Here is a 57,671-nt window from a genome sequence, read left to right as displayed (position 1 = left end):
GGGTTAGATGAATCGGAAGTAGGCTTTAACTTCCGTATGATACCAAGCGCCACATCGTTTAACCTGGCAGATACTGATCCGAGTGTAACGTTCACCATGTACTCGGAAACCAACAATATAAAAAAGGTAAATGTAGTGGTGGAACTATACCAGTTCCTGAACAATTCGCGCACCTGGCGATTTAACCTTGCCGAGATTGATGGTGCTACCATTACCAATGACGGTACAACCAAAATTACCGTTCCGCTATCAGCGTTTGCAGATGCAACCGGTGTTGATCCTGCTTCACTGGGTGGAGGTGATGTATTTACTATATATAATGTAGTAGAGCTTGAAAACGGAAAAGTATATCCGGATACACTTGATCTTGATGGTAAGAAATATATCAATACTGAAAATTCCTACTTCCCTTCCGGAGCTACTACCAGCTTTACCGGCCAGCTCAACTTTCCGATGGTATGTTCTGTGTCATCTCCGTTTACCGGTACCTATACCGTTACGGATGACTGCGGACTTTTTTCTGGCGATGTAGTGTTGGCCACCGTAGCAGGTAATCCTGTGCAGCGTACATTTACAGGTACATGGGCCATTGATGAAGACAACGTGTTCTCCGGTATAGGCTTTGATTTAGACTTGACGTGTGGTCGCGTGTTTGTACAAACTCAAAGTATAGGTTTAGGATGTGGAGGGGGAAGTAATGTGGATGTAGCAACCTCCAGCATTGACGATCTCGGTCCCGGACTATACGATGATCTGGATGATGGACAGTTTACGGTTAATGTCAGATACCCTAACGCAGCTTGTTTCGGGGGCTTCGATTGTGCGCTAACGTTCACCAAGAAGTAAGTCAGGTTTTGTAACAAAAGTTTGAAATAAGGCTGTTTCCAATTTGAGGAGGCAGCCTTTTATCTTTCCTGACAATTTGTTGATGAAAAGTCACATGTAGGTTTTTAGTCCATTTTTTTAAGAAAGTGAAGCCTAACATTCCGTAGTTGCAACATACTTTACTGCATTATGCACCTAAGGTCTGTTACCTTAATAACCTTTTTATTACTACCATTAGTGGCATTGTGCCAGTATAAGTCTGTCGATAGTCTAGAGTATGCTATTCAGCATGATGCAGACGACAGCACAAAGGTGCTGCACATCAATCGTCTTGTTACTATTTTACGTGAACGAAACAATACCAAGGCATTTCGCTATGCACAACAGGCGTACGAGCTTGCACGGAATATAAATTACCAGGCAGGACTCGCTCCCGCACAAGAGAATTTAGCGTGGATTTACTATCGCCTCGGTAATCTTTCGGAAGCCTTTCAACTTTCGGTAGATGCTTTGCAAACCAGCGAGCTGCAGTTTGATACCGCCACCATGGCGCGCAGCATTAACAGTATAGCCGCTATATATTTTGAACAGAAACTTTTTGCGCAGGCTAATAATTATTTCAGGCGTGCCTATAAACTCAACGAAGCCATTGGCGATCATGCTACCGCGGCCCGTACGCTGGCGAATATAGCGTATGTACACCTGCGTAATAATCAGTATGATTCCGCTATACTTTTCTCACAGCGTGCTTATGACTTAAGTAACGGCGTTGAGAATAAATATACCCGCAGTGCTGTATTGCGTGTGCTGGGCGATATCGATATGTATAGGAAGGATTATCACAACGGGTTGATCAAGTTCAGCCAGGCATTGCAACTTGCACGCGGCGATTCCAAAACATACCACGAAGCTTCTGTACTTCGCAGAATCGGCCATCTATACCTGGAGCGAAACCAGCCCGACTTTGCCCTGAAGTATCTTTTTGAAAATGTAGCGCTGGCTAAAAAGTATGGCTACCAGGATGAACTGGAGAGTACCTATAAACTTATTTCAAGTGCCTTTCTGGCCAAGCGCAATCATTCGAAAGCATTGGAGTATCAAACAGCGTATCAGTTAATACACGATTCACTATACGATCAGAAGAACAGCGAATACCTGGCGTTGCAGCAAGCTCGCTTTGATTCGGAGATGAAGGAAACGCAAATCGAGTTACTCACCAAAGATGCTGAATTGAAACAGGAAGAGATCAACAACCAGCGCGTGTGGATATACTTTTCGTTCGGCTGCCTTACCCTGGTGCTCATTATTGTGTTTGTATTGATCTATAACAACCAGATTAAAAAACGCGCGCACGATAAATTAGCCGAGAAGAACCGCGAGATAGCCTTGCAGGCGTTACAGCTGGGCAACATGAATGAGATCAAGAGTAAATTATTCTCCATTATCAGTCACGATTTGCGCGGACCACTGGCAAGTCTCCGGGGGTTGATGAATTTAGTGGAGGATACCGGTCTTACGCAGGAAGAGTTTCAGTATGCTTCCAATACACTCAAGCAGAACCTGGATTCGGTGCAGGAGAACCTGGAGAATTTACTATACTGGTCGCAATCACAATTAAAAGGACTGCAGGTAAATATAGAGCCTATATGTGCCAAGGAAGTTGCCGATAAAATTATAGCGCTGTACGATGAGACCGCGCGCAGCAAAGATGTAAAGATCGTGAACGAGCTCGAAAAAGATATGCACGTTCGCGCAGACAAGAATCACCTGCACATGATCTTTCGCAACCTGCTGTCCAATGCCATCAAGTTCAACTCACACAAAGGTCTTGTTACCATTTCGCATACGACAGACAAAGGGTATATGAAAATATCGGTGTCTGATTCCGGTGTAGGTATAGCAGCCGATGATGTTGTAAAGCTCTTCAATGCCGAAACACATTTTACCAAGCTCGGTACCAACCAGGAAAAAGGAGTTGGTATAGGCTTGTTGCTGATCAAGGAATTTATAGAACACAACGGAGGCTCTATCGGTGTAAAAAGTCAGGAGGGTAAAGGAACAACGTTCACGTTCAGCCTGCAACTGCACAAGTCCTATATAGAAAAAGAAGGAGCACTAAGCTCCTCCTTTTAACTTCTTCACTTCCGCTTCGTACTGCGGTAAAAATGCTTTCTGATTTTCGGGTATATTTTTGATCGCGATCTCCCAGTTTTTGATAGCGTTCTTTTTATCGCCTGTTGCCGAATAGCCGCGGGCGAGGCCTACATAGGTAGTAAATTTATCGTCCGGGTGAAGCTGGCGATTCGTCTTGAATACTTCCATAGCCTTATCCGTTTTACCGGCAGCCAGTAACGCTCTTCCATACTGGTGTACTTCAGCAACATTCGCAGTCGGGTGTTTGATAGCTTTACCCATCACAACATCAGCCTCACTATCGCGATTCATTGCATATAGCACCTGTGCTTTGGTTTGGAGTGAAGCAAAATCTTCGCGACCTATAAACTGACCACTGATCGCGTTGTCGGCCCATGTCAAAGCTTCCTCGAGGTTAATCTTGTTACGTGCACAAAACTGTGCTGCATCCATCCAGGGCTGATAGTCAAAGCCCATGCGATTACCCATCAGCTCTCCGCGTATCTGCGACAGGTATATTTCATTTACATGGGGTACATCAATCTTGAACGGTATACGTTTATTTTCCCACTGCAGGTAGGCTACAGCACTGGCAGCCTCACGGTCGGTAAAGCTAAAGGTAAGGTACTCGGTATATTCTGCATCCTGAGGCGATGTTTTTACGCGCAGTGCATCTTCTTTCGGATCATAGTAATAACTTCCCCAGCGCGTTGAGTTTGTAGAGAAGATCCAGTTCCAGTTACCTTCTTTTTCAACATCGAGAAAAAGTCCGTAGGTACCGGCTTTGATACTTTCGCCACCGATCTTTACATCGTGCGAAAAAGTGATCGTAGTATTTTCATTGGCACCGGCACGCCACGGTGCAGCCTTGGATGTACCATAGCCCTGGTCTACAAATCCATAATGTACCAGCTCGCCCCAGATGTGACCCTTACGATCTTCACCATTCGGCCCGTGCACATTCGGGCTGCTATACTGGATAGTTACGGAGACAGGACCAATCCATTGTGTAACACTTGATCTCTGGTTGTCGCCACTGGGTGGTAAAGAGATACTTTGCGCGAACGCGCTCATGCCTGCTGCCAGGCACATGACTACAGCTAGAATTTTTTTCATGGGGTTGTAAGGTTAATTATATAGTAATTAAACGATTGTATCGCAGCTGCGATGTCACCCTCCACACGGTATTTACAGCGTTCCTTTTTGAAGCGCTTTTGTCGGCACTAAAACCTGAAGAGCGGCAGGCATCAAAGAAATTTCAAACTCGGTATGATGGCCGCCCGGTTCGCCATCTACATGGAATGCTACAGGCTTGGATGTTTTTATTGCTATAGATTTAGCGGCCCGCATATCGCAGAATGATGATGCATTGCTAAGACCACCCGTAAACATATTATATACAAAATCAACACGATATACCGGCACCTTCTTTACCAGTGTAACATGCAACAACTGGTCGCACACCGAAGCCGCGGGAGCGATGCGTGCATTATTACCGTACTGCGATGAATTGGCAATAGCCACTATAAATGCGCGACTCGGAAATGTTATACCATCGATCGATACTTCCATATCAAACTCCTGGAATGCAAAGAACTCTTCCACCGTAAGTTTTACATAGCCGGCCAGTCCGCGTTTGGTCTTGCCGCCAAACAGATTCGCGATGTGTCCGTCAAAACCAATTCCCGATACATTTAGTGAAAGCTTGCCATTCACGGTAAACGTATCCATGTTCAATACTGTACTTTGAAATAAAGACTCTGCTGCCTGACCAACGGTGAGTGGAATACCAAGATGTCGCGAGAGACCGTTGCCAGAGCCACGCGGTATAATGCCCATGGGTATAGATGCCTTTAGTGCACCGCGTGCTACTTCGTTAATGGTTCCATCGCCTCCTACGGCTACAACAAAATCAAAGCCCTGCTGTTTCGCTCCTTCGGCAAGCTCTACGGCATGACCGGCAGCCTGCGTAAACTCAACTGTACACTCTGCGTTATTTTTTACGCACGCCTCTACAATGCGTCCTTCAACCTGCGGCTGGTAGCCCGTGCCTGCATACTTGTTGACTATAAATAATACCTTCTTACCTTCGTTGTTCACGCCTCAACATTACTAATTTTTATGGACATGCATTTCCTCTCGCAGCGAAAGTTATTGTTCAAAGCCTGGAATACTGAAACCAGGTTGCTGATGCGACTCGACAGTATCGATTGTGTAAAAGGAGCGCTGTATAAAAAAGATCATATACTTCTCCCGTTTACCGGTATGTATGATAAAGCCGGTGATGAACTATACGAGATGGATGTTGTGCTGATGGGCACCGGTAAATTTGTGATTGTGTGGGATGGAGACCCGTTGCGTGGCAACTGGTAAACATAACAGACAATACGATACTGCAACCGCTCACACAGGCGGCAGCCAAAACGGTAGTACGTTTGTGTTGTTACTTTGAGTCGGAGAAGAATTGAATTACTTCTTCTTGCTCACCTTGTCCTGGATATAGCTTACAGCTTGTCCGTAGGTCTGGAGTTTTTCGGCATCATCATCCGGTATACGAATGTCGAAAGTCTGCTCGAATTCCATCACGATTTCAGCGTAGTCGAGGGAGTCTATTCCAAGGTCTTTTACAAAATTGGCTTCGGGAGTTATTTCAGATGCAGCGATGCCGAGTTTTTCTGTTAGAATTTTGGTGACTTTCTCAGGAATGTCTTGCATAGCGTGATGTTGTATGGATCGGGGCAAATGTATTAAATCCGTTTCAAATTTCTAAAATCCCCGTTCAGATCGATTCAAGCGATTCGTAATCAGCGAAATGGGGTGTCTCAATCGAGATGATCAATGCCACCCATATCAGAATCGCATAAAGAACTCTGTGCCTTTGCCCATAGTAGATTTCACCGAAAGCGTGCCCTGATGCTGGCGCATGATCTGCCGCGACAAGCTCAGTCCTATACCCGACCCGGTCTTCTTGGTAGTAAAGAACGGAATGAAAATCTTCTCGATCGCCTCCTGATCAATACCCGTACCGTTGTCTTTTACAGCAATGACAGGTCGCGACTTGTCATTGAGGTACGCGCGCAGTTCGATGATCTTCGGGTCCTGATCTTCAAATGCCTGAATTGCATTTTTAAACAGGTTGATAATTACCTGCTCGATCATATTCTTATCGGCAGATATAGTCAGGTCTTCCGGATATACCGAGATGGAAAGCTGGATATTCTTTTCACTTACATCTTTGCGATGCAGCATGGTAAGTTCTTCCAGTAGCGGGCGCACATCGATCTGTACCGGGCGCGGCTTCGGTATAGCGGTAAGACTTCTGAACTCTTTTACGAAATGTATAAGTCCTTCGCTTCGCTTGCTGATGGTTTGTAATGAAAGATGAATGTCGCTCAGCTGATCTTTACTCAGCGGCATGCCGTTATCTTCCTGTATATGCGGCTTCAGTTCTTCTTCAACAATACCCGCTAAAGATGAGATTGGCGTTACTGAATTCATGATCTCGTGTGTAAGTACACGCACCAGGTTTTGCCAGGCTTCCATCTCTTTCTCTTCAAGTTCGTTCTGGATGTTTTGAACGGAAATGAGTTTCACATTTTCACCGCGTAGTGTAAGCTCGATGGCATAGATGGAAAGTTGTACAATCTCTTCACCGATCTTGAGGCGCACCAGCTCGCGGCCACCGGTTTTTAATTTCGTGAATACATTTACGAGTGTATCGCTCACGTCTTTCAGATCACTGATGTTATCGATGCGATTTGTCTTCAGGAGTTTCCGTGCTGCGCTGTTGAAGATCTCCACGGTGCCATCTTCTTTGAATACCATGAGTCCGATCCCCACGTGCATCACAATGTTTTTGAAGAAGAGAAATTCAGAATCCTTCTCACTGCGGGCACTGCGTAACTTCAGCAAGGCATTGTTAAGCTCCTGGTGTAAACGCTTTACGGCCGGATCATCGCTCTCGGTTTTAAACGAATAGGAGAGATCATCAAACTTTACAGAGTCAAGGAACGATGCTATGTTTTCGTGCGAGCGATCCAGGTATGTTATAAGCAGTTTGATTTGGTATGCACTCAGTGCTAAAAAGATCAGCGCATAGATCCAGTCACCTTTCGAAAAGGCGAAGAAGCAGAATAAAAAGATAGAGGCAGCCAGTGCTGCTACCCGCGGTACTACTGGTGATCGCCAGTTAAAATCCATAAGCATCAAATTGTAGAGGGGCAATACGTCCTACACGAAAGTAACATTCCTTCCGGGTTACTAACGCAAAGATCCGGACACAAGTTGATAAAATAAAAGGTAAGATTTGCTATGTGCGGAAATGACACAAAAGTGTACGCAGCGTACAGTGGCATGCTTGAATTACCGGGTATGTGCTCCCTATCAAATCACATCTATACTTTGTCGGCAATATCAAGGTTGCGTATAGATGTACCGATAATTAATTAGAGGTGCAAGTAATGAATTATATACCAGATGCTGTTCGCTGGTGTGGCTGCATCGGTAACAAGTATAGCGGACGATGTTCGTGAAAAATATCGAAATGAAGTGACGATATAATTTACACGTCAGGTGACTTAATCAGCGAACTACGATCAGCGTGTCGTGCTGAGTATATGTTTTTTGATTGGGATGAACGTGCTGCTTTAAAGCCGGAGCGAGGGAATGACAGTATGAAACGTCACATTCACAGTTAAATGAAGACGGTGGCAGGATGTAATATCTTCGTCTTCGATCATATATAAAGGCATGTAATCGCGGTGTCAGCGGTATAACGTAACCTTTTTTGACAGAACGCAGCCGGGCTTCCCAAAGTCTTGTTACACCGAAAATCTGGATTTACCGCTACCAAAGGCGTGTTTGTCGCGATAGCACTCAGCGAAACGTAATCCATGATGGGTTATGATGTTCTGTATGCCGCTTTTTGAAAAATACGCAACATTGATGTTGGATGTAATGAAAAACTATAATTCCCTTGTTGAATGCCCGCTGATGTATATAAGTTTACATTCGATTGTAACTTACAGAACCAAGGCATGCCGCGACTGCTCATTACATTATCATTGTTGTTTTTGAGTATATCTTTTTGCTACCCGCAATCTGGTGAAATCGCGCTTTTGAATGAGGAACTGAAGGGCACTGCTAGCGATACAATCCAGGTTAATGTATACTGTGCTCTTTCCAAGTTCTATTGGTACCGGAATCCCGACAGCGCAATACTCATGGCAGACCAGGCGCTGGAACTTGCCCGAAAATACAACTTCAAAAAAGGCATTGCATTAAGTTGTGTTAACAAAGGCGTTGCCCTGGTTGCTAAAGGCAGATATCCCGATGCACTGCGTTGCCACCTGGAGGCTCTCAAGATCAGCGAAGAGCTGAAAATCAAAGGGCTTACCGGCAATAATTTCAATAACATAGGTATAGTATACGCTACCATGGGCAACTATGACAAAGCGATTATATACTATGAGAAAGCACTCGCTATTTTTGAAGAGTATGGTAACGCGGCTATGTTACCTACGATGATTAATATAGCAGATATGTACTCTAAGACGGAAGGCTACGCGAAGGCTATGGAGTATAATCAGCGGGCGTTGAATATAAGCCTTGAAGAGAAAGATACGGCCAACACCGGCATTATACTTTATAATATGGGTGAGACGCTGCATAAAACCGGGCAAGATGAAAAAGCCATGGAATACCTGCAGGAGTCACTTGCTATTTCCATGCGTGTTCGTGATATAGAGGGTATTTCCTATAGTTATAATTTACTGTCCAGTATATACCTTGGTCAGAAACAATATCGTAAGAGTATATCGTACGCTGAAAAAAGTATTGAGAACCTGACCACAGCCGGTAATAAAGAAATATTGCTGGAAGCTTACCATACATTGTACAAAGGCTACGAGGGCATAAAGAACTATCGTAAATCGTTATACTATCGCAACCAGGAAATTGCGCTGAAAGAAGAAATGTTCAGCATCGAAAAAGAGCGCGAGGCTAACAATCTCCAGGCAGAGTACGATCTGCAGCGCAAGCAACACGAGATTGAAATGCTTGAAAAAGACAAGGCACTTCAGCAGCGTGAAATTATACGCGACAAATTCAGAACGAAAACCTATATGGCGGGGCTTGCGTTGTTGATACTGATTATAACGTACCTGGTCATTTCAAATCAGCGCAGAAAGAAATTCAATGTACTGCTAAAGGAACGCAACGCTGCTATAATAACGCAGAAGGAAAAGATCGATGAGCAGAATGCACACCTGGAAAAACTCAACACCGTCAAGAATAAATTACTCTCCATCATCAGTCACGATTTCAGAAGTCCGTTGAACTCGCTGCAAAGCATGGTAGAGCTCATTGGCGATGGCACACTCACCACAGCTGATATACGTCAGATGAGCACGCTTATGAGCGAGAAGCTGAACGTAACGGTACAGCTTGTGGAGAACATGCTGCATTGGGCCAAGAGCCAGATGGATGGTACGGTGCTGAACGCAGAACATTTCGATCTGCAGAAAGTAGTAGATGAGAACGTACGCCTGGCCAAAGGTCATGCCGATACCAAACGCGTACATATATCTGCACGGGTAGCTACACCGGCAATCGCTTTCGCCGATAAAGCTACGGTTGATATTGTGATACGCAACCTGGTGAACAACGCCATTAAGTTTTCACGCGCGGGCGATCGTCTTTCGCTTTCAGTAGTTGATCAGGAAAGGTTCGTGAAAGTTACTGTACAGGATACCGGTACAGGTATACCTACAGAAAAACAATCGAAGCTTTTTGATGGTGTTGGCGGTTTTACAACACCGGGTACATCCAACGAGAAAGGTACCGGCCTTGGCTTGCCTCTTTGTAAAGAACTGGTGGAAAAAAACGGGGGAACGATCTGGTTTGAAAGTGAACCCGGTAAAGGAAGCTCCTTTATGTTTACCATTCCGCGCGATCGCCTCGAAGTAGCGTAAGTATATATATCAAAGTATATAGCATAAAAAATCCTGCTACGACTTTTCGGAAACATGGAAGGTCGCGCAGGATTTTTTTTTAGGAGATCCACCCGTAGCCGCTACAGGTGGATCATTACATTTTCCAGTGCTATGAAAAGTGTATGTATCGTTACACTAGAATTTTAGCGTAGCGGGTAAATATTTGGCAACCAGGTCCTCGTAATAAGGACGCAGTTCAGTCCAGTTTGGAGGAGTCGGATTTTTAGAGTATAGATCGTATGGATTGAAAACATTTACCCATTTGAACATCTTGTGGTCGTGCTCATCCATTAAATGATCGTATGCATGCTCACGGTGTTGCGCATAGAAAGAGTGATAGCGCAGCATATAGAGCGCAGGCTCCGGTAAATAATCTTTCATCATCTGGTATACATATTCATCGTGGCCCCACGACATGTGTACGTTTCGCAGGCCGCACTGGGGCTCATATATACCATATTTCGTATTGTATTTTTCGTTGTGATGATCCGGGTTGGCATCAAAGAATTCCGGGAACACAATCTTGTCAGAATGTGCACAGCCTACCGGGAATGTATCGCCTACCACAGCCCACTGCGGTTCACCAAACAAACAAAGAACTTTACCCATGTCGTGAACCAAACCGGTTAACACCATCCAGTCAGGATGTCCGTCTCTGCGGATCGCTTCAGAAGTTTGCAACAGGTGTTGCATCTGGTCGAGGTCTGTATCCGGATCGGAATCATCTACGAGTTGATTCAGAAAATCAAAAGCCGGCCATATAGACATTTCTTTTTTATCGAAGCGCAAAAAGTTCTCACGCTTCTGCATAACAAAATCATAAGTCTGATACGTATGATTGAGTCTGTAAAATTCACGAACAGTATCCCGTTGCGGAGTCTCATAGTTCCTGTACTCTTCCACTGATTTTTGATCAGCTATAGCTTCAGGATCCGGATACCTGCGTAACAAATCATCTTCCCATTCATCCAGATTTGTCAACGGATTACTTTCAATTTGAGGTTTCATAAAATTGATTTGTTTAATTTTTGGAAAGCGAAAAAGGTGTACTCGTTTGGAATACACATATCGAACTTGGTGAATTATATCTGCTCAATCAACGATTTGTACCGGCTTATTTACGAAACCGTTTTCGTATATAGATTGATTTTGCGTTATTTAACAAAGCCCAACGGTACATGAGTGTAACGATAAAGAAAATTGCGAAGGACCTTAATCTGGCTGTTTCAACAGTATCAAAAGCTTTACGCGATAGTCACGAGATAAGCGCTGAAACCAAAGCACGCGTTTTTGAATATGCCGCTAAACTGGACTATATACCCAATCCGTATGCCAGCAGCTTAAAGAAAGGAAGAAGCGGAAACATTGCGGTGGTGCTACCCGAAGTAGCGGATAGTTTTTTCTCGGCAGCCATTAATGGTATAGAGTCCATTGCGCACGACAAGGGCTATCACACCATGGTATACCTCACACACGAAGATGTGCAGCGCGAGCAATCAATTGTACGTGAATTTCGCAACGGACGAGTGGATGGTGTGTTAATGTCCATTGTAGCCAACGATGAAAAGTACGAGCACCTCACTGAACTATACGCCAATAAAATTCCACTCGTATTCTTTGACCGTGTTTGTGAAAGTATTGAGACAGCCAGTGTCGTAACGAATGATTTTGATTCAGCGTATGCCGCAGCGAAACACCTCATTGACCAGGGCAGCAAGCGTATAGCATTCTTGTCTATGCCGGGTGAGCTCGCCATCATCAAGCACCGCCATCAGGGATATACCCAGGCATTACGCGACCATGCGCTGCCCGAGCGCGTAGTGTTTTGTACCGATAATGAAGATGAGAACAACGCTATAATAGAGCAGCTGCTCACAGCAAGTGATCGCCCGGATGGAATTATAGGCTCCATCGAAAAGGTAACGATGCCGGTATATAAAATATGTCATGCCCACCGCATCGCCATTCCATACGATATAAAAATTATAGGCTTCTCGCATTTACAGATAGCATCGTTGCTCGATCCTCCGCTTACTACCGTTACACAACCCGCATTTGAAATGGGCAAAGCAGCGGCTACCATTCTTTTTAAAGCGCTGGAGAAAAAGTATAATCTGAAGAACGAGCGCATTATTATACCTTCCGTTTTAAATGTGCGTGCGTCAACGCACACGATGTCGATTGAAAATAAATAATATACTATATCTGCCCGGTGGCCGTGTTTTAAGGGCATTTTATACTTTTAAAGGATAGTATTTCGGTAAAGTATATTTGTCCTTTCGTATTTATTGCCTTTCTTTATAGAAGCGACCCTATATGAGCTCCCACCAGGACCCGCATGCTATACTTTGGAATACCTTTAAAAAAGGTGATTGGGAGGCGTATACCAGCCTATATCATGTATACTATCGCCTGCTGAACAACTACGGCTATAAATTTACCCGTGATATAGACTTGATTGAGGATGCTATACACGATCTCTTCGTACGGCTGTGGACAAATCGCAACAACCTGGGTGAACCTATTTCAGTAAAGAACTATTTATATAAGTCGCTTCGGAACATTCTGTTCAGAAAATTGAAAACACAATCGCGCTTCTTCGCGATACAAGACGATGAGGAATCTATACCGTTTGAAGTTGCACACGACAGCCAGTTGATCCTGAACGAAGAGGAGGCCATGCTGCAGGCCACCATCCGGAAAGTATTACATACCTTGCCCGCCCGCCAGCAGGAAATTATATACCTGCGATTTTACGATGGGCTCTCATACGAAGAGATTGCCGACATCATGGCTATACATATCAATTCAGCCTATAAACTCTTATATAAGGCGCTTGAAAATGTACAGCAGTCACTGGGCGTATTAAGTATCGCTACAGTGGAAATCATGCTGCGAACCGTATTCGGCTCATCTGATTTCCAGAAATACATGCATCATGCGAATGGTGTAGTGCACGCACATAGCGCTTGAATCAAGAAGTAATGTGCCACCAATAACTTCTCTGACTTTCCGACTCTTCTTACTTCTTGCTCCTTAATCCTTTCCTGCTGATTTTGAAAAATGCTCGTCATGCAGATAATTCAGTGTGCTTGTGTGTATTCATTTGAAATAATCTTTTGAAAATTTTCTTATTGGAAGGGATAATTTGGTCTGCTCAGGTCTAATAGGTATGAGTTTAACAGAATTCATACGACATGACCTATCGCGACTACGCACAATACACACTATCTGATTTTTTAGAAGACGACTCCTTTATTCAATGGGTAATCCGGCCGGATGCCGGGAGTAATGCCTTCTGGCAAGCCTTCGTGGTACAATACCCACAGAAAGAAAAAGTAGTACGCGAAGCAGCAACCATAATACGGGTATATAGGAGTCAGTCATTCTTTGCAAATGAAGAACATCGCGATGATGTATGGAAACGCATTGGTGCAACCCTGCAGCAGCAACAAACTATAGCGCCTGCTAAAACTGTACGCTTCCCTATATATGCGCGTATTGCGGCCTCTGTAACATTACTCCTCACTTGTACATATATACTCTGGATGGTGTTGGGTAAAGAAGCCCATACTATAAAAACTGCTTTTGGTGAAGTTAAAGCCATTACACTGCCCGATCAGTCGATCGTGATGCTCAATGGAAATTCAGAGCTTACCTATACAGGAATGTGGACACAGGATGAGCCACGCGAAGTATGGATAAAAGGTGAAGCATACTTCGATGTAAAACACATCAACCAGGACACTGCTAATATTTTGCCGAATCATCGGTTCATCGTGCACGGAAATGGTATATATATACAGGTACTCGGTACATCGTTCAATGTAAAGAGTCGCAGAAACAAAACCAATATAGCATTGCTGAGTGGGAAGATCGAAGTAAGCTATACCGATGCGTCACAGGTTTCTTCCGGTGGACTTGTGCTGATGCCCGGTGATTACGTTGAGTATGCCGGACAAAAGTTACTCTCCAAAAAGAAACTCAACCGACCACACAAGGTTGCCACATGGACCGTGCGTGAAATAACCTTCATTGATCCATCGCTGAATGATATTATGGAAACGTTGCAGGACAGCTATGGATATTCTGTCAATGTAGAAGACCAGGAGTTGATGAATATGAAGATAGAAGGGGAAATCAGTGTAACGAGTGTAGATGAATTACTTGCACTCGCTTCGTCAACGCTGGACATCCGGATCGAGTCATCCGGTAAAGAGATTATTATAACACGGAAGTAAGTTATATACCTGTATCTGCCTATACCTAAACCATACACTATGAAAAATTTCGACTCAATTACACTATGTGGATTCTTCTTGCTGGTGGTTGCCATCAACCTGTCTCCGGAATGTTTGGGACAGCAGTATGCCAGTGCATTTTCCGGAAATGTGCGCATCTCACAGAATAAAACGGCTGTAAACGTGCAGTATGATGAAGATGGAAATCTTACACTGAAGGAAGCGCTTGAGCAGATCAAGACACGCTACCGGGTGAAGTTTGCCTATAAGGAAGGCTTGCTGGATGACAAGCGTGTATCCCGCGCATTGCTTAACAACACAGCCTATACTTTGGAAGAATTGCTGGAAAGAATTTTGGGTGGTGTAGCGTTGAACTATAAACGAATCAATAAACGGCAGTTCTCTATCTTCTCTTCTCCGCAGGAACAGAAAGAAGAAAATGCTCCAACAGAAGCCGAATCTTCCGAGACCGCTATACAAACCTCGATGGAAGAAACAGAACGTGTTCTGAAAGTATCCGGTATAGTTACCAGTCAGGATGACGGGTTGCCGCTGCCGGGCGTAAACGTTTTGCAGAAAGGAACAGCCAATGGTACAACTACAGATGCCGATGGTAAATATATACTTACACTACCCGATGAAGGCGGTATACTGGTGTTTTCCTTTATAGGATATGCTATACAGGAAGTACCGGTAACGACACAAACAACGGTAGATGTTGTGATGCAGCAGGAAGCACAGTCGCTCAACGAAGTGGTTGTAACCGCGCTCGGTATAGAAAAAGAAAAAAGTGCCGTAGCCTATTCAGTAACCGAAGTAAAAGGTGAAGAGTTTACACAGGCACGCGAGAACAATGTAGCCAACGCGTTGAGTGGTAAGATTGCCGGTGTAAATGCAACCGGTATGTCTACCGGGCCGGGAGGATCAAGCCGAGTGGTGATTCGCGGAAATGGTTCGGTGACCGGCAATAGTCAGCCGCTCTATGTGATCAACGGTATGCCTATCGATAACTCTGTTCCCGGGGGAAGTGCAACACCCAACGGTATAACCAGCAACGTTGATCGCGGTGATGGCATAGCAGCCATCAATCCGGATGATATAGAGTCTATAACAGTTTTGAAAGGTGGTACAGCAGCAGCACTTTACGGCTCGCGCGGAGCCAACGGAGTTATACTTATTACTACAAAAAAAGGTCGTGCACAAAAAGGTGTAGGTATCGAGTATAATTCTACATTCTCCCTCGAACGCGTTTCTGTCTTCCCGGATTTTCAATACGAATACGGACAAGGTGATGGAGGCGTAATGCCAACAACACTCGAGCAGGCACAGGCTACGGGACGAAGGTCGTTCGGAGCAAAGATCGATGGCTCTACTGAGTATATGGCGGCCGATGGAAAGAATCATCCGTATACGGCACAACGCGACAATCTCAAAAACTTTTATCGCACCGGTACAACGTTTACCAATACGCTTGCATTCTCGGGTGGTAACGATGTATTGCTATACCGCCTGTCACTCTCCGATCTGGACAGCAAGAGTATATTACCGAACAGCAAGTATAATCGCAAGACAGCAAACCTGAACATCAGCGCCAAACTGAGCGATCGCCTGCGCGTTGAATCGGTAGTCCAATATTCATTGGAGTCAGCTAAGAATCGTGCGAGTGCTGGTGATGCATTGGGTAATCCCAATTGGACACCGTATGAAGTTGCCAACACCGTAGATATACGCTGGCTTGCACCTGGTTATGATGCACAAGGCAATGAAATTTTCTGGAATGATGCAGCCATTGCCAGCAACAGTTACTTCGTGGTAAACAAGTTCAAGGAAGAAGATGATAAGAATCGTTTTATAGGACAAGCTTCGATCGCGTATGATATCGTAAAGAACCTGACCTTGAAAGGAACGATCACGCGCGATTTCTATAACTATAATTATGTCAATATACTGCCCACCGGTACACTCTATACACCACAAGGCGAGTATGCCGGTATAAAGTCAAACGTTTCAGAAACCAACGGTATGATCACCGCCAATTATAAAACAGAGATTGCCGGGAAGTTTGGTATATCTGTATTGGCCGGTATCAACGGACGCAAGTTTGAGAACAAGCAACTGAACTTGTCCGGCAAAAACTATATACAGCCATACTTCTATAGTTTCTCCAACCTGGCTACATCTTCTACCGTGCCCTATACCGGTCGCGTTACAACGAACTCTGTGTTTGGCTCTGTCGATCTGGACTATAAAAGCATGTTGTTCCTTACAGCAACCGGGCGACAGGATTGGTTCTCTACCTTAAGTCCGAAGAACAATCATATATTTTATCCGAGTGTTGGTGCAAGCTTCGTGTTGTCAGACGCAGTGTCTTTGCCACGTATCTTTAATCTGGCACGCATTCGCGCATCGTGGGCGCAGGTCGGTGGTGGTGGTCCTGATCCGTATGCCATCAACCTTACCTATAGCAGTGTTGCCAGTGCCAGCTCCGTGCCGTTGCAGAATGTTACGACACAATCGGATGGTACTACAGCAATCACCAATGTAAACCTGAAACCATTTACCTCTACAACAACCGAAGTTGGTTTCAATATACAATTGCTCAATAACCGGTTGGGCCTGGATCTCGCCCTGTATAATCGCAAAACGACTGATGACATTGTGAAGGTGCCTATATCCAACACCTCCGGTTATAGCTCCGCTATACTTAATTCCGGTGAATTGAGTAATAAAGGAATTGAGTTGTTGCTCACCGGCACACCGGTTAAGACAACCAATTTCAGTTGGGAAACCAGCTATAATTTTGCCTACAATCAAAGCGAAGTGTTGAAACTCGCAGATGGTATAAGTACATTTTCCCTTGGAAGCTCGGCAAACGGCAATGCCTTTATCAACAACAAAGTTGGCAAGACCTACGGTGCTATATATGGATACCGGATGTTGCGCGATGATAATGGAAATGTAATTTATGATACCAACTCCGGCCTGCCCTTGCAGACGGATATAAACCAGGAACTGGGCAAAGGCGTACCACCGCTCACAATGGGCTTCAACAGCGACTTCCGCTACAAGAATATATCGCTGAGCTTTTTGATAGATGGTAAATTCGGTAATAAAGTGTTTTCTGTAATGGAAGTATATGCCACACGGTTAGGTTTATTAAAGTCAACGCTGCCTGGGCGCGAGAATGGTTTAGTGCTAACCGGTGTAACAAAAACAGGCGACAGCTTTACCCGCACCATACCGGTAACCGAACTTCGAAGTGGCTACTATAATAACCTGAACCGCTATACCGAATTGTTTGTACACGATGCCAGCTTTGTAAAGCTGCGCCAGGTAATTATATCATACCATATACCCGTTTCCAAAGTAAAATTCCTGCGTATGCAATCGGCCAGTATAGCATTTGTGGCACGCAACCTGTTAACGTTCTATAAGAAGACAGACAACTTTGATCCGGAGACAAGTCTCACAAACGGTCCTGCACAAGGTATAGAATCCATCGGCTTGCCGCGCACGCGTTCGTATGGAGTGAACCTGATGCTCAAATTCTAATCTTTAAACACGAAGATCATGAAACATACAATACAGAAATATATCCAGGGAGTATTGCTGACCCCGGTTCTCTTCATGCTGGCGTGCGACAATAACTTTGATGACGTAAATACCAATCCGGATGCTGTCTCAAAAGTTACTCCGCAGTATATATTCAGCAAGGCACAGTATGATGGCGTGCGGTACGGAGGCAACACGCAGGCGTTGTTATTGGGAACCATGCAGTATACCACAAGCTATAACGATGTTGCCGGATTTGGTTCCAAGTATGTAGCTTCTCAGAGTGCACAGTCCAGTTCAGTCTTTAGTCTTTCGTATCCCAACCAGATCAACGAGATCGGGGAAGTGATCAAAGCAGTACAGGACGACCCCACGCGGGTGAATATGTATGCCGTGGCAAGGATATGGCGCGTGTTCTGTTTCAGCCGCCTGACAGATCTATATGGCGATATACCTTATTCTGAAGCGGGCCAGGGGTATAATGCATCAGTCTTTCAGCCGGTATACGATACACAGCAAAGTATATATGCAGATATGCTGAAGGAGCTGGAGGAAGCCGTACAGAGTCTTGATGTAAATAACGCTGTTACCTTCGGAACATCCGATCTTATCTATGGGGGTAATACAGCCCAATGGAAAAAGTTTGCATACTCCATGATGCTACGCCTCGGTATGCGCATGACAAAAGTAAATGCTGCAGAGGCTCAGGTATGGGTAACAAAAGCTATAGCCGGTGGTGTTATTACAAGCTATGCGGATATAGCGAAACTTACCTACATCGGTTCCGGTCAGGATATTAACAAGAATCCGTTAGCGTTGAGCATGCTCAACGATGACTATATCAAAGCCGATGGAGTCTCAAACACAGAGGGCGGTAAATATCAAAAAGTCTTTATTGATTCGTTGAAAGCAAATAACGATCCGCGGCTTGGCGTATTGGCGGTGGTATATGTAGACGGTGTGGCAAGTTCTGATCCGGCTATACAGAAAGGTATGCCGGCCACGATAAACGGAGTGAAGCCTGCCGACTTTGTGACATACTCAGAGCCGAATCAAAAAACATTGCTGCGTGTAGCCGCGCCCATGTTACTCTTTACAGCAGCCGAAAGTAACTTCTTGCTTGCTGAAGCCGCGCTTCGTAACTGGTATACGGGTGAGACAGCGGATGAGCTTTATGAGAAAGCCGTTCGCGAGGCCATGTTGCAGTGGGATCTCATCAGTGGTACCGCCGGTACAATCTCAGAAGATGCCATAACAGACTATATCGATGCGCACCCGTTAGAGACAAGCGCTCCCATCGATGTGCAAATGGAACAGATATATACGCAGTTCTGGCTGGGTATATTTCCGGATGCGCAGGAAGTATTCGCAAACTACAGGCGTACGGGATATCCGGCATTGGTTCCGAATAATTATCCCGGTAATGCCACCGGTGGTAAAATTTTCAGAAGATTCCTTTACCCGGTAAACGAAGCTACACTGAACACAGCATCCTATAACGAAGCCATCGGGAGACAAGGTCCTGATGATTTCCTGACCCGCGTGTGGTGGGACAAAGAATAGACACTGAATCCAAACTTTATACTCATGAAAGAACAACGCAGAAACGTGTTAAAGAAACTGACAGCATCACTGGCCGGTATATTAGGGCTTGGTTATGCTGCACAGGCAGGGAATGATACCAGCAAAACTGCTTTTAATGTAACCACCGACCAGGAGATACCACTATTCTCCGGAGCTGTGAAACATGGTGGTTTTGTATTTATTGCCGGCAAGGGTGCCCATTTTGAAGGTGATATAAAGGCGCATACCGAACATGTTTTAAAAGAACTTGAAAAAGAGCTGAAGAGCGCAGGCTCTTCCATGGACAAAGTAGTAAAGGTAAATGTATACCTCAACGATATAAAAGACTACCAGGCTATGAACGAAGTATACCGCGGCCGTTTTGGCAACAAGCCTCCCGTACGCACAACGGTAGGGGTAGGCGGTGGTGTCCCGGGAAATTCGCTGGTAGAGATAGATTGCATCGCGATCGTCTGAAAAATTTCCCCTCTCACGGGAATGTAATGTGTTAATTTTTTCTTCAGGCTTCTCACGTGCTCTTGCTTGGTTTGGTCAAGAGCCGTGGAAGCTATTGTTTAAAAAATAGCTGTGAGCTTCGAGGTGTGAGCTGTGAGATTTTAAAATATAGTTATTACCATGATTAAGATTAAGATATGCCTAAACGCAGAGATGTATTAAAACAGATTTCAACGCTGCCTTTACTGGGTGGACTGGCTGCCAGTGTAATGCCGTTGGATATAGTGGCAGCACCACGGCATAAAGATTATTTTAAGGAGCTGGGTATCCGTACGTTTATTAATGCTGCGGGTACCTATACTTCCATGACAGGGTCGCTTATGGCGGATGAAGTGGTGGAGGGTATACAGTATGCGTCCAAAGAATATGTATTGCTGGATGAGTTGCAGGATAAGGTAGGGGAGCGAATCGCGACCCTGTTACATTGTGAAGCCGCAACAGTTACTTCCGGGGCAGCATCGGCCATTACACTGGCAACAGCCGGTATATTAAGCGGCATGGATGAAAAGAAAGCTGCGATGATTCCTCATCTCGAAGGCAGCGGCATGAAAACGGAAGTGATCATGCAAAAGGCGCACGATATAGTATATGCACATGCGCTGCGTAACTGTGGAGTGAAAGTAATATTCGTGGAGACACGTGCCGAGCTTGAGAAGGCGATCAACAGTCAGACAGCGTTGATGTTCTTTGTGAACGCCAATAATTTCGAAGGGAAAATCCGCGCTGAAGAATTTGTGGAAGTTGCCCGAAAATATAGTATACCTACTATAAACGATTGTGCCGCGGATGTTCCACCGGTAGAGAATCTTTGGAAATATACCCGTATGGGATTCGACCTGGTGTGTTTCTCCGGGGGAAAAGGTATACGCGGTCCGCAAAGCGCAGGACTTCTGTTGGGAAGAAAAGACCTGGTTGCAGCGGCCCGGTTAAGTGCTCCGCCACGCGGTAACACCGTAGGGCGTTGCATGAAAGTAAATAAGGAAGAAATTCTGGGAATGCTGATTGCGCTCGAAGTATACCTTGCCAGAGATCATGCGCAGGAGTGGAAGATGTGGGAGGCCCAGATCGCTGTTATCAACGATGCCATTAAATTGATGCCGGGTGTGGAAACAAAGATAGATGTACCACCCATTGCCAACCATATACCTACACTGAATGTGTCGTGGAATACGAAGCAGGTAAAGCTCTCCGGTGATGAACTGAAGGAAAAGCTTCGAACGGGACATCCGTCAATTGAAGTAGCCGGTGGCGGTGCCAACAGTGTAAGCATTACAACCTGGATGCTCGTGCCCGGACAGGAGAGAATTGTGGCATCGCGACTTCGCGAAGCGTTGCTTAAAGCTGCTGTGTAATGCTTGCTCGATTATCTATACATCGATTGAGACCGATATGGTTGCGTGGTTTGCTTATAATCTTTTTACTATTGGATAACAGGCTATATGCACAAGACTATACGTTGCTGTTAAAGGGCGGTCATATTATCGATCCGAAAAATAATATCAATGGACCTGCCGATATAGCGGTGCGTGCCGATACGATTGTGGCCATTGGTAGAAATCTCGATGCTTCGCGCGCGCGGCAGGTGATTGATGTTTCGGGTATGTATATATCTTCCGGACTTATCGATCTTCATTCTCATAATTTTTATGGCACAGAGCCTGATCATTATTTGAGCAACGGCTTCGAGGCACTGCCTCCCGATGGATTTACCTTTCGGTGTGGCATCACTACGGTAGTGGATGCCGGTGGTGCCGGATGGAAAAATTTTACAGTCTTTCGCGATCAGACGATACGACAATCCAAAACGCGCGTACTCTCTTTCTTAAATATAGTAGGTGAAGGAATGCGCGGTGGTCCGTATGAGCAGAACCTGGCAGATATGGATGCGCGCATGACAGCGCTGGTGGCACAACAGCATCGTGAAATTGTAGGCATTAAAGTAGCGCATTACTCCGGCAGTGAATGGGAACCGGTGGATCGCGCGGTCGCTGCCGGGAAGATAGCACGTATACCGGTGATGATCGATTTCGGTGGACACATTCCTCCGTTGTCGCTGCAGGAGCTTCTGGAAAAACACTTACGTCCGGGAGATATATTTACCCATACATTCGCGCGCGTTGCCGGCAGAGTACCTGTTGTGGATGCGCAAGGTAATGTCCTTCCATTTGCGCGTGAGGCTCAACAGCGCGGTATACTTTTCGATGTAGGTCATGGCGGAGGAAGTTTTCTGTTTTCACAAGCTGTCCCCGCTATAAAGAACGGATTCTTTCCGAATACTATCAGCACCGATATACATACCGGCAGCATGAATGCCGGCATGAAGGATCTTCTGAATGTGATGTCTAAATTCCTAAATATAGGGATGAATCTACAGCAGGTGATTCAATGCACCACGTGGGCTTCCGCTAAAGCCATTAACCGCGATGACTTAGGACATCTGTCTGTCGGTGCTGTTGCAGATATAGCGGTGTTCACTGTACAGAACGGTAAATTTGGTTTTGTAGATTCTGGCGGGAATAAAGTAGCCGGTACTAAAAAACTGCAATGCGAGCTGACTATACGTGCGGGAAAAATTGTGTACGACCTCAATGGTATTTCAAGTCTGGTATGGATGCCGGAGCAAACCGCTCGTGGTAAATAAAGAATAAATCTGTAAGGACAACCAACGCAAAGTAGATATACATGAAGTCAATGATGATGTTGCTACTGGTGCTTGCACCGGTGGTCGTTTCACTCGCACAAACTATAGCGCGAGACGAACTTATATTTCTTACCTCAGAGTGGAAAGGCGAACGTTTTACTGATGGCCGACCGAAGTTACCCGATGAACTGCTGGAACGTGCCAAACACGTTACAATAGAAGAGGCATGGCTTGTGTTGAAGAATGAAGGCTACCGCTGTCAGTTTGAAGGGAACTGGAAGGTTGTGAATCATAACGCAGTGATGGTTGGGCGTGCGTTAACAGCCATGTATATACCGAGTCGCCCGGATATAGAGAAGAACATCAAAGAGCGCGGTAAAAAGGAAGGCCGCATCGGAAATACCAATGCATGGCCCATTGATAAATTAAGCAAAGGCGATATATATGTAGCAGACTGTTTTGGCAAGATACAGGGCGGTACATTGATTGGCGACAACCTGGCAAGCTCGATCTATGCGAAGTCGGGAAACGGAGTTATCTTTAACAGTGCCGCACGCGACCTCGAAGGTATATCTAATATACAAGGCTTTAACGCGTGGGTTCGCGACTGGGATCCATCGTACCTGGAAAATGTAGTGTTGATCGGTTTAAATACACCCATACGTTTAGGACAAGCCGTAGTGTTGCCGGGCGACCTCGTGTTGGCCAAAGAAGAGGGCGTAATTTTTATACCGGCACACCTTGCTCAGAAAGTGATTATCACCGCGGAGTTCCTTTCCCTTCGCGACAAGTTTGCTTACGCGATGCTACGTGAAGGCAGATTTACTCCGGGCGAGATTGACAACCAGTGGACAGACAGAGTAAAGGAAGCCTTTTTGCAATGGCTCGATAAAAATCCCGGAGCATTGCCTATGAAGCGTGCCGAGCTGGATGAGTTTATGAAGAACAGAACCTGGTGAGGATTCTTCCTGCGATCAATCAGACTACATTAACTTTTAAAGATGCTCAGGATATATAGCTATAAAACCTTTTTTTGCCTGTCGGCTCTTTGCTTGCTGACAGCCGGTATATTGATATGGACAGACGCAGATAGTGGCTCGGGTATATTACTGGTGGCGGCTGTGGTGCTGCTGGCATTGGGCTTTCGCCGATATGCTGCGCTGAAGGGATATACCTATACCATGATGGTGATCGCTGCGGTGATTGCAGCCATGTTTTATCCGCAGTATTTTATTACCGTTGGCGATTTCCGGCTCGACCGCATGATAACGCCATTGCTACAGATCATTATGTTCGGTATGGGAACCGCGATGAGTGCGCAGGATTTTATAGGTATCATTCGCATGCCGAAGGGCGTGATTGTAGGTACACTCAATCACTTTACCATTATGCCGCTGCTCGGTTTTACACTTGCGAGTATATTTGATTTTCCCCCGGAGATTGCCGCGGGTGTTATACTCATTGGGTGTTCTCCGTGCGGTATGGCGTCTAATGTTATATCGTATCTCGCACGAGCTAATCTGGCGCTTTCCATTACACTTACTACTGTATCAACTTTTCTGGCGCCTATACTTACTCCGTTGCTCATGAAGCTACTCGCAGGACAGTTCATCGAGATTGATGTTGTGAAGATGGTTTGGGACATTACCAAGATTGTAATTCTCCCGGTAGGAGCAGGTTTACTCTTCAATCATCTGCTGAAAGGCAAAGTGAAATGGCTTGACGAAGCAATGCCACTACTCTCTATGGCAGGCATCGGGTTTATTATACTCATTATTACAGCAGCCGGTCGCGGAAGTTTGCTGGAGATAGGTATAGCATTGATTGCGTCTTCACTCATTCATAACACTGCAGGATATTTTTTAGGATACTGGTCTGCACGATTGTTCCGTATGCAGGAACAGGATTGCCGAACCATTGCCATTGAAGTGGGGATGCAAAACGGTGGTCTTGCTTCCGGTATAGCCCGGGAGATGGGCAAGCTTGCAACCGTAGGATTGGCGCCTGCTATATTTGGTCCACTCATGAATATAACCGGATCAATGCTTGCAACCTGGTGGCGTGGGCGTCTGATTGAAGATGATGAGGTGAGGAAAGTAGAGGAGACTGTCAGGGGAAAACTTGAGACAGAGCGTTGATATCCATTGAAAAATGATTTCCCGCAGAATGCTTCTGCGGGAAATCATGAACTATTATTTCTTTATCGTAAAGCTAGCGACAGCTTTTTCATCTTGTGAGTTGCCGCCAACAAATATAGTATACTTGCCCGGCACAACTTCCCAGGTACTTTTATTCAGGTTCCACTTTTGCAGATCAGCAATCGGTATACTTAACGTTATATCCTGCTGACCACCTTTGGCTATATGTACGCGACTGAATTGCTTCAGCTCCTTCAACGGAGCACGCTCACCAGTAGGATACTTGATATAGGCCTGAACAACTTCATCGCCATCATACGAACCGGTATTCTTTACTTGCACCGTACATGAAACTATATCTTTTGCTTTGTAGGATTCGCGTGGTTTTTCTTTCCAGGCGTAAGCGAACTGCGTATAGCTTAGTCCAAATCCAAAAGGATATTGCACCTCGCCCGTAAAGTAACGATACGTTCTTCCTTTGGTAGCGTAGCTGTCGTAAGCAGGCAGATCGTTGAATGATTTGTAGAACGTTACTGGCAGTCGTCCTGAAGGAGAAACTTTTCCGAAGAGTATATCTGCCAAAGCGTTTCCGCCTTGTTCTCCGGGATACCAGGCAAGTATAACGGCATCCGCGTAGGGCTCGATCGCAGCTACATTTATAGCACTGCCGGCAGTTACTACAGCTATAATCGGCTTCTTGTGTTTCTTGCGTAGTGCTTTTAGAAATGCTATATGGCTGGCCGGTATATTCAGGTCAGCTTTATCGCCACCGTGAGCCGCGAGAAATGCATCGCCTTCTTCACCTTCCAGCACAGGCGTAAGTCCTACCACGGCAATGGTAACATCACTGTTCTCGGATGCCCACAAACCACCGAAATGTACTGAGTCAACATCGTTACAACCCAGGTCATACTGCACAACGGTAGCAGGACCGGCAGCTTTGGTAATGCCTTCCACGAACGTGACTACATCCGAAGAAACACCGTGATAATTTCCTAACAACGCATCGAGCGATGCCGCGTTAGCTCCGGCCACAAGTATACTTCCATACGATTCTGATTTCAACGGAAGTATATTCTTGTCGTTTTTCAGCAGTACCATACTTTGTTGAGCAGCCTTACGCGCATAGTTAACATGGGTTGCGCTACGTATACTCTCTTGTCCTAAAGACGAGAACGGTACATTTTCAGGGTTGTCGTAGAACCCAAGTTTAAATTGTGTGCGCAGGGAAGGAGCAAGAGCATCATCAATTTCTTTTTCGGTGATAAGATTTTGCTGAACCGCTTTCATCAGATCATCCTGCAGCATATTGGAGCAATCTAGATTCACACCGGCTTTGATTGCCGCTGCAGCAACGTGTACAGCATCGGGCATTACTTTATGACGCAGCCATATATCTTCGAGCGCCCAGCAGTCTGTTACTACATGTCCCTTGAATCCCCATTCTTCACGAAGTATTTTATGCAGCAAAGTATTGCCTGTACAACAAGGTTCGTCATTCACACGGTTATAGCCACACATCACCGATTCGACACCGGCACCTACCAGTTCATGAAAAGCATAGAGATATGTTTCGCGCAGATCTTTCTCGTCAACAATAGCATTGAATGTATGGCGGTTTGCTTCCGGGCCACTGTGCACGGCAAAGTGTTTGGCGCACGCTGATGTTTTGAGATAATGCGGATCGTTTCCCTGCAAGCCCTTTACAAAAGCTTTCCCCATGCGCGCTGTGAGGTACGGATCTTCACCGTATGTTTCCTGTCCACGGCCCCAGCGCGGATCGCGGAATATATTAATGTTCGGAGACCAGAACGTTAGTCCCATATACTGTATCCTGCGATCTTGTTTCACGGCCAGGTTATACTTGGCGCGTGCCTCGGTAGAAATAACATCTGCGATGGAATGTTGCAGATCATCGTTGAACGTTGCCGCCAGGGCAATAGCCTGCGGAAATACCGTTGCTTCACCGGCCCGTGCTACTCCGTGCAATGCTTCATTCCACCAGTTATATACCGGTATACCAAGACGCGGCACACCTTTGCTGTTAAAACCGAACAGGTGAATTTTCTCTTCGAGCGTGAGTTGCTTCAGCAGATCGCGCACGCGATCGTCTGCCGGGAGACTTGCATTCTGGTAAGGTTGCACCGTGCTTTGTGCAGCAGCAGGCAGGGTGAATAAAATTACACACAGAAACGTGTGTATGAAGTAAAGCGTTCGCATGGCAGAACCGGGTTAAAATTGATTTGAGGGTTCAAATATTGACAGTAAATCATTTTAATGGGACATGCGGCGCGGAAAATTTTTTTTATTCTTTTTTCTGCGGTTATTAAGATTAGATTTCCGGGAGATAGTCGTTTAAAGGGTTCCAGAGTGTAGAGCAGAATAACTTGGAGTATGTTCCATCCCTGTATGGATATACGATTATCATTGTTAAATTTAAGGGATCGATAGATTTATTTAGATGCGCTATAGTAATTATTCTGCTGAGGATCTTGCATTGGACGACAGTTTTAGGAAATGGGTGCTGAGCCCGGATGATGAGTCTACTCAGTTCTGGAACCGATGGCTTGAAAGTAATCCTCACAGAGAAGAAGACATTCATAAAGCTAAACAACTTGTTAAACTCGCTGGCTTGCGCACAGACAACGAGATCACTACTGCTTTTCTCGATGTGTGGGGAAAGATAAAAGAGAACGCAGAACAAGAGACGCAGCAACAAACACAAAGCACACAGAATTACAGAGCCTGGGCAGCAGCTATAGCTGCGATGATGGTGCTGGCTGCGATATATGTTTTATGGCCCGCGCAGCAGGCTGATGTTACCTATAGAACTGCCTTTGGAGAAATCAAAGAATTTATACTTCCGGATGGATCGCGCGTGGCATTGAATGCCAACTCGCAGCTTGTATATAATACCAATTGGACAGGAACTAAACGCAAGGTATTCCTAACGGGCGAAGCTTTCTTTGATGTAGTACATACGGGCGATAACAAAGAATTTATAGTAGAAACGTTTGAAGATTTTTCAGTGCAGGTACTCGGCACGGAGTTCAACGTAAATACACGTAAAGGAAATACTGCGGTATATCTGCAATCGGGAAGAATCGAGCTGCAGACTGCGAAAGAAAACGTGATATTAAAACCCGGTGATCTCGCGGTGATCAAAGACACAAATCCAGTATGGTTCAACCGTGATGCAAAAGCAGAGAATACGCTGGCGTGGAAAAATAATCTCTTCATCTATAATGATACTCCGCTCTCCGGAATCATTCAGGACATTGAAGATAACTTCGGAGTGCAGGTGCACGTAACCGAATCGGCTTTAATGGACAAACGTGTAACAGCAAAGATATCCCGTAAAAATGTGGATGTTTTATTGCAAGTTCTTGGAGAAATATTGGATGTCCAAATCGAGCAAAATAAAAAGCAGATCGTTATAAGTCCCAATCATCAGGATTGATTACCTTTGGTGGAATAGGTTTTCTCTATCCAGTCTCCAAACCCTATAGGTAAACCTCGATCCAATGAGCTGCCAATCACAAAGAGTGATGAAAGCGTTTTGTGCTTTTGTCGCATGCTATAGCATGGTTGGTTATATCTATGCACAGGGTGCAACTATAAAAAATCGCTCTGCGGTTAATAAACCTCTTCTTAGTCAGTCTGTTGATAAACCAATTCCTTTAGCCGATGCGTTGCGTAAACTCGAAGAGCGGAATCACGTAAGCTTCGCCTATCAGAAAGATTTTCTGGAAAATAAGTTTGTCACCTATACGGCAGACGAACGTAAATCGCTGGAAGTATACCTTGACGAAATGCTTGCTCCGCACAACCTGGAGTATAAACGGGTGGAAGGTATAGATCAGACGATCTATGTTATATACCCGAAACGTGAGCGGCTTGCCGAAGCTAAAACACTAACGATATCCGGAAAGGTAACAAACCAGTTTGACGAAGCCATTGCCGGTGTGAGTATATTCCTGAAAGAAGAAGGCATTGGTACGCTAACCGATATGGAAGGCAATTACTCGATCAGCTTTCCGCAGGATAATGAAAATGTATTGGTGTTCTCCCATATAGGGTATATGGTGAAGGAAGTGTCCTATACCGGTGAACAGCACGTTGACGTTGTGCTGGCTGAAAACCTGTCGCAGCTTTCGGAAGTTGTTATCACGGCATTGGGTATTAGCAAAAATCAGAAGGCTCTCGGGTACTCCGTGAGTACGATCAATTCGTCTCAGATCACACAGGCCGGAAATACCAACGTTGTGTCCGCCATGTATGGGAAAGCTCCGGGTGTAAGAATACGTACAGCACCCGGCGGTGCTACGAGTGCTGTTACCATGCAGGTTCGCGGTTTAAATTCACTGAACTATAATGCACAGCCGCTATATATAGTCGATGGTGTTTTGATGCGTGACGGAAACGAGAAGGGCGCACTCGGTGTAAACAATACCGATTACTATACCGATGCCCGTATTCGGGGCAATGGTATACTGGATATAAATCCATCGGATATTGAAACGATATCGGTGCTGAAAGGTGCAGGCGCAACAGCTCTCTATGGATCCGATGCTGCGAATGGTGTTGTGGTGATCACCACCAAGAAGGGCGATAAGAAAGCAGGGCTCGGTGTAGAGATCGGGTATACTGCCAGTCTCGAACAGGTTGCCTTTACTCCGCATTATCAGAATGTATACGGTCCGGGTTTCGATCGCGACCGAAATATATCGCTCGGTGCTGATGCATCCGGTTGGGTTCCGGTTGATATGGATCAGGATGGTGAAGCCGAAACAAAGCGCCCGTTGTTTGAATCGTATGCACAATTCGGACCGAAGATGGATGGCGAGCAGGTAATGTGGTGGGATGGTACAAAACGAAATTATAGTCCTCATCCGAACAATTATAAAGATTTTTACAGGCACGGCTATAATTCCTTATTCAATGCCGCCATCAGTAATAAAACAGAACGCGTTGCCTATCGATTCTCTTATTCCAGAAACGACTATGCCGGTATACAGGTAGGTGGTAAACTGCAACGCAATACATTTAACCTGAATAACTATATCAAGATATCGGATCGCCTCTCGGCCGATGTAGTATTGAATTATTCCAATAGCCGGGTGCACAATCGTCCGTTAAAAATTAATCGGATTACGTCAAGCTGGGATGGATTTTTCAGCAGGGCAGAAGATATGTCGTTGTTGTCTGAAAAGTATAAAACATCGAAAGGGTATAAATGGGTGCCCTACGATCAATCGCAGCGAGATCCTGCCGAAACCCTATACTTTACAACACCGCGCGGTTATGAAGTAATGAATTTTTTCTGGAAGCAACTTCGGGACAGTGAAGACGAGAACCAGAATCGACTGATCTCCAGTGTCACACTTCATTACGAGATTACACCCAACCTGCATTTTCGTGGTAAGATCGGTAATGACTTTACAAGTCTCTCCATCAAAGGAAAAGGATATAATGAATACCCGACAATCTTTAATGTTAACAGCAGCACCGGGTCGTATAGTGTGTCCAACGGGCGGTATTCGATTTTATATACCGATGCTCTGTTAACCTATAGCAAAACCGTATCGCGTGATTTTTCTTTCTCGGTCAACAGCGGGTTCCAATTGCGGGATGAACAATATCGTGATCAGGCCACTGCTACGAGCGGAGGATTGGCTGTTGAAAACTGGTTTAGTCTGAATAACTCTTACAACGCTACCAAGATTGCCACAGAAACACAGTCGCTTATTTTAAAGTATGCTTTTCTGGGTATAGTAAATTTGAACTATAAGGATTTGCTTTTTCTGGAAGGTACAGCGCGGCAGGAGTATTCTTCTACATTGGCACCTGGTAATAACCGGTATTTTTATCCATCTGTAAATAGTAGTTTCATTTTGTCAGACGCGGTGACGTTGCCTCGTTTTGTTTCGTACGCCAAGCTTCGCGGGTCGTATGGCGTGGTGGGGAATGCTCCACCCGTTTATGAAGCAAATATACTATATGATCTCACGTCACTGCAGACTACACAAGGTTCTGTGACAGCTGCTTCAACACAGGGAAACCTGTACGGTAATAATGCTATCAAACCCGAAAATAAATATGAGACAGAATTCGGTCTTGAGACAAAGCTGTGGGAAGGAAAGATAGGGGTTGACCTGACGTACTACGCCAGCCGAATAAAAAACCAGATTCTGAAACTGGATTTACCCACGAGCGTAGGTGCGAGTAAAATGCTGACGAATATAGGTCAGTTGCAAAATAACGGTTGGGAGCTGGGACTCAATTCATCAGTAGTAACTTCAGCATTTACATGGACAAGCGCTGTCAATATAGCGTTGAATACATCGAAGGTTCATTCGCTGGGAAATGGTATTGATAAACTGGTGTTTCGCGATCTGGAAGGAAGCGCTATACAAGTTGTAGCAGAACCTGGGGAGTCGATTGGAAATATATATGTATACCCGCGCAAGACAGATAGTAACGGTAACTTTATTATTAATGATAAAGGTGTATATATCATCGATAAGACCCGGTATGTTAAAGCTGGTAACATGCTGCCCAAAGTAACCGGTGGATTTGTGAATGCTTTACAGTATAAGAATTTCAGACTCGACCTCACGATCGATTACAGCATTGGTGGCCGGATTATTTCGCCTCCTTTAAAATATGGTATGGGCTCGGGCATGTATACCAGTACACTGCGATATCGTACGGCTGAAGCCGGTGGATTGCCGTACTATATTAACGCCACGGGTACTAAAATTCTGCTTGAAGGGCATAATGCAGCAGCTCCGGATGGGAGCACGGTATACCATGACGGTGTTGTATTGAAAGGGGTAACAAACAACGGGTCACCCAACGAAACAGTTATTGATGCACCAACCTACTACCTGAGTACATACGACTGGGGCAGCAACGCCTGGAACGAGAACGCAGCTATATACGACAACAGCTATATAAAAATGCGCGAAGCAGTGCTAAGCTATATGCTGCCGGCTGAGTTTGTTAGCAAGCTGCACTTTCAAAGTATTCGTGTGTCGCTGGTAGGACGAAATCTTTTTTACCTCTGGCGCACGTTGGAGAATCTTGATCCAGAATCTACCATTGGTACAAACTGGTTGAATCAGGGTATAGACGAAGGAACCAATGCTGCTACACGAAGTTATGGCTTTGCACTTAATATGAGTTTCTAAATATCAGGGATGTGAGGTTCGGAAAAATTATAATAAGTATAGGGCTGTTGATGATCGGTATATCCTGTAAGGAAGAACTGGATGATCGTTATGAGAATCCGGATCGTACCGCGGATGCAACGATCGATCAGTTTTTTACAGCAATGCTGAACAATAACCGCGTGCGGCCTCAGTACTGGGAGATGAGTACGTTCATAAACTGGCATATTGGTGTATATACGCAGTCTGTCGGTTTTTTGAATACTGAATATATATACCAGCAGAATGAGGCCTATATCAGTAATCGTTGGGATGATTTTTACCGCCCGAGTGCAAATGGTTCCGGAGTGATGGCTTTATACCGCGAGATTGAAAAAGCTTATGCGGCCTTATCAACGGACGAACAGAAGAGTGTGGAAGTATTTAGGCAGGCTGCAAAAGTGGTGTTGTATGAACAGGCAGCACAGATGGTTGATATGTGGGGAGATATACCATTCAGTGAAGCTGGCTTGTTGAATAAGACAGGTGAAGTAGTATATCCGGTTTTTGACAGCGATGCCGTTGTATATGATACCTTGCTGGCAGGTTTGAAAGAAGCGTCTGAATATTTTTCATCGGCTGAATTGTCGTCCTCTACGCAATCAGTGTTTTCTACGCAGGATATTTTACTGCATGGCGATCTCAAGCGCTGGCAGCGGTATGCTAATGCACTACGTCTTCGTCTGTTGATGCGCATCTCGTTTGTGAACGAAAGTCGCGCACAAGCCGAGGTAACGGAAATGTTGAGCAACCCGGGTGTTTATCCTTTCCCCGGTGATGTAGCCGCACAGTACGACCCCGATAATGATGATGTGTTGTTACAGCCGCTTGTAAACTATACCGATGATCTGCATATAGCTTTTACCGACTGGACCAATTACCCGGCACCGTACTTTATGCTGGAAGAAGTACTGAAGCCTGTAGAAGACCTGCGGATACCGGTGTTATACGATAAGTACGGACAAACCATGAACGGACAATTTGTGCCGAACTCGGGCTACAACAGTATGCCGATAACATATTCGCAAACCGAGCAACAAATAAACCTGGAGAAGTTCGCTATACTGGATTCAGGTACATTTCTCTACAATTCGAAACTGCCCGGAGTACTAATGACGGCCTCTGAGGTTAATTTTCTAAAGGCAGAAGCCTATGAACGATGGGGTGGGGGTAGCGCTGTTGATGAATATACCGAAGGCGTTAACAGGTCTGTTGTATTTTATTACTACCTCAACAATCTGAATCAGTCGTCCGGCAGAAAAATTGCGCCTCCCGCCGATGCGACTATCGACACATTTATAGCCAACGCCATTGCTCCGCTCTATACCGGAACGCAACACGATAAGCTCGAAGCCATCTGGACTCAGAAGTGGGTACATTTTGGTTTTTTACAGGCTATTCAAAGTTGGTCTGAATTGCGGAGAACGCATCTTCCTCAATTATACTTCTATACATCGCCGCTCACCGGGTATGAATTACCTCCGTCCCGGCTTACCTATCCTGGCAACGAGAAAACGTTTAACAGTAATTATAATGCTGTTGCTGCGAAAGATACGCGCGATGGTAAAGTTTTCTGGGATGTGCAGTGACCTTATGCCTTAATACCAAATATTTTATTGTCCGATCCGGTTTTGTTGTGCTAACTGATAATGGTATAACATAGTATAATTATATAAATGTTTAACGTATATATAGGTATATTTTTTTGTTAAAAATTGGCTTTTTTAGGTGTATTTATTGCATTTTTTGTTGATTCTGTGATTAATGGTTGGTTTGTGATATTATTTTGTAGTTGCGGTGTTTTGTTTATGTAATGATCAGTTTTTGTTAAAAAAATAAAATATTTTTTGGTGAAGGGGATTAGATTCTGATTAGCCTCCCGTTTAGTAGCAAAACCACCAGAATGGATCATTGCTACAATAATTCATTTGCCTATACCTGCTTTCATATGTTTCTGCCATATAGACTATATATATATGTCAGAACAGAAATCATACAAGCCATTGCCCCGGTGCGACAGGCCTTATCTGCTCATAAGGTTTATTTAACGTTCAATGATTTAGTTTGGGTTAATGCTGAATTTAGAATTTATACTCTAGTCGCACCGGGTCAATCGGGCACGCTCACCAACGCAATTCGCGCTCCTCTCTATAATTTTTTTGTCGCACAACCTTTTAAACTTAATTATATAATTACTCTATGATGAAACATCTACGGAAAAGGATGAAGACCTTTTTGGTTTTCTCCCTGTGTTTCTGTTTCGCCTATGCAGCGCGAAGTCAGAGCGGAACGATAAGCGGTACAGTTACTTCAAATAGTGATGGTGCTCCATTGCCAGGAGTAAATGTGTTGGTGAAGGGGACAACAGTCGGTACCTCAACAGATTCAGATGGAAAGTATTCTATTGAAGCGAGCAGTAATGCTACGCTCGTTTTTTCCTTTATAGGTTATGCACCTCAGGAAGTACCCGTTAATAATCAGACTGCGGTTAATGTTGTGTTGGCTGAGGATATATCTCAGCTTGGCGAAGTAGTGGTTACTGCTTTTGGTTTGGAGCGTGAGAAAAAAGCAATAACCTATTCGGCACAGATGGTTGGAACGAATGAACTTTCTGAAGCTCGTTCGTTGAACGTGGCGAACTCCCTGTCAGGTAAAGTTGCGGGGTTAAGCTTCTCAACAACCGGTAACGGTGTTGGTAGCTCATCAAGAATTACACTTCGTGGTAACCGCTCACTGACCGGAAACAACCAGCCGCTTTTTGTTATAGATGGCGTGCCGATGGATAACAATGTGGCTTCTACACCTTCAGCAGATATAGGGGGTACTACCAGCTTCAATGGTATATCCAGTATCAACCCGGAAGACATTGCTTCTATTTCAGTATTGAAAGGTCCGTCTGCAGCAGCGCTATACGGAACACGTGCCAGCAACGGGGTTATCATTATCACCACTAAAAAAGGTACAGCAGGACAGAAAACCAATATATCAGTTTCATCAAACCTGATGTTCTCCAAGGCATATAATTTGCTGAACTTGCAAAATCAATATGGTCAAGGTAGTGCCGGAGTGTATGATCCTGCATCCCGGAATAGCTGGGGACCTGAGATGAATGGTCAGCAAGTAGCAGCATGGCAACTTTCGTTTAATCCTAATTACGCAGGACCTGCAACCTATGCGCTCACGCCACAGCCTAACAACGGCATGGATTTCTTCAATACCGGGTATAACTGGGCGAAGACCATTTCCGCGTCTATGGGAAGCCAGACTACACAGGGATATTTTTCCTATACCAATACTTCTTCAGAAGGTATAGTACCCGGAAACGAACTGAACAGACATAACCTGAATTTGAGAATTACCAGTGACCTCAGCAGCAAACTGAAACTGGATGTTAAGACCAACTATATATATCAGAAAATAGACAACGCTCTGAATACAGGTGAAGGATCAATAGGCGAGGGTGTATATACGATGCCCAGAAGTATGCAGTACAGCCAGTACAAGCAATATCAGTATATAGATGACGCGGGACAGATTCAATATAACTGGCCTAATCCCAACGCTATAAACGGAGTAATGGAGAACCCGGCCTGGCTTGCACACAGAAACCTGAGAATAGACGAGCAAAACAGATTTATCGGGTTTGCTTCTTTGAAGTATAACTTTACGAATGAACTAAGCTTACAGGTGCGTTCGGGTCTTGATCAGTCATCACTCTCTACAGATGTTTCCCGGTATGCTTCCGTTTCTGTAATTGCTAATGATTTCGGTAGCTATTCACAATCAAAAGGAACCACACGCGAGTTGAACTCAGATTTCCTTTTGTCTTATAATAAAAAATTTGGAGACTTCTCTGCTAACATAAGTGCTGGTGGTAACTCACTTATGCAGAAACGATCTACGTTAAGTACAGGTGGTACATTGAGTAAAAGAAACTTTTTTGCAATAAGCAATCTCTCTACTGCTACCGTAACTTCCGATCCTTATGAAAAGCGCATCAACTCACTTTATGGTTTTGCGCAGTTAGGTTACAAAGATGTTTTGTTCCTGGATGTTACGGCTCGTAACGACTGGTCATCAGCACTGCCTGCGAGCAATCGATCTTACTTCTATCCATCGGTAGGTCTTTCAGGTGTATTGACGGATATGCTTAACGTTGAGTCTAATGTACTGACGTATTTGAAAGTAAGAGGTTCTCATGCTTCTGTGGGTAATGACACTGATCCTTATCGGTTGAGTCAGCAGCTTCTTTACTATGGATTTGACGGTGGTGTTGTACAATCATCAACAGTGCTCAACAACCCGAATCTTAAACCAGAGATTTCCTCTTCAAACGAGTTTGGTGTAGATGCCAGATTTTTTAACAATCGAATCGGCTTAGATGTTACTTTGTATCAGACCAAGACTAAAAACCAGATCTTTACTATAAACGTGCCTGAGTCTTCCGGATATTCTACCCAAGTAGTGAACGGAGGTTCCATTCAGAACAAGGGTATAGAAGTAGTGCTGAATGCAGGTGTTGTAGAAACGGATGCCTTCAGATGGGATGTAACCCTTAACTATTCAAGCTATAGAACGAAAGTACTTAGCATCATGGAAGGTCGTGATGAACTGTCGATCACAACCGGATATGAGCGATTAGCTCAAACACTTATCAAAGAAGGTGGTGGCTACGGAGATCTGTATATCAGAGGCTTTGAGCGTACGGACGATGGACAGATCCTGGTAAATGGAACCACAGGTTTACCTGAATTTACTTCAGGCTTTGATGTCAAAGCAGGTAACTTCAATCCGAGTTGGTTGGGTGGTATACAAAACAAACTGTCTTACAAAGACTTCTCTCTTAGCTTCCTGATCGATGCAAGAGTAGGAGGTAAAGTGATCTCTTATACGCAGTCAAAACTGGCTGGCGTTGGAGCAAGCGATATTACACTTAACGGACGCACCGATGGTTTCGTAGTGAAGGGTGTTGTTGCTACCCGCGATGCTGACGGTAACATTACATCTACTACACCCAATACAACTTCCATTACAGCAGAAAGTTATTGGACACAGGTTGCAAGCCGTGACCCAAGATCTGCAGAAGATTTTGTGTTCAGTGCAACCAACGTCCGCTTGAGAGAATTGGTACTCGGATATTCAGTGCCGAAGAAACTTTTAGGAGATGGTCCAATTACAGGAGTAAACTTCTCGATTGTCGGAAGAAACCTGTTCTTCCTTGTTAACAAGGCTAAATACTTTGATCCGGAACAAGGAGTCGGAGTAGGAAACCTTCAGGGTATTGAATCATTCAATATTCCTACTACCAGAGACATCGGGTTTAATGTGAAAGTAAATTTTTAAAAGAAAGTCGCGATGAAAAGAAATAAAATGAAATATATCACACTGGCCATTCTGTTATTGTCGGTGAGCTGCACCAGTGACTTTGATGAGATTAATACTAATCCGAGTACCCTTACAGCAGATCAATTAGATGCTACCATGGCCGGGCCGTCATTTGCCAATGCCCTATACAAAGGAATTGGTAATGCTTCATGGGCCATTCCGGGAGATGACTATGGTACTTATGGGTTGAGCACCATGTTGCATTCCATGCTTTTCTCTCACTACTTCTCTGCTGGCACTCCGAGTTGGGCAACAGAAAGAAACGGAATCAACGATGGCTGGAGAAGCCGCGGATGGTTGAGATTCTATACCCTCGCTGTACCTTCTCTGAGAAACGCATATACAGCGTCAGAAGGAAATGCTGAAGCGTTGGCCATCCTTGATATATGGAAAGTTTTTATGTTCCATAGATTCACGGATTCGTGGGGTGCTGTGCCTTATTCACAGGCAGGAATTGGTGGTGCATCTGTAGCATATGATTCACAGGAGGAGATGTATGCAGACTTTTTCAAATTGCTTGATGCTGCAAACACTACCTTAAGTGCTTCTGCAGAAACTACCGTAGGTATATTTGGAAGCTATGACAAAGTATACGGTGGCGACATTGAAAAGTGGAGAAGATTTGGTAACTCACTCAGATTACGCCTTGCATTGAGAATATCCGGTGTGGATGCCTCTACTGCCAAAACTCAGGCTGAAGCTGCCGTAGCTGCAGGTGTTATACAGGCCAATACCGGAAGCGCTTATTTTGCAGTAAGCTCGAACGCATACAATAACTTTGTAGATATAGCACGTTACTGGGGATTCTATATGTCAGCCGATTTGGAAAGCATCCTGAAAGGATACAATGATCCAAGGCTTTCAATATGGTTTGCTGCTAATACAAATGGAGAATTCGTAGGTCAGCCAAATGGTGGTGGAACTGTGCGCGACTGGAGCACCAGTGTCTTAAGTCTGACAAATCAAACTACTACGTTTGGAGATCCTAACACAAAGCCTATCGAAATTATGATGGCATCGGAGACCTATTTCAATCTTGCAGAAGGTGTTCTGAATGGCTGGAGCATGGGTGGAGGAACAGCGCAGACGTATTACGAAGATGGTATCCGCTTGTCGCTGCAACAATGGGGAGTTACTGATACGGATGACATCAATGCCTATATTGCCGGAAGTACAACTGCAGTACAACCAACTTTGGTTAGTGAGTATGCAGCGGCTGGATTGAGTACAACTCCTCCGGTTGATGTGCCCGTGTCGTGGGCAGGTACTGAGAGTGCACAACGGAAGCAGATTGCCGTTCAGAAGTATCTTGGACTCTTCCCGGAGTCATGGGAAACATGGTCTGATCTGAGAAGAACAGATGCTAACATCCTGTATCCTTTACTGCAAACAGAAAACTCTGCTGTTGGAAGAGGAGTGATGAAGAGACTTACTTATCTGCCGAATGAATATAGTACGAACACCGCTGCGGTTAACGCTGCCGTAAGTACTATAGCAGGCGGACAGGATGTAGGTAGCGCGAAAGTTTGGTGGGATGTTAACTAAACGTTAGAATCTTGAATAGAAAAAAGCGACCATATTATATGGTCGCTTTTTTTATATATACCGATATATATTATTTAATCGTATACTCAAAAATACAGCAGGAACAGATCGTGTTACTTGATAATCTTGAACTTGACATTCTTCGCACCAAAATTCGAAATCTTAAAGCCAACTATATCTTTTTTGTTCCTTACAAACTCTAATTCAAACTTGAAGGAATTTATACCCGTAAATTTACTGTCATCAATTCGGGTAAGTTCTATATCACTTAGTCTGCTGTGAGTTATAGTTAATTTATCGTTCCGGAGTGTTACAGTATATCCGGTGGCGAGCTCATCGCTATAGTAATATCCCGTGAAATCTTTTAGGTTGGAGGTATATTTCTCAGTCTTTGTGGTTGCTAAAGTTGGTGAAGTGTTGTTTGTAACAGGTTCAGTGAATTGATTTTTCAGATAGAACTCAACAATCTTTAGTCCTGTACCGAGAATGTCGTAGTGTTCATCGTTGCTTAGGGCGATGATGGAAAGATTGTGCTCCGGGAATCTTGCTAACCACGCGCGAAAGCCGGCCGTGTGTCCGCCATGCGTAATGGCAGGTATACCGCGATGTTTCCAGCGAACTTGTCCTTTCGCATGATAGGTTGTATCAGTTCCTGATGCGGCCCAGACCACGGGTTTAGTATTGTCCAAGACCGATACCTCGTTGAACGCTGCTATCAGTTGAGCATCTCCGATAATGGGATGATAAAAATTGTTTGCCCATTTTGCCATGTCTTCTGCTGTAGTGTGTAAACTTGAAGGACCGGCATCGGCAACGAGTAATTCTTTCTTGATATACTGACCATCACTTTTTTCGTATGAATGCGCCCTGTTTTTTATAATGGTGTGATAGTCGTTGTAGAAACGCGTATTAGTCATCTGTAATGGCTCGAATATATTTTTGCTGGTATAGTCTGTGAAGGATTGTTGGGTTACACGCTCTACAATTCGAGCGAGCAGGGTATATCCGGTGTTGCTATAGCCAAACGCAGTGCCGGGTTCAAAGTTTAACTCCTTTTGTCTTGCCGTTACTTTCAGAATCTGTTCAGTGGTCATAACATCTTCAATGTGCCAACCTGCCAGGGTGAGCGTGGCTGCGAGGTCTCGTATACCACTGGTATGTGCAAGCAGATGCCGTATCCGTATCGCTTTCCCATAGGACGGCAGCTCCGGAATATATTTCCGAATATCATCTTCCAGCGAAAGCTGGCCTTGTTTCGCCAACAGGTAAATAGCAAAGGCGGTAAACTGTTTTGAAACCGATGCGATTTGAAAAACAGTTTCCGGTGTATTGGCAATTCCGTGTTCCAGGTTGGCGCTTCCGTAACTTTTCTTAAATACTGTTTTACCATCCTTTACAACTACGATGGAGACGCCCGGTGTATGTGTGTTGTAATGCGCAAACAAACTGTCCATTTTTTTATCAATGTCTGGTACAGACTGACTCAGTCCGGTACGTGTGATGAGCAACAGAATTATAGCAGGCAATGCAATCAGTCCTTTCATTTCAGTGCGATGTTATGGTTATCAATGAAAGGGCAAAAATCAACGTGGCAGCATCAAAATCCTTTAAAAAACATGATTCTTAAAGAGAAAGACGCAGATATATAGCTTTCTCTGAATAGGATACCGGGCGAAGTCTGCGGTGTTACAAAATTTTTTCATTGCTCCATCGGCATCTTCAAAATCCTTATTTTAATGTATGAAAAACAAAATGACCCATTTTGCCATTCACATTGATAACATGGAAAGGGCAAAGAATTTCTATGAGCAAGTATTTGATTGGGGATTTTCGTCTTACGGTCCGCCTGATTTTCTGCAGATAAAGGTTGATAAAACAGAAAACGGGGAGTTGATCGGTGCATTGCAATCAAGAAAATACTCGCCTGTGAAAGAAAAAGTAATTGGCCTGGAGTGCACCATAACGGTGGCCGATGTTGAAGCAATTATACAGCGGGTAAAGGATTATGGCGGGCAGATTCTTATGCCCAGAACGGCTATTCCTTACGTTGGCTGGATAACCAAGTTTCTGGATACGGAAGGCAATCTTGTTTGTGCGATGCAAGCTGACAACGAAGCAAGATGAACGCAATGGCCGGAGTTCGAAAAATACATCCGCATTTTCTTTACCTGCTGGAGTTTAAAGAACAGAAAGTGATTGATCTGTTTAAAGATCTGCGTTCTTATATACTGGAAATTTATCCGGAGAGCAATGAGATACTTTATCATACCCATGCGCTGACAACTGTTTTTTCTGTATCGGATAATTTATCGGATGCTTTTTGCATGTTGCCCATTTATACCAATCATCTGAATCTTGGATTTAATAAGGGTACCTTGTTGCAAGACCCTTATAAATTACTGGCAGGTACGGGAAAGCTGATCAGGCACATTCCTATTGAGACTCCTAAAGATTACAGGAACAAGAAAGTAAAAGAGCTTGTGAAGTCAGCTATAGATTTTGCTGTTAAAGATATGGATAAGCCGACTAAATCTGTTGGTGAGACAATCTCTAAAATTAAGTGGACGGGAAAGTAAAATATACTTCCGTGGGTATATATAGGTATAATTGTGCTGTAACGCGCGTGAGCGATTGAGCGGCCTGTTTGAGCCCGAAGTGGCATGCGGGGGGATTGGCGAGTAGCGAAAGCGCGGCCCCTTGTTGCCTTTCGCAGTGCTAACGGAGGAAGGCAACAAGGGGACATGCCCCATCATAATCAATAAACCGTATTAGAATTCGCAAGTGTCCTCGTTTGTTAGTTATCTTTTCGCGCTTAATTTGAACTGATCTGTGACTATGAAAAAAGCATCGATATATACTCTTCTGTTTGCCGGCTTATTCGTTTTTGCTATACCGTGTGTTCGTGTATATGCGCAGGGCAACATCCATCAGCAATCAACAACGTATCAATGGCCGGATGACCCATTGGTGCGCGCCAAACTTGAGACATGGCGCGATCAGAAATTCGGAATGATCATTCACTGGGGGTTGTATGCTGTGCCGGGTATTATTGAATCGTGGGAGCTGTGCTCGGAAGATTGGATCGGTCGCGACAGCACCATGGCGTATGAAGACTATAAGAAATGGTACTGGGGATTGAACAAACAATTTAATCCGGTGAACTTCAACCCGGACCAATGGGCACAAGCTGCGAAAGATGCCGGTATGCGCTATGTTGTATTCACGACCAAGCACCACGATGGCTTCAATATGTTCGACACAAAGCAAACCGATTTTAAAATTACGAACGGCCCGTTTGCCAATCATCCGAAAGCGAATGTTGCTAAATATGTATTCGAAGCTTTCCGTAATCAGCAGATGATGATCGGTGCATACTTCTCCAAGCCCGACTGGCATTGTGAATACTACTGGTGGCCACGCTACGCTACGGCTGATCGTAATGTGAATTATGATATACGCAAGAACCAATGGCGCTGGAATAAGTATAAAGAGTTTACCTATAACCAGATTGGCGAACTTGTAAACGACTACGGAAAGATTGATATACTCTGGCTCGATGGTGGATGGGTGCGTCCGCTGGAGACTGTGAACGATGAAGTTCGCGCGTGGGGTGCTGCTATACCTGCCTGGAGCCAGGATATAGATATGCCACGCATTGCTACTATGGCACGTAAAGCACAACCCGGACTTTTAATTGTTGATCGTACCGTGCACGGCCCGTATGAAAATTACCAGACACCCGAGCAGAGCATACCTAAACAAAAACTGGATCACCCGTGGGAGAGTTGCATAACGCTGGGCTATGCTTGGGGCTATGTGCCGAATGATCAGTATAAATCAAGTGCAAAAGTTATACATACATTGATTGAAGTAGTAGCCAAAGGTGGAAGCTTGTTGCTGGGCGTTGGTCCCGGTACAGATGGTACATTTAACGCAGCACAAGTGGAGCGTTTGAAAGAAGTAGGAGCATGGCTGCAAAGCAACGGTGGCGCTATATACAATACGCGCACCGCTGATTACTACTATGACACAGGCAGTGATACCTACTTTACGACTGGTAAGAGCAATGAGACATTTGCGCTGGTGAGACTGCCAGAAGGTAAAGGTATACCGACCACCGTATCATGGTCGGGAAATATACCGCGTAACGGAACACGCGTGAAATTACTTGCCACAGGCGAAACAGTGAAGTGGAAAAAAGATGGCGACAAGGTAGTTGTAACGCTGCCATCATCTTTTCTGAAAAAGAATAAAGCCTATGCAGCTCTGACGTTTTCGTTTCAGAAATAGCAAGGTGTAAATACACAACATCGGACTCTTTGTCCAAAAGATTGAACTCCGGAGTATGGCTCCGGAGTTTTTTGTTTTAGAAAAACCGACACATTTGCCTCGCTTGCCGCAATAAACCGATAGTGCCTATATTGTATGGTACTTTCGGTCCATATTTGTGATTATCTGAAATGGAGTAACTTGAACGTGAAGCGATGAGCAAACAGAAAAATATTCTCGTGCACACAACGGGGTGGGTGCTCTTCCTGGTTATTCCGATCCTGTTTTCACCGGCACCTGGCCTTTCTATGGATATGTTCGGTAAAGGCTATATGCAGCGCGAACTCGTAGCGTGTGCATTGCTGATCGGGTATTTTTATCTGAATACGAATATACTGTTGCAGCAATTTTACTTTGACAGAAAGTATACACTATATATACTGATAATTATCGGATGCTTCATCGTGACCACGATGGTACCTTTTCTGTTGTTTCAGATTCATCCGCCTCCGCCTCCTGATGGCGGTGGTGGTCCTATGCCGCGTAAACCGGAAGAAGGATCGATACTGTTTGAGTTTGGACATAACCTTTTCAGATTTTCGGTGGTCACGTTCGTTTCGCTAACGTTGAAGATCAGCAACCGCTGGAAACAGGCCGAGCAGGAAAAACTGAATGCAGAGCTTTCATACCTCAAGGCGCAGATCAATCCGCATTTTCTTTTCAATACGCTGAATAGTATTTACTCGCTGGCGATTCAGAAGTCGGATGTTACTCCTTCTGCCGTTGTAAAGTTATCGTCTATGATGCGTTATGTAGTGAGCGAATCTAACCGCGATTTTGTACCACTCGATAAAGAACTTAGTTATATTCGTAATTATGTAGAGCTGCAGCAACTTCGGTTTGGCGAGGCTGTGCAGTTATTGTTCTTTGTACATGGTAATGCAGGTAGTAGCAAGATTGCTCCGTTGATTTTGATTCCGTTTGTTGAAAATGCTTTTAAGCATGGTGTAAATGCTGAAGACAGTTCGTGTATCAAAATATCAATTGATATTGATAATAGTGAGTTGAGACTGGAAGTTTTTAACAACAAGGTTTTCGTCAGGAGAGAAGAAGAGAAGAGCGGACTGGGCATTGAGAATACACGCGGCAGGTTGCAGTTGCTATACCCGAACAGACACAGTTTGGTTATTACCGATACCGAAGAAAGCTTTTCTGTTTTACTAACCATACGGTTAACATGATAAAAGCCATTGCTATAGATGATGAGCCGCCTGCATTGCAGGTGATTGAAACCTTTTGTCGCGAGGTTGATTTTATTTCATTGGAGAAAACGTTTATCAAGCCCAACGAAGCACTCAAGTATATAGGTAAATTTCCGGTCGATCTGCTTTTTCTTGATATCAACATGCCATCGGTAAGTGGTATAGATCTATATAAAGAGGTAAAGCAAAACACGATGGTGATCTTTACCACAGCCTATAGCGAATATGCCGTAGAAGGATTTAACCTGAGCGCTATAGATTACCTGTTGAAGCCGTTTACCTTCGATCGTTTCCTGCAGGCTGTTACCAAGGCCGAAGAGTATCACAACCATATACATCAAAAGAGTAAGCCCGAGCATCAATATCTTTTCATTCGCGCAGATTACAGCCTCATCAAGATAAATATAGCCGACATTCTTTTTATAGAAGGCCTGGACGATTACCTGCGCATCCACCTGCAAAATCAAAAACCGGTTGTTGCCCGCATGACACTGAAGGTAATGCTTGAGAAGCTTCCAGCCCAGGCTTTTGTGCGTGTGCATCGCTCGTATATTGTTGCCTTCAGCCGCATCGAACACATTCGTAACAAGATCATTACCGTGGCAGGCGAAGAAATTCCGATCGGTACGAGTTATGAAAAAGCCTTCTTTGAAGCCTTTGAAGGAAAACAGTAAGTGCCGGGATTACTGTGTTCTACGCCCCTGAGGTCGCCTTATTTTATTGATTTTCGTAATTTTTGCGGTAGCTCGTGAGGTGGGGGTGTACTGTATATGTAGGGTTTTGATAATAATTTCCTTTGAATTTATTATTAATTTATCCGAAAATTGGCCCCGATTCACCCTCGGACGTTTTGTATATAAATAGCCACCATACCGATGAAGAGTTGTTGCGCCTGCTGCGCGAAGGCAGTAAAGATGCGTTCGAAGCAATCTTTAACCGGTATTGGAACAGTTTATACCGTATAGCCTATGCGCGATTGAAGTCGCATGAAGATGCCGAGGAAATTGTTCAGGAGCTTTTGGCTTCACTGTGGAAGAAACGCTCTGAAGTATTGATAATCAATCTTGATCAATACTTATTTGTATCGGTAAAGCGCAGGGTAATCAGTGCTATACGTCAGCGCATCACGCACGAAAAATACTGGGAGTACTATAAACATTTCCTTCCCGAAGGCACAACAACTACCGAAGAGGTTGTTGAGTATAACGATCTGAACACCGCTATAGAAAAAGCGATGCAGCACCTGCCGGAAAAATCGCAGCAGGTATTTCGACTGAATCGCCTGCAGGGATTATCCATCGCAGAGATTGCTGAAAATCTGAAGATGCCGCGCAGAACGATCGAACATCACTTAACCCGATCGTTACGCGAACTTCGCCTGCACCTGAAGGACTTCATCTTTTTTATCTGCTTCTGTTTGTTCTTCTGAGACACGTTTGGCGCTGATTATCAGTCGCGTGGATCACCTTCTTCAAAAAATCTGAAATATTTTTTATTCAACCTTGCGGAAAAATCCGGATGGCGCGTCTTCCTGTTGCTGCACGTGGTGTGCACATAGGAATTTCATGGCAATGACATCGAAAGAGTTTGACAAGATACTTCACCGGTATAATTCAGGTACCTGTACTGAAGAAGAACGGCAACTGGTGGAGGCGTGGTTTAAAGCCATGGAGGATGGTGAAGACGAAACCTTCAGCAATAAGATAGAAACTGCTGTAAAAGATCAGCTCTGGAATAAACTGAACGGTGAACTTGATCTTCCGCATTCCGATAAGCCTGGTTTTTCATTTTGGAACGTAGGCCGTGTGGCGGCTGCATTTGCATGTATACTCGTAAGTATATTTCTGGTGAAGCGCTATTTTTCAGACACAGTTTCGGAATCGAATACGATCGTATCCGCTGGTGGTAAAACAATCCGCTTTGTAAATACAACGCAGACAACACATAGACTGGCTTTGCAGGATGGAAGTATCGTTACGCTGCAGCCTGGCAGTGAATTGAAATATCCGGAAGTATTTACTTCCAAACGCGAAGTATATCTCACCGGTGAAGCATTCTTTGAAGTAGCCAAAGATGCTGAACATCCTTTCCTGGTATATACCCACGAAGTAACTACAAAAGTATTGGGAACAAGCTTTCGCATTACAGCCTACGAACAGGAGAAAGAAATTATAGTGGTTGTGAAGACCGGAAAAGTCTCTGTGTTTACACAACCTCGCATGGACTCCTCTGCAAAAAGTGCCGCGCAGGAATTTATACTCACACCCAATCAACAGGTAGTATACGATCGTAAAGAAGCACTTGCTGTGCGCAGTGCCGTGCAAAAATCAGCAGGCCATATTGCACAGCAACCTGCGCAGGTGTTGTCCTATACCAACGCACCGGTTGCGTCAATCCTGAAAACATTGGAAGAAAGCTATGGCGTAAACATTCAGTTTAATGAACAAGTATTGACCGGATGTACACTTACGTCTGATATGACGGATGAAAATCTCTACCAGCAGCTTGAGATAATCTGCAATGCATTGGGTGCCCGTTATGAGGTTACGGAAACATCCATTGTTATCGATGCTCAGGGCTGTAATTAAAAAAAAACGATTAATAAAAACCTAACGCTGCAATGCCTATGAAGTAAACCCTACGAAAAAAATAATGAAGGCCGATAATGTCGCAACCATTACCGGCCTGAGTCAATGCATCGTGATTCGGAAAATCACGCGCATCCAAGTTTTTGCCTAGTGAAAACAAAAACATTATAAATCTAATGATAAAACCTAAACCTGTTAAAAATGGATTATTGTTTCTTATGAGAGTGACATTAATTCACATACTGATATCTTCTTTTACCATTGCCATGGCACATGCGGTACCGGGCTTTGGTCAGGAGGTATTGGATCGAAAAGTCAGCATTGACGTTGAGGGCGCAAAAGTTCAGAATGTGCTCTTGATGATCAGCCGGCAGGCCAATGTTAAGTTTGCTTACAGTCCTCAACTTGTAGAGGATGCCAAAGAAGTAACCCTTCACCTGCAGGAAGCGCGTTTAGGCGATGCGCTTGATAACCTGTTGGGTGCTGCCATTGAATATAAAGTATTAGGCAACCAGATTGTACTGATGCCGATCGGTAAAACATCTTCAGCAGAAGCAAGTGCTTCCGAAGAAGTACCACCGGCAGCTGTAACTATTACTGGTAAGGTAACCGATGAGTTCGGATCACCATTACCCGGAGTAAACGTTGTGGTAAAAGGTACCAGCACCGGTGTAACTACCGATGCTGATGGTATGTATACCCTGGAAGTACCCTCTGCCGATGTAACACTTGTGTTCTCTTTTATAGGATACGCTACAAAAGAAGTTGCAGCCAACAATCAAAGCACGGTAGATGTAACGCTTCTGGAAGACATTCAGTCGCTGGCTGAAGTTGTTGTGGTAGGATATGGCACGCAGGAGAAGAAAGAAGTAACGGCTGCTATATCGCAGGTATCCGGTGAAGAGATCAAGAAAAGCTCTGCTGTTTCTATTTCCAACTCACTGGCCGGACGTGTTTCTGGTTTATTTGTGAATCAGACCAACTCAGAGCCTGGTCGTGACGATGCGCGTATTTTTATTCGCGGTGTCGGTACCACTGGTAACACCGATGCGTTGATCGTTGTGGATGGTATAGCCAACCGCGATGGTATATCGCGTATCGACCCGAATGATATTGAGACAATCACTGTATTGAAAGATGCATCTGCTGCTATATATGGAGCGCAGGCCGCGAACGGTGTTGTACTGATCACTACCAAGCGTGGTAAAACTGGTAAGCCAACCGTTAACTATTCATTTAACCAGGGCTTTGTTAGTCCTACACGCAAAGTAAAACTGGCAGACGCTGCCCTATATGCAAAGAGTGTAAACACCTGGAACGGTTCACCATTGTTCTCGGCTCAGCAAATCGCTGACTATGAAAGTGGTGTTGCTCCAAGTACAGACTGGATCGATGAAGTATATAAAGGATACTCCCTGCAGAATCGCCACAGCATTACGCTGAACGGTGGTACCGATAAAGTAAAGTATTTCCTTTCTACCGGTACAACGTATCAGAATGGTTTGATCACCGGTGATGAGACAACCAAGTTCAAGCAGTACAACGTGCGTTCAAATATAGATGCACAGATCTCGGAGCGATTCAAGATCGGTTTGAACCTGGCAGGAAGACGCGAAGATAGAAGATGGTTACAATATGAAGATGAAACTATCTATGGTAACACGATCCGTGCGGCTCCAACCATTCCGGCTACTATCAACGGACTGCCTACTGCGGGTCGTTCGGAAACAAACCCATTGGCAGTGGCACAAGGCCCGGGTTATCTGAACCTGCAGCGCAATGTGTTGAATGGTACATTGAGTGGCGAGTATAAATTACCCTATATAGAAGGTCTTTCAGTAGATGGTTTTGCTGCGATCGATATCGTGCAGGACTTCCAGAAGAAATTCTATCAGCCATTTACATACTATAAAGAAGAGAATGGAGAGATCGTAGCCGTGAAGGGCGGTCCTACTCTGAACAACACATACCTGAAGCAAGACTATATCGGTACACAATCCGTAACCTTGCACGGTAAGATCAAGTACGAGCGTACTTTCGGTATGCACAACGTGAACGCGTTTGTTGCTTACGAGCAAAACGAATTCTCGAACAATAACTTTTACGCACAACGCTTCCAGTATCAGTCTAGTCGTATAGACCAGCTTTTTGCAGGAAGTGCGAATACAGATTACCAGGGTAACTACGGTAGTGCATCCGAAACGGCACGCCAGAATTACTTCGGACGCTTAGCCTATACGTTGAAAGACCGCTATATGCTGCAGTTCCACTTCCGTTATGATGGTTCTTCAAATTTCCCGAGCGACAAACGTTTTGGTTTCTTCCCGGGTGTATCAGCCGGCTGGAGAATTTCAGAAGAAGCTTTCATGATCGACAACTCGGTGGTAAGCAACCTGAAGCTACGTGCTTCATGGGGTAAACTTGGTAACGACCGTATCAATCCGTTCCAGTACCTGAGTACCTTCAGCTATCCTACAGCAGGATCACAAGGCTATGTATTGGGAGGAAACGATGTGAACGTACTGAACCCGGGCGTTGCTGCTAACCCGAACATCACGTGGGAAACCAAGCGCACATTTGACGTAGGTTTTGATGCAGGTTTCTTTGCGAACCGCTTAACCTGGGAGTTCGATGTGTTCTTCGAAAAACGTAACGACATCCTCGCTCCGCGCAACGTAACCGTTCCGAACTATACCGGGCTGGTGTTACCGGATGAAAACATCGGTGAAGTAGACAACAAAGGTTTCGATACACAGATTATGTATCGCAATACGATTGGCGATGTAAATTTCAATATCGGTGGTAACATTACCTATGCACGCAACAAGGTAATCTTCATGGATGAAGGAAATGTATATCCGGAAGACTATCAGAAAGCAGAAGGACACCCGATCGGTTCACGCCTTGCTTATCAATATATAGGTGTATACCGTACACAGGCTGACCTCGATCAGTATCCGGGCTTGAACGGAGTGGCAGTATTGGGCGATCCAATCTATCGCGATGTGAATGGTGATGGTGCCGTAACCAATGCCGACAGAACCCGTCAGGACCTCACCAATATACCACAGCTTCAATATGGTATAACACTTGGGGCTAACTACAAAGGATTTGATTTCTCAGCCGTGTTCCAGGGACAAGCGCGTGCAGAGCAGTATCTGCGCTATAGCTTCTCCAACGGTAACAACGGTATGGTATATTTCCTCGAGAACGCTTACGATACAGAAGATAATCCGAATGGTTCATTACCGGCCATCAATCGTGGTAATACCGATGCACAGTATAGCACACTGTGGCTTCAGAATGTATCGTTTGTTCGACTCAAGAATATAGAGCTCGGCTATACCATTCCAAACGACCTTGTATCACGCGTTGGCTTGCAACACGTGCGGGTATATGTAAATGGTTACAACCTGCTCACATTCGACAAACTGAAGAAGGACGGATTGCCTGACCCTGAAAACACGAACGTGGAAGGCTGGCAGTTTCCGCATACGAAGAGTATAAACTTTGGTTTAAACCTAACTTTTTAACAGCGCATGAATACGAGAAAGATAGTATATATAGCGGTCGCTGCAGTATCCGGTCTTCTTTGGGCATGTTCCGATGATATACTGGATAAGAAACCATTGAATGGTTACAGCGAGGTAGATGTTTTTGCAGACGAGGCGTTGCTGCGTGATTATGTTAACGGTACCTACCGAAGTATTCGTTTTCCGTTTGACGATGAGAACTCGTTAACGGATGGTCTTACTGATAACGCCTACAACCAGCACGGAAGTGCAGAGAGCACCATTAAGATATATACCCGTGCCGAAGTAAGCCAGGATGATGGCGAAGGTGTAACCCGTAACCTCTGGACACAGGCATATGCCGGCATAAGAAGAGTAAATTTGTTCTTCGAGAAAACGCAGGACTCTGACCTGGATGCTGAAGCGTTGAAAACGCTGGGCGGACAAATGCAGTTTCTGCGCGCATACCTATATTTCGATTTACTTCGCTGGTATGGAAGTGTTCCGTTGATCACCAAGACTTACGGACTGAATGAATCTTACGAAGTTACCCGCGCATCATACGATGAGATTGTAAATTTCATTGTGACCGAATGTAACGATGCGATAACAAAGTTACCGTCCATGACTGATGCCGGATATTCTTCCGGTGTAGCTTCAGTTGAAGCAGCGATGGCATTGAAAGCCCGCACACTGCTATATGCGGCCAGCGCGCTCTACAATACTTCAGCAGATGATAGTAAATGGACAGCAGCTCGCGATGCCAACAAAGCCGTAATGGATTTGGCTGGTGTAAGCCTGGCAGGAAATGCAACACAATACGGTGCAATGTTCCGCGGCACGAACGCGAACGAAGTAATCTTTGCACGTTACTTCACGCAAACAAACAACCAGGGTTGGGGTGTAAATGTGTGGCTCTTTCCGAACAGTAATGGCGGATGGGCCACCACTACGCCAACGCAGAACCTGGTAGATGATTACGAATTGACCAACGGTTTACTGCCTTCAGAAGCTGGGTCAGGTTATAACGATCAGAACCCGTATGTGAATCGCGATCCTCGTTTCTATGAAACTATATTGTATAACGGAGCTTCGTTCAAAGGTGGTGTATATAGCCCGTATCGCGATAAGACTTACCCGGACTCTTCATTGCTGGCCGGTAAAGATTCACGCTTTACGATTTCTACCAACTCACCACACAACGCTTCGAAGACCGGGTATAATTTCAGAAAATGGTCACAGGAAAGTGAAGCCTGGGATGCCGGTAATAAAGGTCCGTGGATCATCTTCCGCTTATCAGAGTTTTACCTGAACTATGCAGAAGCACAAATAGAACTTGAAAATTACGATGAAGCCAGAAATGCGATCAATGCTATCCGTTCACGATTCGGTATGCCGGATGTAACGGAAAGTGGTGACGAGCTGAAAGAGCGTTACCGCAGGGAAAGACGCATTGAGCTGGCACTGGAAGATCATCGCTTCTTTGATATAAGACGCTGGAAGATCGGTCCGGAATCGTTGGACAAGCCTGCGCTGGGTGTAGATGTATACAAAGCAGGCGCTTCGTTCGACTATATCTATGGTATGGTTGCAGACAATACCCGCAAGTGGGATGACAAGATGTACTTCCTGCCAATACCGGCTACAGAGATCCAGCGAAGCAACAATTCGCTTACGCAGAACTCGGGGTATTGATTATAAACAATTAATGAACTATAATAACGGAGGTGAGAGCCTCCGTTATTCTTTACTGGACGTTCTTGCGTAAATAATTATATCGGGAAACCAGACCATACCATGACCTGCCAGAGTAAATTCAAAATCCTGTCAATTGCCTTGCTGTTGGTATTGCTTCAGCAATGTGCACAGCCATCGAAACAATTCAGTGAAATGGAACCCGGAGATACCGGTATACAATTTCGCAACGATATTGTTGAGACAGAACATAACAACATTCTGACGTATGAATATACCTATAACGGAGGCGGTGTTGCCGTGGGTGATGTAAATAACGATGGTCTTACCGATATATACTTTTCCGGGAATTCTGTTGCCAATAAACTATACCTGAACAAAGGCGAATGGAAGTTTGAAGACATCACACAGCAATCCGGTACAGCCGGTCGTGAACGTGACTGGAAGACCGGCGTAACAATGGTGGATATAAACAGCGATGGCTGGCTGGATATATATGTTTGCTACTCGGGTAATGCCGAAGGCGAAGGCTATAATCGTCCTGTTATTCGCGAACATCCCAAACGTGCTAACCAGTTGTTCATCAACCAGGGCTGTGAGAAGGGTGGAATGCCTAAATTTATAGAGCAGGCGAAAGAATATGGTATTGACGCGAAAGGTACTTTTTCAACGCAGGGATACTTTTTTGATTATGATCGCGATGGCGATCTCGATTTGTTTCTGCTCAACCACGCCAATATGTTTTACGCAGCCTTCTTCAATGTAAAGCGACTGCGCAACCTGCGACATCCTTACTTTGGCAACAAACTATACCGCAATGATGCTGGGAAATATTCCGAAGTGAGTGCAACGGCTAACATCCACGGAAGTGGTTTGAATTTTGGATTGAGTGCATCCATCAGCGATCTGAACGGTGACCAGTGGCCCGATATATATGTTACCAATGATTACGAAGAACAGGACTTCTGCTATATCAACAATCGTAACGGAACATTTTCAGAAATGTCGCATACCTTGTTTGGACACTTGTCGAAATTCGGTATGGGCTCGGATATAGCTGATGTAAACAACGATGGCTTACCGGAAGTTTTTGTAGCCGACATGCTGCCCGAAGACAATTACCGTCAGAAATTGCTGAAAGGCGCTGACGAATATGATAAGTATTCACTCGCGGTGGATAGCGGTTACTACCACCAGTATATGCGCAATACCTTTCAGCTTAATCGCGGTTTCGCTTCGGATAGCCTGCCGCGTTTCAGTGAAGTGGCACAAGTGTCAGGTGTGTCCAATACAGACTGGAGCTGGGCTCCGTTACTGGCCGACTACGATAATGACGGACGGAAAGATATTTTCGTTACTAACGGTTATCTGCGCGATTTTACAAACCAGGATTTTCTGAAATATACCGTGAGTGATATGACGAAGGAAGCAAATGACAACAATCATCCTGTAAACCTGCTGGAGCAAATCCAGAAAATGTCATCCACGAAAGTGCATAACTATATATTTCATAATACCGATGGTTTACATTTTACAGATGTATCAGAAGCCTGGGGTCTCGAACGTAAAAATATTTCCAATGCTGCCGCATATGCAGACCTTGACAACGATGGCGATTACGACCTGGTTGTTAATAATCTTAATGAAGAAGCAAACATTCTTCAGAACCACCAGAACGAAATTCAGAAGAATAACTATATAAAACTGAAGCTGGCAGGAGCGAAACCGAATGTACAGGCCCTCGGGGCGAAAGTATATATCAAGCTGAAGAGCGAAGTGTTGTTTCAGGAAGTATATTATACCCGCGGTTACCAGTCATCGGTAGAACCATTGCTTACGATTGGTGTCGGGAAGAATGCCGTTATTCCGGAAGTAAAGATATACTGGCCCGATGGTCGTGTTTCGTTACTCACCAACGTTAATGCAAACCAGTTGATAATCGTAAATCAACAGGAAGCAACCCTTCGTGAAAAGCAACAGCCTGTTATTGATCAACCAATCATTACTGATAAAACAGGCACTTCGGGTATAGCGTATAAACATGCCGAGAATCCGTTCGTAGATTTCAAAGTTCAGCGCCTGGTGCCGTACCAGCTTTCGCGATTAGGCGGCAAGTGTAGTGTAGCTGATGTGAACCACGATAAGAACGATGACGTGTTTTTTGAAGGTGCACACGGTCAGGCGGGTAAACTATATATAGGGCACAATGATGGTTCCTTTACTGAGTCGGCGGCAAAACCATGGGAAGCTGATAAATATTGTGAAGACCTGGGCTCCGCTTTCTTCGATGCAAACGGTGATGGCCATGCTGATCTGTATGTAGTAAGTGGAGGCAATGAATTCTTTCCTGGAGACACACTATACCAGGATCGGCTATATATAGGTGATGGTAAAGGCGGCTTTAAAAGAGCGAGACATGCGTTGCCTGTAGAGACTGCAAGTGGAGGCACCGTTGCCGCTACTGATTTCGATCATGATGGCGATGAAGATTTATTTGTAGGCGGCAGGTTAGTTCCGGATCAATATCCATTATCACCGCAGAGTATGGTACTTCGGAACGATTCTCATAGTGGACAGGTAAAGTTTGTTGATGTAACAACGGAGCTGAATCCATTGGTGCAAAAGGCAGGTATGATAGCAGATGCACAATGGGCCGATGTAAATGGTGATACGTGGCCGGATTTGATTCTGGCAGGTGAGTGGATGTCCGTACGAATATTTGTGAACGAAAAAGGCAAGACACTGAGAGAGATCACCACCGAAGCAGGACTTGCAAATGCACACGGATGGTGGAATACAGTATATACCGGAGATGTTGATAGCGATGGCGATCTGGATATACTCGCAGGTAATGCAGGGGTAAATCTTTCGTTGCATGCTTCCGATAAAGAACCGGTTGAATTATTTGCAACCGACATGAACAAGGATGGCAAGATCGATCCGATCATCACCTCCTATACACAAGGTAAACGTTACCCGTTGCCGAGTCGCGATGAACTGCTGGACCAGGTAACACCACTTCGCAAGAAATTTATTCGGTATGCTCAATATGCCAATGCCTCAATAGAAGATATACTGGAGGGTGATCTGTTAAAGAATGCATCAGTATACCGCGCTACAGCCTTCGAATCAGTATGGTTTGAAAATGACGGACACGGTAAATTTCAAATGCGGTTGTTGCCCGCAATAGCACAGGTCTCTGCTATACAGTCTTTCGTCTCTTTCGATTTTGATGGCGATGGTGAAGAAGAGATACTGGCTGCCGGAAACTTTTATCCATACCGTGTGCAGCTGGGATGTTGTGATGCATCCTATGGAACTATACTGAAATTTAAGAATGGTACCGTTCATGTATATAAACCGGAACAACCGGTGTGGTTATCGGGAGACATCCGTGCATTAGGTGTTGCACGGTCTGTTCAGGCATCTGCAAGAATTATTGTCTCAAGGAACAATGCTGCCGCAGGAGTTTTTGTGCCAACATCGAAAAACACACCGCACACAGGAACAATTACCAAAAAATAATGCTGTAAAAGTTATAAATGAATATAGTTAATCGTTTGATCATCGTACAAACGCATCTATATTTCGCTCAATCATTCTCTAACAATAAGGATTAATTTACCAGATGAAAACACCATTTAAAATTTTTTCTCTTTCTCTGCTCGTGTTGCTGGCAGCATGCGCGAAGAAGGAAGTGAAGGCTCCACAGGCGGTACTCCCTGTACCGAGTGATGCACAACTTGCGTGGCACGAAATGGAGCTGAATGCTTTTGTACATTTCACCACCAATACATTTACCGATAAGGAGTGGGGCTTTGGTGATGAGAAACCATCCGTATTTAATCCTACAGCCGTTGACGTAAACCAATGGGTAACAACATTGAAAGATGCCGGCTTTAAGGGGGTTATTCTTACGTGCAAACACCACGATGGATTTTGCCTGTGGCCAAGTAAATATACCGAGCACTCGGTAAAGAACAGTCCCTATAAAGAAGGGAAGGGAGACATCGTAAAAGAAGTATCAGACGCATGTAAACAGCACGGTCTTAAGTTCGGTATATATATGTCGCCATGGGACAGAAACCGCGCTGACTATGGTTCGCCTTCGTACGTTGAGTACTACCGTAACCAGTTGAAAGAATTATTTACATCGTATGGTCCGGTATTTGAAATGTGGTTTGATGGTGCCAACGGTGGCGATGGTTACTATGGTGGTGCGAATGAAAAACGCAGAATAAACGGAGCGACATACTACGACTGGCCGACTACACTCAACCTCGTTCGTGAAATGGAACCGAATGTAATTTTCTTCAGCGATGCAGGTCCGGGTGTACGCTGGGTTGGAAACGAACGCGGTATAGCGGGAGAGACAAACTGGAACTCGATTACTCCGGATACTTTATTTGCCGGTAAAGGAGGCATTGAAGAATTACTCGGTACCGGAAATGAAAATGGTACACATTGGATTCCGGCTGAAGTAGATGTATCGATTCGTCCGGGATGGTTCTATCATGCGAAGGAAGATTCACTGGTAAAAACACCACAGCAGTTGTTTGATATATACCTTACTTCTGTCGGACGTGGTTCTACCTTATTACTTAATGTTCCTCCGGATAAACGCGGTGTTGTGCACGAGAACGATGTGAAGGCGTTGAAAGAATGGCGCGCTTTATTGGACAGTGAGTTTAAAACCAACCTCGCTGCCAAAGCAGAAGTGAAGGCAGATTCATACCGCGGTGAAGCCGATGCATACGCAGCTTCGAATGTAGCTGACGGTAACAAGGAAACTTATTGGTCAACCGATGATAACGTAACAACCGGCAGCCTGGAAATTTCGCTGGGTAAAGTACAGCCTGTAAAGTATATCGTGCTGCAGGAGTATATCAAATTAGGACAGCGTGTAAAGTCATTCAACGTGGAAGTTTGGAAAGACAACGCGTGGCAGAAAGTAGCAGAAGCTACAACTATCGGCTATAAAAGAATTTTGAAATTTGATCCTGTAGAAACTGATAAAGTACGTGTTACGATCACAGCTTCGAAAGCGTGTCCGGTAATTTCAGCAGTGGAAGTATATTAATGTGGGGAGAGTATAGAAATCAGAACGTGCAACGAATAATACTAATTATCATGGTAATGCTGGTATGTATAACATCCAGCGTTACGGCTCAAAAGAAAAATCATACCTTCGAAGTAAAGGACGGTCAATTTGTGTACGATGGCAAGCCGACCCAGATTCATTCGGGAGAAATACATTATGCACGTATTCCGAAAGAGTACTGGAGGCATCGTTTAAAAATGGCAAAGGCAATGGGATTGAACACCATTGCTACTTATGTATTCTGGAACTACCATAACACCGCTCCCGGTGTGTGGGATTTTAAAACCGGCAATCGTAATCTTGCAGAGTTTATATCTATAGCGAAAGAAGAAGGGTTACACGTTATACTTCGTCCGGGACCATACGCATGCGCGGAGTGGGAGTTTGGTGGCTACCCGTGGTGGTTGCAAAAGAATAAAGATCTCGTGATCCGATCCAATAATAAACCATTCCTGGATTCCTGTAAAGTATATATTAATAGACTGGCGAAAGAAGTAAAGCA

General features: G+C 44.7%; 39 protein-coding genes (2 of these 39 only partly in view). 31 read left to right on the top strand and 8 right to left on the bottom strand.

What is annotated here, in order from left to right; genetic code table 11:
- Together ACFQ21_RS06645 and ACFQ21_RS06640 are read left to right on the top strand one after the other, a co-directional pair.
- On the top strand, positions 1 to 846 hold the 3' portion of the coding sequence (locus ACFQ21_RS06645) for a hypothetical protein (RefSeq protein WP_377576588.1). Its footprint begins 75 nt before the window's first position; only the last 846 of its 921 coding nucleotides appear in the window; its start codon lies beyond the left edge, outside the window; its stop codon occupies positions 844 to 846.
- Between the two features lie 168 nt (positions 847 to 1,014).
- Positions 1,015 to 2,958, top strand: coding sequence for a sensor histidine kinase (locus ACFQ21_RS06640; protein ID WP_377576585.1), 1,944 nt, complete (start codon positions 1,015 to 1,017; stop codon positions 2,956 to 2,958).
- Here ACFQ21_RS06640 and ACFQ21_RS06635 read toward each other — a convergent pair.
- Entirely contained in the window at positions 2,941 to 4,074 is a 1,134-nt protein-coding gene (locus ACFQ21_RS06635) for a DUF2911 domain-containing protein (protein WP_377576581.1), read from the bottom strand. The two genes, ACFQ21_RS06640 and ACFQ21_RS06635, sit on opposite strands and share 18 nt — an antisense overlap.
- A 72-nt stretch (positions 4,075 to 4,146) precedes the next feature.
- Positions 4,147 to 5,058 carry a diacylglycerol/lipid kinase family protein gene (locus ACFQ21_RS06630; RefSeq protein WP_377576578.1) on the bottom strand — a complete coding sequence of 304 codons (912 nt, stop codon included), beginning with the start codon at positions 5,056 to 5,058 and terminating at the stop codon, positions 4,147 to 4,149.
- A 21-nt stretch (positions 5,059 to 5,079) separates the two neighbouring features.
- Between ACFQ21_RS06630 and ACFQ21_RS06625 the strand changes: the two genes are divergently transcribed.
- Positions 5,080 to 5,331, top strand: coding sequence for a hypothetical protein (locus ACFQ21_RS06625; protein WP_377576575.1), 252 nt, complete (start codon positions 5,080 to 5,082; stop codon positions 5,329 to 5,331).
- 96 nt (positions 5,332 to 5,427) lie between these two features.
- On the opposite strand, the gene ACFQ21_RS06620 is transcribed toward ACFQ21_RS06625, so the two are convergent.
- The 3 genes from ACFQ21_RS06620 to ACFQ21_RS06610 all read right to left on the bottom strand — a co-directional run bounded on the left by ACFQ21_RS06620 (position 5,428) and on the right by ACFQ21_RS06610 (position 7,530).
- Entirely contained in the window at positions 5,428 to 5,673 is a 246-nt protein-coding gene (locus tag ACFQ21_RS06620) for an acyl carrier protein (protein WP_377576572.1), read from the bottom strand.
- Positions 5,674 to 5,808: 135 nt separating this feature from the next.
- Entirely contained in the window at positions 5,809 to 7,158 is a 1,350-nt protein-coding gene (locus ACFQ21_RS06615; RefSeq protein ID WP_377576569.1) for a sensor histidine kinase, read from the bottom strand.
- A gap of 213 nt (positions 7,159 to 7,371) precedes the next feature.
- Positions 7,372 to 7,530: a hypothetical protein gene (locus ACFQ21_RS06610; RefSeq protein WP_377578278.1), complete on the bottom strand. Its 159-nt coding sequence runs from the start codon at positions 7,528 to 7,530 to the stop codon at positions 7,372 to 7,374.
- A gap of 464 nt (positions 7,531 to 7,994) precedes the next feature.
- Here ACFQ21_RS06610 and ACFQ21_RS06605 point away from each other — a divergent pair, with 464 nt between their 5' ends.
- On the top strand, positions 7,995 to 9,929 hold the full coding sequence (locus ACFQ21_RS06605) for a tetratricopeptide repeat-containing sensor histidine kinase (protein WP_377576566.1): 1,935 nt from the start codon (positions 7,995 to 7,997) through the stop codon (positions 9,927 to 9,929).
- Positions 9,930 to 10,085: 156 nt separating this feature from the next.
- On the opposite strand, the gene ACFQ21_RS06600 is transcribed toward ACFQ21_RS06605, so the two are convergent.
- Positions 10,086 to 10,958, bottom strand: coding sequence for an inositol oxygenase family protein (locus tag ACFQ21_RS06600; protein ID WP_377576563.1), 873 nt, complete (start codon positions 10,956 to 10,958; stop codon positions 10,086 to 10,088).
- Between the two features lie 170 nt (positions 10,959 to 11,128).
- Here ACFQ21_RS06600 and ACFQ21_RS06595 point away from each other — a divergent pair, with 170 nt between their 5' ends.
- The 10 genes from ACFQ21_RS06595 (at position 11,129) to ACFQ21_RS06550 (ending at position 24,601) form a co-directional block, all read left to right on the top strand.
- Positions 11,129 to 12,145: a LacI family DNA-binding transcriptional regulator gene (locus ACFQ21_RS06595; protein WP_377576560.1), complete on the top strand. Its 1,017-nt coding sequence runs from the start codon at positions 11,129 to 11,131 to the stop codon at positions 12,143 to 12,145.
- 121 nt (positions 12,146 to 12,266) lie between these two features.
- A complete protein-coding gene (locus tag ACFQ21_RS06590; protein ID WP_377576558.1) occupies positions 12,267 to 12,923 on the top strand; it encodes an RNA polymerase sigma factor in 657 nt (218 codons plus the stop codon).
- A gap of 224 nt (positions 12,924 to 13,147) precedes the next feature.
- Positions 13,148 to 14,191 carry a FecR family protein gene (locus ACFQ21_RS06585; protein ID WP_377576554.1) on the top strand — a complete coding sequence of 348 codons (1,044 nt, stop codon included), beginning with the start codon at positions 13,148 to 13,150 and terminating at the stop codon, positions 14,189 to 14,191.
- A 39-nt stretch (positions 14,192 to 14,230) separates the two neighbouring features.
- Entirely contained in the window at positions 14,231 to 17,743 is a 3,513-nt protein-coding gene (locus ACFQ21_RS06580; RefSeq protein ID WP_377576551.1) for a SusC/RagA family TonB-linked outer membrane protein, read from the top strand.
- A gap of 18 nt (positions 17,744 to 17,761) precedes the next feature.
- Complete coding sequence (locus ACFQ21_RS06575; RefSeq protein ID WP_377576549.1) at positions 17,762 to 19,306, top strand: SusD/RagB family nutrient-binding outer membrane lipoprotein; 1,545 nt, start codon at positions 17,762 to 17,764, stop codon at positions 19,304 to 19,306.
- A 24-nt stretch (positions 19,307 to 19,330) separates the two neighbouring features.
- Positions 19,331 to 19,783, top strand: coding sequence for a RidA family protein (locus ACFQ21_RS06570; RefSeq protein WP_377576546.1), 453 nt, complete (start codon positions 19,331 to 19,333; stop codon positions 19,781 to 19,783).
- A 176-nt stretch (positions 19,784 to 19,959) separates the two neighbouring features.
- A complete protein-coding gene (locus tag ACFQ21_RS06565; protein WP_377576543.1) occupies positions 19,960 to 21,174 on the top strand; it encodes an aminotransferase class V-fold PLP-dependent enzyme in 1,215 nt (404 codons plus the stop codon).
- Positions 21,174 to 22,463, top strand: coding sequence for an amidohydrolase/deacetylase family metallohydrolase (locus ACFQ21_RS06560; protein WP_377576540.1), 1,290 nt, complete (start codon positions 21,174 to 21,176; stop codon positions 22,461 to 22,463). Before ACFQ21_RS06565 ends, ACFQ21_RS06560 begins: the two co-directional genes overlap by 1 nt.
- A 41-nt stretch (positions 22,464 to 22,504) precedes the next feature.
- A complete protein-coding gene (locus tag ACFQ21_RS06555) occupies positions 22,505 to 23,422 on the top strand; it encodes an RraA family protein (protein WP_377576537.1) in 918 nt (305 codons plus the stop codon).
- 42 nt (positions 23,423 to 23,464) lie between these two features.
- Positions 23,465 to 24,601 carry a bile acid:sodium symporter family protein gene (locus ACFQ21_RS06550; RefSeq protein ID WP_377576534.1) on the top strand — a complete coding sequence of 379 codons (1,137 nt, stop codon included), beginning with the start codon at positions 23,465 to 23,467 and terminating at the stop codon, positions 24,599 to 24,601.
- A gap of 54 nt (positions 24,602 to 24,655) precedes the next feature.
- Here the strand turns inward: ACFQ21_RS06550 and ACFQ21_RS06545 are convergent, their stop codons facing one another.
- Complete coding sequence (locus ACFQ21_RS06545; protein WP_377576531.1) at positions 24,656 to 26,821, bottom strand: glycoside hydrolase family 3 N-terminal domain-containing protein; 2,166 nt, start codon at positions 26,819 to 26,821, stop codon at positions 24,656 to 24,658.
- A gap of 241 nt (positions 26,822 to 27,062) precedes the next feature.
- Between ACFQ21_RS06545 and ACFQ21_RS06540 the strand changes: the two genes are divergently transcribed.
- From ACFQ21_RS06540 to ACFQ21_RS06520, 5 genes are all read left to right on the top strand, one after another.
- Entirely contained in the window at positions 27,063 to 28,061 is a 999-nt protein-coding gene (locus ACFQ21_RS06540; RefSeq protein WP_377576528.1) for a FecR family protein, read from the top strand.
- Between the two features lie 64 nt (positions 28,062 to 28,125).
- Positions 28,126 to 31,794 (top strand): SusC/RagA family TonB-linked outer membrane protein, encoded by a 3,669-nt coding sequence (locus ACFQ21_RS06535; protein WP_377576524.1) that lies wholly within the window; start codon positions 28,126 to 28,128, stop codon positions 31,792 to 31,794.
- 11 nt (positions 31,795 to 31,805) lie between these two features.
- A complete protein-coding gene (locus ACFQ21_RS06530) occupies positions 31,806 to 33,401 on the top strand; it encodes a SusD/RagB family nutrient-binding outer membrane lipoprotein (protein ID WP_377576521.1) in 1,596 nt (531 codons plus the stop codon).
- Between the two features lie 634 nt (positions 33,402 to 34,035).
- On the top strand, positions 34,036 to 37,155 hold the full coding sequence (locus ACFQ21_RS06525) for a SusC/RagA family TonB-linked outer membrane protein (RefSeq protein ID WP_377576518.1): 3,120 nt from the start codon (positions 34,036 to 34,038) through the stop codon (positions 37,153 to 37,155).
- A gap of 12 nt (positions 37,156 to 37,167) precedes the next feature.
- Positions 37,168 to 38,742, top strand: a complete 1,575-nt coding sequence (locus ACFQ21_RS06520) for a SusD/RagB family nutrient-binding outer membrane lipoprotein (RefSeq protein WP_377576515.1) — start codon at positions 37,168 to 37,170, stop codon at positions 38,740 to 38,742.
- 113 nt (positions 38,743 to 38,855) lie between these two features.
- On the opposite strand, the gene ACFQ21_RS06515 is transcribed toward ACFQ21_RS06520, so the two are convergent.
- Positions 38,856 to 40,286 carry a serine hydrolase domain-containing protein gene (locus ACFQ21_RS06515; RefSeq protein ID WP_377576513.1) on the bottom strand — a complete coding sequence of 477 codons (1,431 nt, stop codon included), beginning with the start codon at positions 40,284 to 40,286 and terminating at the stop codon, positions 38,856 to 38,858.
- A gap of 196 nt (positions 40,287 to 40,482) precedes the next feature.
- On the opposite strand from ACFQ21_RS06515, the gene ACFQ21_RS06510 reads away from it, so the two are divergent.
- The 12 genes from ACFQ21_RS06510 to ACFQ21_RS06455 form a co-directional block, all read left to right on the top strand.
- On the top strand, positions 40,483 to 40,866 hold the full coding sequence (locus ACFQ21_RS06510) for a VOC family protein (protein WP_377576510.1): 384 nt from the start codon (positions 40,483 to 40,485) through the stop codon (positions 40,864 to 40,866).
- Positions 40,863 to 41,318: a DUF1801 domain-containing protein gene (locus tag ACFQ21_RS06505; RefSeq protein ID WP_377576508.1), complete on the top strand. Its 456-nt coding sequence runs from the start codon at positions 40,863 to 40,865 to the stop codon at positions 41,316 to 41,318. The genes ACFQ21_RS06510 and ACFQ21_RS06505 overlap by 4 nt, the downstream gene beginning before the upstream one ends.
- Before the next feature lie 259 nt (positions 41,319 to 41,577).
- The gene (locus tag ACFQ21_RS06500; protein WP_377576505.1) at positions 41,578 to 43,032 is read left to right on the top strand and encodes an alpha-L-fucosidase; all 1,455 of its coding nucleotides are present in this window, start codon (positions 41,578 to 41,580) and stop codon (positions 43,030 to 43,032) included.
- Between the two features lie 194 nt (positions 43,033 to 43,226).
- Positions 43,227 to 44,252 (top strand): sensor histidine kinase, encoded by a 1,026-nt coding sequence (locus tag ACFQ21_RS06495; protein WP_377576501.1) that lies wholly within the window; start codon positions 43,227 to 43,229, stop codon positions 44,250 to 44,252.
- Positions 44,249 to 44,947, top strand: coding sequence for a LytR/AlgR family response regulator transcription factor (locus tag ACFQ21_RS06490; protein ID WP_377576497.1), 699 nt, complete (start codon positions 44,249 to 44,251; stop codon positions 44,945 to 44,947). Before ACFQ21_RS06495 ends, ACFQ21_RS06490 begins: the two co-directional genes overlap by 4 nt.
- 176 nt (positions 44,948 to 45,123) lie before the next feature.
- Positions 45,124 to 45,702, top strand: coding sequence for an RNA polymerase sigma factor (locus ACFQ21_RS06485; protein WP_377576494.1), 579 nt, complete (start codon positions 45,124 to 45,126; stop codon positions 45,700 to 45,702).
- Between the two features lie 136 nt (positions 45,703 to 45,838).
- A complete protein-coding gene (locus tag ACFQ21_RS06480; RefSeq protein WP_377576491.1) occupies positions 45,839 to 46,861 on the top strand; it encodes a FecR family protein in 1,023 nt (340 codons plus the stop codon).
- Between the two features lie 218 nt (positions 46,862 to 47,079).
- Positions 47,080 to 50,394 (top strand): TonB-dependent receptor, encoded by a 3,315-nt coding sequence (locus ACFQ21_RS06475; RefSeq protein ID WP_377576488.1) that lies wholly within the window; start codon positions 47,080 to 47,082, stop codon positions 50,392 to 50,394.
- Positions 50,395 to 50,400: 6 nt separating this feature from the next.
- Positions 50,401 to 52,068 carry a RagB/SusD family nutrient uptake outer membrane protein gene (locus ACFQ21_RS06470; protein WP_377576485.1) on the top strand — a complete coding sequence of 556 codons (1,668 nt, stop codon included), beginning with the start codon at positions 50,401 to 50,403 and terminating at the stop codon, positions 52,066 to 52,068.
- Between the two features lie 102 nt (positions 52,069 to 52,170).
- Entirely contained in the window at positions 52,171 to 55,593 is a 3,423-nt protein-coding gene (locus ACFQ21_RS06465; RefSeq protein ID WP_377576482.1) for a VCBS repeat-containing protein, read from the top strand.
- Positions 55,594 to 55,696: 103 nt separating this feature from the next.
- The gene (locus ACFQ21_RS06460) at positions 55,697 to 57,148 is read left to right on the top strand and encodes an alpha-L-fucosidase (protein WP_377576479.1); all 1,452 of its coding nucleotides are present in this window, start codon (positions 55,697 to 55,699) and stop codon (positions 57,146 to 57,148) included.
- A 26-nt stretch (positions 57,149 to 57,174) separates the two neighbouring features.
- Positions 57,175 to 57,671, top strand: partial view of a glycoside hydrolase family 35 protein gene (locus ACFQ21_RS06455; protein ID WP_377576477.1) — the 5' end (the start) only. It continues 1,375 nt past the right edge of the window; the window shows 497 of its 1,872 coding nt (coding positions 1-497); it begins with the start codon at positions 57,175 to 57,177; the stop codon falls past the right edge of the window.

The sequence above is a fragment of the Ohtaekwangia kribbensis genome (assembly GCF_042676245.1).
Lineage (GTDB): Bacteria > Bacteroidota > Bacteroidia > Cytophagales > Cyclobacteriaceae > Ohtaekwangia > Ohtaekwangia kribbensis.
This window is presented reverse-complemented; position numbering and strand designations above follow the sequence as displayed.

Excerpts from the sequence above, each read along its gene's own strand:
- ACFQ21_RS06640 (WP_377576585.1), top strand. The coding sequence starts at position 1,015 with ATGCACCTAAGGTCTGTTACCTTAATAACCTTTTTATTACTACCATTA.
- ACFQ21_RS06635 (WP_377576581.1), bottom strand. The coding sequence starts at position 4,074 with ATGAAAAAAATTCTAGCTGTAGTCATGTGCCTGGCAGCAGGCATGAGC.
- ACFQ21_RS06625 (WP_377576575.1), top strand. The coding sequence starts at position 5,080 with ATGGACATGCATTTCCTCTCGCAGCGAAAGTTATTGTTCAAAGCCTGG.
- ACFQ21_RS06620 (WP_377576572.1), bottom strand. The coding sequence starts at position 5,673 with ATGCAAGACATTCCTGAGAAAGTCACCAAAATTCTAACAGAAAAACTC.
- ACFQ21_RS06615 (WP_377576569.1), bottom strand. The coding sequence starts at position 7,158 with ATGGATTTTAACTGGCGATCACCAGTAGTACCGCGGGTAGCAGCACTG.
- ACFQ21_RS06605 (WP_377576566.1), top strand. The coding sequence starts at position 7,995 with ATGCCGCGACTGCTCATTACATTATCATTGTTGTTTTTGAGTATATCT.
- ACFQ21_RS06600 (WP_377576563.1), bottom strand. The coding sequence starts at position 10,958 with ATGAAACCTCAAATTGAAAGTAATCCGTTGACAAATCTGGATGAATGG.
- ACFQ21_RS06595 (WP_377576560.1), top strand. The coding sequence starts at position 11,129 with ATGAGTGTAACGATAAAGAAAATTGCGAAGGACCTTAATCTGGCTGTT.
- ACFQ21_RS06590 (WP_377576558.1), top strand. The coding sequence starts at position 12,267 with ATGAGCTCCCACCAGGACCCGCATGCTATACTTTGGAATACCTTTAAA.
- ACFQ21_RS06585 (WP_377576554.1), top strand. The coding sequence starts at position 13,148 with ATGACCTATCGCGACTACGCACAATACACACTATCTGATTTTTTAGAA.
- ACFQ21_RS06580 (WP_377576551.1), top strand. The coding sequence starts at position 14,231 with ATGAAAAATTTCGACTCAATTACACTATGTGGATTCTTCTTGCTGGTG.
- ACFQ21_RS06575 (WP_377576549.1), top strand. The coding sequence starts at position 17,762 with ATGAAACATACAATACAGAAATATATCCAGGGAGTATTGCTGACCCCG.
- ACFQ21_RS06570 (WP_377576546.1), top strand. The coding sequence starts at position 19,331 with ATGAAAGAACAACGCAGAAACGTGTTAAAGAAACTGACAGCATCACTG.
- ACFQ21_RS06565 (WP_377576543.1), top strand. The coding sequence starts at position 19,960 with ATGCCTAAACGCAGAGATGTATTAAAACAGATTTCAACGCTGCCTTTA.
- ACFQ21_RS06560 (WP_377576540.1), top strand. The coding sequence starts at position 21,174 with ATGCTTGCTCGATTATCTATACATCGATTGAGACCGATATGGTTGCGT.
- ACFQ21_RS06555 (WP_377576537.1), top strand. The coding sequence starts at position 22,505 with ATGAAGTCAATGATGATGTTGCTACTGGTGCTTGCACCGGTGGTCGTT.
- ACFQ21_RS06550 (WP_377576534.1), top strand. The coding sequence starts at position 23,465 with ATGCTCAGGATATATAGCTATAAAACCTTTTTTTGCCTGTCGGCTCTT.
- ACFQ21_RS06545 (WP_377576531.1), bottom strand. The coding sequence starts at position 26,821 with ATGCGAACGCTTTACTTCATACACACGTTTCTGTGTGTAATTTTATTC.
- ACFQ21_RS06540 (WP_377576528.1), top strand. The coding sequence starts at position 27,063 with ATGCGCTATAGTAATTATTCTGCTGAGGATCTTGCATTGGACGACAGT.
- ACFQ21_RS06535 (WP_377576524.1), top strand. The coding sequence starts at position 28,126 with ATGAGCTGCCAATCACAAAGAGTGATGAAAGCGTTTTGTGCTTTTGTC.
- ACFQ21_RS06525 (WP_377576518.1), top strand. The coding sequence starts at position 34,036 with ATGAAGACCTTTTTGGTTTTCTCCCTGTGTTTCTGTTTCGCCTATGCA.
- ACFQ21_RS06520 (WP_377576515.1), top strand. The coding sequence starts at position 37,168 with ATGAAAAGAAATAAAATGAAATATATCACACTGGCCATTCTGTTATTG.
- ACFQ21_RS06515 (WP_377576513.1), bottom strand. The coding sequence starts at position 40,286 with ATGAAAGGACTGATTGCATTGCCTGCTATAATTCTGTTGCTCATCACA.
- ACFQ21_RS06510 (WP_377576510.1), top strand. The coding sequence starts at position 40,483 with ATGAAAAACAAAATGACCCATTTTGCCATTCACATTGATAACATGGAA.
- ACFQ21_RS06505 (WP_377576508.1), top strand. The coding sequence starts at position 40,863 with ATGAACGCAATGGCCGGAGTTCGAAAAATACATCCGCATTTTCTTTAC.
- ACFQ21_RS06500 (WP_377576505.1), top strand. The coding sequence starts at position 41,578 with ATGAAAAAAGCATCGATATATACTCTTCTGTTTGCCGGCTTATTCGTT.
- ACFQ21_RS06495 (WP_377576501.1), top strand. The coding sequence starts at position 43,227 with ATGAGCAAACAGAAAAATATTCTCGTGCACACAACGGGGTGGGTGCTC.
- ACFQ21_RS06490 (WP_377576497.1), top strand. The coding sequence starts at position 44,249 with ATGATAAAAGCCATTGCTATAGATGATGAGCCGCCTGCATTGCAGGTG.
- ACFQ21_RS06480 (WP_377576491.1), top strand. The coding sequence starts at position 45,839 with ATGGCAATGACATCGAAAGAGTTTGACAAGATACTTCACCGGTATAAT.
- ACFQ21_RS06475 (WP_377576488.1), top strand. The coding sequence starts at position 47,080 with ATGAGAGTGACATTAATTCACATACTGATATCTTCTTTTACCATTGCC.
- ACFQ21_RS06470 (WP_377576485.1), top strand. The coding sequence starts at position 50,401 with ATGAATACGAGAAAGATAGTATATATAGCGGTCGCTGCAGTATCCGGT.
- ACFQ21_RS06465 (WP_377576482.1), top strand. The coding sequence starts at position 52,171 with ATGACCTGCCAGAGTAAATTCAAAATCCTGTCAATTGCCTTGCTGTTG.
- ACFQ21_RS06460 (WP_377576479.1), top strand. The coding sequence starts at position 55,697 with ATGAAAACACCATTTAAAATTTTTTCTCTTTCTCTGCTCGTGTTGCTG.